This window comes from Heyndrickxia sp. FW510-T9 (assembly GCF_058781025.1).
In genome coordinates this window covers 1-47,035 of sequence record NZ_JBYSWK010000035.1, presented here as the reverse complement: position 1 = coordinate 47,035, position 47,035 = coordinate 1, and the positions used below count along the sequence as shown (strand labels likewise).

At 34.3% G+C, this 47,035-nt stretch carries 49 protein-coding genes and 1 pseudogene; 41 read left to right on the top strand and 9 right to left on the bottom strand.

Translation table 11 applies throughout. The features are described 5' to 3' along the window. Nucleotides 1-293: 293 nt before the first annotated feature. The gene (locus tag AC3WJF_RS16320; RefSeq protein WP_492454061.1) at nt 294-1,058 is read right to left on the bottom strand and encodes a class I SAM-dependent methyltransferase; all 765 of its coding nucleotides are present in this window, start codon (nt 1,056-1,058) and stop codon (nt 294-296) included. A 501-nt stretch (nt 1,059-1,559) separates the two neighbouring features. Between AC3WJF_RS16320 and AC3WJF_RS16315 the strand changes: the two genes are divergently transcribed. Continuing rightward, complete coding sequence (locus AC3WJF_RS16315) at nt 1,560-2,084, top strand: GNAT family N-acetyltransferase (protein ID WP_492454059.1); 525 nt, start codon at nt 1,560-1,562, stop codon at nt 2,082-2,084. A 288-nt stretch (nt 2,085-2,372) separates the two neighbouring features. Here AC3WJF_RS16315 and AC3WJF_RS16310 read toward each other — a convergent pair whose 3' ends face one another. Beyond that, complete coding sequence (locus AC3WJF_RS16310) at nt 2,373-2,807, bottom strand: S1 domain-containing RNA-binding protein (RefSeq protein WP_492454058.1); 435 nt, start codon at nt 2,805-2,807, stop codon at nt 2,373-2,375. A gap of 262 nt (nt 2,808-3,069) precedes the next feature. On the opposite strand from AC3WJF_RS16310, the gene AC3WJF_RS16305 reads away from it, so the two are divergent. From AC3WJF_RS16305 to AC3WJF_RS16280, 6 genes and pseudogenes are all read left to right on the top strand, one after another. Next, a complete protein-coding gene (locus AC3WJF_RS16305) occupies nt 3,070-3,927 on the top strand; it encodes a hypothetical protein (protein ID WP_492454057.1) in 858 nt (285 codons plus the stop codon). 638 nt (nt 3,928-4,565) lie between these two features. After that, nucleotides 4,566-5,684: an alanine racemase gene (alr, locus tag AC3WJF_RS16300; RefSeq protein WP_492454056.1), complete on the top strand. Its 1,119-nt coding sequence runs from the start codon at nt 4,566-4,568 to the stop codon at nt 5,682-5,684. Between the two features lie 285 nt (nt 5,685-5,969). Beyond that, complete coding sequence (locus AC3WJF_RS16295) at nt 5,970-6,446, top strand: hypothetical protein (RefSeq protein ID WP_492454055.1); 477 nt, start codon at nt 5,970-5,972, stop codon at nt 6,444-6,446. A gap of 190 nt (nt 6,447-6,636) precedes the next feature. Then, a pseudogene (locus AC3WJF_RS16290) lies at nt 6,637-6,804 on the top strand (IS110 family transposase); the annotation flags it as partial. Nucleotides 6,805-6,975: 171 nt separating this feature from the next. Continuing rightward, entirely contained in the window at nt 6,976-7,233 is a 258-nt protein-coding gene (locus AC3WJF_RS16285) for an SF0329 family protein (RefSeq protein WP_492454075.1), read from the top strand. Nucleotides 7,234-7,285: 52 nt separating this feature from the next. Beyond that, nucleotides 7,286-7,537, top strand: a complete 252-nt coding sequence (locus AC3WJF_RS16280; protein WP_492454054.1) for a hypothetical protein — start codon at nt 7,286-7,288, stop codon at nt 7,535-7,537. 165 nt (nt 7,538-7,702) lie between these two features. On the opposite strand, the gene AC3WJF_RS16275 is transcribed toward AC3WJF_RS16280, so the two are convergent. Then, nucleotides 7,703-8,938, bottom strand: coding sequence for an IS110 family RNA-guided transposase (locus tag AC3WJF_RS16275; RefSeq protein ID WP_492454053.1), 1,236 nt, complete (start codon nt 8,936-8,938; stop codon nt 7,703-7,705). Between the two features lie 332 nt (nt 8,939-9,270). On the opposite strand from AC3WJF_RS16275, the gene AC3WJF_RS16270 reads away from it, so the two are divergent. Both AC3WJF_RS16270 and AC3WJF_RS16265 read left to right on the top strand, forming a co-directional pair. Continuing rightward, nucleotides 9,271-9,774 (top strand): DUF2716 domain-containing protein, encoded by a 504-nt coding sequence (locus AC3WJF_RS16270; protein WP_492454073.1) that lies wholly within the window; start codon nt 9,271-9,273, stop codon nt 9,772-9,774. 198 nt (nt 9,775-9,972) lie between these two features. Beyond that, the gene (locus AC3WJF_RS16265) at nt 9,973-10,230 is read left to right on the top strand and encodes a hypothetical protein (protein ID WP_492454051.1); all 258 of its coding nucleotides are present in this window, start codon (nt 9,973-9,975) and stop codon (nt 10,228-10,230) included. 199 nt (nt 10,231-10,429) lie between these two features. Here AC3WJF_RS16265 and AC3WJF_RS16260 read toward each other — a convergent pair whose 3' ends face one another. Further along, nucleotides 10,430-10,777 carry an SH3 domain-containing protein gene (locus AC3WJF_RS16260; protein ID WP_492454049.1) on the bottom strand — a complete coding sequence of 116 codons (348 nt, stop codon included), beginning with the start codon at nt 10,775-10,777 and terminating at the stop codon, nt 10,430-10,432. 379 nt (nt 10,778-11,156) lie between these two features. On the opposite strand from AC3WJF_RS16260, the gene AC3WJF_RS16255 reads away from it, so the two are divergent. Next, nucleotides 11,157-11,408, top strand: coding sequence for a hypothetical protein (locus tag AC3WJF_RS16255; RefSeq protein WP_492454048.1), 252 nt, complete (start codon nt 11,157-11,159; stop codon nt 11,406-11,408). A 613-nt stretch (nt 11,409-12,021) separates the two neighbouring features. Here AC3WJF_RS16255 and modA read toward each other — a convergent pair. Next, nucleotides 12,022-12,810 carry a molybdate ABC transporter substrate-binding protein gene (modA, locus tag AC3WJF_RS16250; protein WP_492454071.1) on the bottom strand — a complete coding sequence of 263 codons (789 nt, stop codon included), beginning with the start codon at nt 12,808-12,810 and terminating at the stop codon, nt 12,022-12,024. A gap of 156 nt (nt 12,811-12,966) precedes the next feature. Here modA and AC3WJF_RS16245 point away from each other — a divergent pair, with 156 nt between their 5' ends. The 16 genes from AC3WJF_RS16245 (at nt 12,967) to AC3WJF_RS16170 (ending at nt 31,225) form a co-directional block, all read left to right on the top strand. Beyond that, a complete protein-coding gene (locus tag AC3WJF_RS16245; protein ID WP_492454046.1) occupies nt 12,967-13,902 on the top strand; it encodes a helix-turn-helix transcriptional regulator in 936 nt (311 codons plus the stop codon). A gap of 153 nt (nt 13,903-14,055) precedes the next feature. After that, the gene (locus AC3WJF_RS16240) at nt 14,056-14,352 is read left to right on the top strand and encodes a hypothetical protein (protein ID WP_492454044.1); all 297 of its coding nucleotides are present in this window, start codon (nt 14,056-14,058) and stop codon (nt 14,350-14,352) included. 806 nt (nt 14,353-15,158) lie between these two features. Then, nucleotides 15,159-17,132 carry a S9 family peptidase gene (locus AC3WJF_RS16235; RefSeq protein WP_492454069.1) on the top strand — a complete coding sequence of 658 codons (1,974 nt, stop codon included), beginning with the start codon at nt 15,159-15,161 and terminating at the stop codon, nt 17,130-17,132. Nucleotides 17,133-17,508: 376 nt separating this feature from the next. Further along, the gene (locus tag AC3WJF_RS16230; RefSeq protein ID WP_492454042.1) at nt 17,509-17,643 is read left to right on the top strand and encodes a hypothetical protein; all 135 of its coding nucleotides are present in this window, start codon (nt 17,509-17,511) and stop codon (nt 17,641-17,643) included. A 475-nt stretch (nt 17,644-18,118) separates the two neighbouring features. Further along, nucleotides 18,119-19,066: a helix-turn-helix transcriptional regulator gene (locus tag AC3WJF_RS16225; RefSeq protein WP_492454040.1), complete on the top strand. Its 948-nt coding sequence runs from the start codon at nt 18,119-18,121 to the stop codon at nt 19,064-19,066. A gap of 360 nt (nt 19,067-19,426) precedes the next feature. Then, nucleotides 19,427-19,837 carry a VOC family protein gene (locus AC3WJF_RS16220; protein WP_492454038.1) on the top strand — a complete coding sequence of 137 codons (411 nt, stop codon included), beginning with the start codon at nt 19,427-19,429 and terminating at the stop codon, nt 19,835-19,837. A 674-nt stretch (nt 19,838-20,511) separates the two neighbouring features. Then, entirely contained in the window at nt 20,512-21,279 is a 768-nt protein-coding gene (locus AC3WJF_RS16215) for a GNAT family N-acetyltransferase (protein WP_492454036.1), read from the top strand. A gap of 925 nt (nt 21,280-22,204) precedes the next feature. Further along, complete coding sequence (gene ltrA / locus AC3WJF_RS16210) at nt 22,205-24,016, top strand: group II intron reverse transcriptase/maturase (RefSeq protein WP_492454067.1); 1,812 nt, start codon at nt 22,205-22,207, stop codon at nt 24,014-24,016. 253 nt (nt 24,017-24,269) lie between these two features. Then, the gene (locus AC3WJF_RS16205; RefSeq protein ID WP_492454034.1) at nt 24,270-24,761 is read left to right on the top strand and encodes a DUF2716 domain-containing protein; all 492 of its coding nucleotides are present in this window, start codon (nt 24,270-24,272) and stop codon (nt 24,759-24,761) included. Nucleotides 24,762-25,023: 262 nt separating this feature from the next. Further along, on the top strand, nt 25,024-25,563 hold the full coding sequence (lepB, locus tag AC3WJF_RS16200) for a signal peptidase I (protein ID WP_492454032.1): 540 nt from the start codon (nt 25,024-25,026) through the stop codon (nt 25,561-25,563). Nucleotides 25,564-25,988: 425 nt separating this feature from the next. After that, on the top strand, nt 25,989-26,768 hold the full coding sequence (locus AC3WJF_RS16195; protein ID WP_492454031.1) for a class I SAM-dependent methyltransferase: 780 nt from the start codon (nt 25,989-25,991) through the stop codon (nt 26,766-26,768). 627 nt (nt 26,769-27,395) lie between these two features. Beyond that, nucleotides 27,396-27,557: a DUF3934 family protein gene (locus AC3WJF_RS16190; protein ID WP_492454029.1), complete on the top strand. Its 162-nt coding sequence runs from the start codon at nt 27,396-27,398 to the stop codon at nt 27,555-27,557. Between the two features lie 467 nt (nt 27,558-28,024). Then, the gene (locus AC3WJF_RS16185; protein ID WP_492454027.1) at nt 28,025-28,558 is read left to right on the top strand and encodes a sigma-70 family RNA polymerase sigma factor; all 534 of its coding nucleotides are present in this window, start codon (nt 28,025-28,027) and stop codon (nt 28,556-28,558) included. Further along, nucleotides 28,548-29,702: a hypothetical protein gene (locus AC3WJF_RS16180; protein ID WP_492454026.1), complete on the top strand. Its 1,155-nt coding sequence runs from the start codon at nt 28,548-28,550 to the stop codon at nt 29,700-29,702. Before AC3WJF_RS16185 ends, AC3WJF_RS16180 begins: the two co-directional genes overlap by 11 nt. Nucleotides 29,703-30,081: 379 nt before the next feature. Then, a complete protein-coding gene (locus AC3WJF_RS16175) occupies nt 30,082-30,777 on the top strand; it encodes a Crp/Fnr family transcriptional regulator (protein ID WP_492454024.1) in 696 nt (231 codons plus the stop codon). A gap of 13 nt (nt 30,778-30,790) precedes the next feature. After that, on the top strand, nt 30,791-31,225 hold the full coding sequence (locus AC3WJF_RS16170) for a DMT family transporter (protein ID WP_492454022.1): 435 nt from the start codon (nt 30,791-30,793) through the stop codon (nt 31,223-31,225). A gap of 85 nt (nt 31,226-31,310) precedes the next feature. Here the strand turns inward: AC3WJF_RS16170 and AC3WJF_RS16165 are convergent, their stop codons facing one another. Both AC3WJF_RS16165 and AC3WJF_RS16160 read right to left on the bottom strand, forming a co-directional pair. Continuing rightward, the gene (locus AC3WJF_RS16165; RefSeq protein WP_492454020.1) at nt 31,311-31,781 is read right to left on the bottom strand and encodes a low molecular weight protein-tyrosine-phosphatase; all 471 of its coding nucleotides are present in this window, start codon (nt 31,779-31,781) and stop codon (nt 31,311-31,313) included. Nucleotides 31,782-32,235: 454 nt separating this feature from the next. Next, entirely contained in the window at nt 32,236-33,069 is an 834-nt protein-coding gene (locus tag AC3WJF_RS16160) for a MerR family transcriptional regulator (RefSeq protein WP_492454018.1), read from the bottom strand. Nucleotides 33,070-33,191: 122 nt separating this feature from the next. Between AC3WJF_RS16160 and norA the strand changes: the two genes are divergently transcribed. Continuing rightward, nucleotides 33,192-34,388, top strand: coding sequence for a multidrug efflux MFS transporter NorA (gene norA / locus AC3WJF_RS16155; protein ID WP_492454016.1), 1,197 nt, complete (start codon nt 33,192-33,194; stop codon nt 34,386-34,388). Between the two features lie 84 nt (nt 34,389-34,472). On the opposite strand, the gene AC3WJF_RS16150 is transcribed toward norA, so the two are convergent. After that, nucleotides 34,473-35,900 carry a PQQ-dependent sugar dehydrogenase gene (locus tag AC3WJF_RS16150; RefSeq protein WP_492454014.1) on the bottom strand — a complete coding sequence of 476 codons (1,428 nt, stop codon included), beginning with the start codon at nt 35,898-35,900 and terminating at the stop codon, nt 34,473-34,475. Nucleotides 35,901-36,256: 356 nt separating this feature from the next. Between AC3WJF_RS16150 and AC3WJF_RS16145 the strand changes: the two genes are divergently transcribed. The 4 genes from AC3WJF_RS16145 (at nt 36,257) to AC3WJF_RS16130 (ending at nt 38,914) form a co-directional block, all read left to right on the top strand. Beyond that, the gene (locus AC3WJF_RS16145) at nt 36,257-36,673 is read left to right on the top strand and encodes a VOC family protein (protein WP_492454012.1); all 417 of its coding nucleotides are present in this window, start codon (nt 36,257-36,259) and stop codon (nt 36,671-36,673) included. A 348-nt stretch (nt 36,674-37,021) separates the two neighbouring features. Beyond that, nucleotides 37,022-37,912 (top strand): GNAT family N-acetyltransferase, encoded by an 891-nt coding sequence (locus AC3WJF_RS16140; RefSeq protein WP_492454010.1) that lies wholly within the window; start codon nt 37,022-37,024, stop codon nt 37,910-37,912. Between the two features lie 197 nt (nt 37,913-38,109). Next, nucleotides 38,110-38,556: a GNAT family N-acetyltransferase gene (locus AC3WJF_RS16135; RefSeq protein WP_492454065.1), complete on the top strand. Its 447-nt coding sequence runs from the start codon at nt 38,110-38,112 to the stop codon at nt 38,554-38,556. An 85-nt stretch (nt 38,557-38,641) separates the two neighbouring features. Continuing rightward, nucleotides 38,642-38,914, top strand: coding sequence for a DUF2277 domain-containing protein (locus AC3WJF_RS16130; RefSeq protein WP_492454008.1), 273 nt, complete (start codon nt 38,642-38,644; stop codon nt 38,912-38,914). A 185-nt stretch (nt 38,915-39,099) separates the two neighbouring features. Here the strand turns inward: AC3WJF_RS16130 and AC3WJF_RS16125 are convergent, their stop codons facing one another. Continuing rightward, a complete protein-coding gene (locus AC3WJF_RS16125) occupies nt 39,100-39,249 on the bottom strand; it encodes a hypothetical protein (protein WP_492454006.1) in 150 nt (49 codons plus the stop codon). A gap of 259 nt (nt 39,250-39,508) precedes the next feature. On the opposite strand from AC3WJF_RS16125, the gene AC3WJF_RS16120 reads away from it, so the two are divergent. The 10 genes from AC3WJF_RS16120 to AC3WJF_RS16075 all read left to right on the top strand — a co-directional run bounded on the left by AC3WJF_RS16120 (nt 39,509) and on the right by AC3WJF_RS16075 (nt 46,834). Next, the gene (locus tag AC3WJF_RS16120; RefSeq protein WP_492454004.1) at nt 39,509-40,207 is read left to right on the top strand and encodes an MOSC domain-containing protein; all 699 of its coding nucleotides are present in this window, start codon (nt 39,509-39,511) and stop codon (nt 40,205-40,207) included. Nucleotides 40,208-40,888: 681 nt separating this feature from the next. After that, entirely contained in the window at nt 40,889-41,209 is a 321-nt protein-coding gene (locus tag AC3WJF_RS16115) for a PadR family transcriptional regulator (RefSeq protein ID WP_492454002.1), read from the top strand. 71 nt (nt 41,210-41,280) lie between these two features. After that, nucleotides 41,281-41,622, top strand: coding sequence for a DUF1048 domain-containing protein (locus AC3WJF_RS16110; protein WP_492454000.1), 342 nt, complete (start codon nt 41,281-41,283; stop codon nt 41,620-41,622). 172 nt (nt 41,623-41,794) lie between these two features. Beyond that, the gene (locus AC3WJF_RS16105) at nt 41,795-42,556 is read left to right on the top strand and encodes an ABC transporter ATP-binding protein (RefSeq protein WP_492453998.1); all 762 of its coding nucleotides are present in this window, start codon (nt 41,795-41,797) and stop codon (nt 42,554-42,556) included. After that, nucleotides 42,557-43,306 (top strand): ABC transporter permease, encoded by a 750-nt coding sequence (locus AC3WJF_RS16100; RefSeq protein ID WP_492453996.1) that lies wholly within the window; start codon nt 42,557-42,559, stop codon nt 43,304-43,306. It begins immediately after the preceding gene. A gap of 518 nt (nt 43,307-43,824) precedes the next feature. Further along, entirely contained in the window at nt 43,825-44,211 is a 387-nt protein-coding gene (locus AC3WJF_RS16095; RefSeq protein ID WP_492453994.1) for a hypothetical protein, read from the top strand. Nucleotides 44,212-44,387: 176 nt separating this feature from the next. After that, complete coding sequence (locus AC3WJF_RS16090) at nt 44,388-44,987, top strand: protein kinase (protein WP_492453992.1); 600 nt, start codon at nt 44,388-44,390, stop codon at nt 44,985-44,987. Nucleotides 44,988-45,643: 656 nt separating this feature from the next. Beyond that, nucleotides 45,644-45,817, top strand: a complete 174-nt coding sequence (locus AC3WJF_RS16085) for a hypothetical protein (protein ID WP_492453990.1) — start codon at nt 45,644-45,646, stop codon at nt 45,815-45,817. Further along, complete coding sequence (locus AC3WJF_RS16080) at nt 45,818-46,120, top strand: GNAT family N-acetyltransferase (RefSeq protein ID WP_492454063.1); 303 nt, start codon at nt 45,818-45,820, stop codon at nt 46,118-46,120. It abuts the gene before it with no gap. Between the two features lie 183 nt (nt 46,121-46,303). Continuing rightward, nucleotides 46,304-46,834 (top strand): GNAT family N-acetyltransferase, encoded by a 531-nt coding sequence (locus AC3WJF_RS16075; RefSeq protein WP_492453988.1) that lies wholly within the window; start codon nt 46,304-46,306, stop codon nt 46,832-46,834. Nucleotides 46,835-47,035: the final 201 nt, after the last annotated feature.

Here is a 47,035-nt window from a genome sequence, read left to right as displayed (position 1 = left end):
CCGCTTTTCGTCTGACTTCGGGCACGTTCGAAACCTCAAAACTGGTTTGATCTTTGAACTCTTCAAAGTTGTCAAAAAAGCAACAAAGTTTACGAAAAGAGCCAAATTAAAAGAACCCGTTTTAAAAAATGATTAATCAAAACGGTTTAACTCTTTGTGAAAAACTATGCAATTTTTATAATAAAGTTTGATCATTTTCTACTGTTGATCTTAAACAATCGCGCCCGTTAATTGAACAGTGTTAATTAAACAATGGGGTACTTGATTTCGTTAATCCCATATAGTTCACTGATTTACGGAGTGGCTATTATTAGTCGAAGCGCACAGGTGAAACTAGATTTCGTTCTAAACTCTCCATACTTTTTATCCCATTCACCAGATTTAAGATCATCTGAAAGCCTCTTTACAAGTTTATCTTCAACTCCTTCGGGTAAAAACCCCCAAGCTGACTGCGATAGTCGAACTTCTTTTTCCAAAAAGGCTTCAGGTCGCCCATAAAAAGCCTCCTGAAATCCATCTACACAATCAAAGGGAACCGGAATAGTTTGAACGTCACATTTCCCTCCTAGTGCTTCGGTAATGAAATCTATCGCAGGATAACGTGCTTTTTCCACCTCAATTAATTCCGGGAAATAATGAGCATTCCAAAAATCATCCAAGGCGTCCGGATCGAAGGTCATGATTAAAACTCGTTCTCGTGTAACTCTCCGTAATTCATTCAATCCTTTGCGCATGTCCGGCCAATGATGAACTGTAACCATTGCCATAGAAGCATCGAAGGAATTATCATCAAATGGCAATGAATCTGCTGTTCCGTTTATAGCTGGAACCTTTTGTGCCTCCTGACGTTGAGAACGCATAACGCTCGAAGGTTCAACTGCTATGACATATCTGTCCTCTGGTTCATATGAACCAGCTCCAGCCCCCACATTCAACACCGTTTTCGCTGAGCCTAAGGCTGCATAAACATATTCTGCGATTCTCGGATCAGTTTGTCTATATCCAGAATATTTTTGTCCATGTTTGTCATAGTTGAAAGCAGGATTATTAATTTCCATAGTATTTCCAACTCCCTTTTGAGGGTTTTCATGTCCCCAATTTGATTAGTGTCAAATAAGCAGGATTTTTTTCGTAATCTATCCCGTTAGCGGCATAATCTTATATTACTTTTACCACAGGAAATCCCTTCAGATAAAGCATATCTAAAGGGGCAAAACGGTGCAACTCTTTTCAAAACGGTTTAACTTTTTTATAAACGGTACGATTTTATTTAAAATCAACACCTAATTTCCATCACATAAACTGAAAGTATCGAACCCATTCAAAGGGTTAGTAATAGTCCTTTCAAGTAATAATTTTTTAAATAATAGGCTATTCGACTAACGGAGCTGGATAGTTCCATAAGGAAATTTATGAAATTATTGCTATAATTAACAGCATGAGGTGGTTTCTTTTTTTTCTGGTAAAGGTGCAGGTTAGTCTAAAAAGAATATGGAATTTTATGTTAGTGTATATACATAAAATTAATACATTTCAATGCTTATGTAAGGGGTGATAGAATGTTTCCTATGCTTGAAACGAAACGATTAATGTTAAGGGAATTAGTTGAAAATGACGCTCAAGATATATTAAAGTGTTTTTCGAATGATGATGTATTACGTTATTACGGTCAGAAACCTCTAACAAGTACAGAGCAGGTAAAACAAATCATTAAAAATTTCGCAGGACAATTTAAAGAAAAAAATGGAGTAAAATGGGGCATTGAACTAAAAGAAACAGGTACAATTATTGGGACCATTGGTTTACAGGAGTGGTCTTTTGAACATAAAAGAGCGAACATAAGCTATGCACTTTTCCCAGAAAAATGGGGTAATGGATATGCTAGTGAAGCTGTTGATAAAGTAATTTCGTATGGGTTTCAAGAACTTGGATTAGAGCGTATAGGTGCAGTTGTTTTTGTTGAAAATAAAGCTTCGAGTCAGCTATTAATAAAATTGGGTTTCACAAAGGAAGGTACGCTAAAAAAGTATATGTATCAAAATGATATATCATATGATACGGATGTTTACTCACTTTTAAAGTAAAGCCAATAATCTAAAATGATATATGTATTGAACAAAGCCAGCAAATAGCTTATTAAGTATTGTACTTAAACGAAACAAGTGCTTTAGTAAGACGTCAAGACTGTTATTGATGGAAGTTTTTTTAAAAAAAAGGCTATCTTTCAGGTTAAATGGAGATAAGTAGTAACCCCTCTTTCAGGAATTTTCTTAATGACCTAAGCCGAAAAAAGATAATATAAAGAAGGCAAGCCAGTTTATTATAGAGGCTTACCTTTATTTATATTAGATAGTTTTAAAAATCGTAGTACCTTACCCGCGTCTTCCGCCTCTTCCGCCCTGCTTTGCTCCAGTGTTACGTTTGAGAGTAGACAAATTCTCTTCACTAGTCTTTAAAAAACGAGCCATTTTATCTTCGAAACTTTCCTTGGGTTTGAAATTGCCTTTTGAACGACTATCCACTCTTCGCTGTCTTGGAGGGCGTTGTGAAAAAGAAGAGGTTTGTTCTTCGGGTCTATCAATAGCTTTTTTGATGGACAAGGCAATTTTTCCATCTTTCTCACTAATTACTTTTACTTCAATCAGGTCGCCTACTTTGAGATGGTCATTAACGTCCTTTACATAGCTATCTGCAACCTCACTGATATGCACAAGACCTGTTGAGCCCCCCGGTAATTCTACAAAAGCTCCAAAATTAGTAATACCTGTGATTTTACCTTGTACTTTGCTTCCTACTTCGACTGACATAAAAATTATTTTCCCTCCCAATATTGTTAAAACCACTTTATTATAACAAATTATTGAGTGAAATAATATCAACTGGAGTTATTTTCCTACCTCCTTTCGCATTCCTCCTCAACTAACCCACTTTTCCAGCTAATGATCAAGCTATCAATTTAGCGGCTTTTCTTAGTGGGGTATCGGGCCAGGTCAGTGCATGAAGGAGTTTCTATACGGAATGAAGAATTTTTAAATAAATAGTATCAAAATAGTAGAGAGGATTTGATTCATGTATTTTAAATTATTAAAAAAGTTTCTTACTATCATAATAGCTTTTTTGGTTCTGTTGTTAACGGGCTGCGAAATTCCTAAAAGATTTGTCGAAAAGAATGTGAAACTTCATTTAAAAAACTACGGCATCAACAACTACATAATACTAGGAGCAGAAAATGATGGTGAGCGTGGTTCTAGTAAGTATGGTTATGTAAAAATCAATAAACCTTATAATGTAAATGTCACGTTAGCATTTGGTAGAGGAAACAATCAATTTATTTCAGATGAAAGTGATGATGTTTATTTAGAACTATTTAAAAAAGCATATATTCAGCAGCATCCTGAAGTTTTGAAGGTATCCAATCAAATAATTAAGAAATATCATTTAATGGATAAACCAGGAGAAGTGGAACAAGAAGAATATAAACCTTTAAAAAATTATTTTCTTGACTTCAGTATTCAAAAAGACCAAGAAAATAACCTAATTAGTGAATTTAGAAAGGAACAAAATATAGATACGAGCTCATTACTAACATCGCTTGTAAGGGAAGCGGATGAATCGCCAGATCCACTAAATAATGAGGCAGTGATTAATTTCCATTATCAGTTTGATCTCTACAAAAATAAAAATAAAATCCCGAGAGTCAGTGAAATTTTAAACAATTTAAAAGAAAGTAAAGTGTTGACTGAAGGAAATTATTTTATAAATGTGGAGGTTGTTTCTAAAGACACATTGGGACTAGCCCATATATCTGATGATTATCCTGAGAATAATATTCTTTTTGAGGTAGATAAGGATGGGAATTTTAAGGAGTTACGGACATTAAAACGTATCGATTGGCTTACGTATACCGAAGTTCCAGTATCCGAGTAATATTGTAATAAAGTACGTAAAAAGACTCAATTACATAACTCCTCGAACGTGAAAGCCTACTCCTTTAGGGGTAGGATGAAAGAGAGGTCAGATACGGAGTGCCTCGAAAACGGAAGGTTTGTGGTGCTTCAAGTATCTGAAAAATATCGGAATGTCCTCCGTGTTTCTTTATCGTTTTAAAATAACTAGCTTTTCAGCTATTTGGCGCAATTCTTTAACAAAGGATGCGTCATTATTTGTTTAGGCCAAATGGTTTCACACCCTACCACAAGACCGTAAAAATACATATTTAGTGGACCTTTTGGTATTGGTGCAGATATGTGAAAATTTAACAAAGGGATGAATGTAGTATCTAATGGTTATAAGTTTAAAGACGGCCGTCCTTTAGATATTTAACTTAAGGAATATCTAAAAAGAATTATAACCAGTGAGCAAATGATTGATAATAAAAAGCTTCCATCTAGAACTCAGCTTTTTATTATCAATCAGCTTTACACCGTTCAAAAAACGGTATCCCTTATGTGATGGAAGCCTGGGATGACGAAAAATAGCCTGCTTCCCAAAGTGTACAATAGCAGGTATTTCGTTTAATTAGCTACATGACTAGATAATAAAATTTTCACCTAAAGTGAGGGAAAATGATGTATAGACCGATATGGGCTGAAATTAGCCTTAGCAATATTTCACATAATATTAGTGAATTTCGAAGAATAATACCTAACTCAACAAAAATAATGGCTGCTGTAAAAGCGAATGGTTATGGACATGGTGCTGTCGAGGTTTCCAAAAAAGCGATTGATAGTGGAGTCGATTATTTAGCGGTGGCCAGTTTAGAAGAAGCTATTGAACTACGAAAATCAGATATTCAAGCACCTATACTTATACTTGGATACACACTTCCTTCAGCTTCGAATCATGTTGTTCATTGGGATTTAACACAATCTATTTTTGATATGAAACATGCAGAAGCTCTATCAAAGTCTGGGCAGATCTTAGGAAAAAAGGCAAAGGTTCACGTCAAGGTCGATACAGGAATGGGACGATTAGGACTTCAAGCAGAAGAAGCAAGTGATTTTATCGATATCGTTTCAAAAATGGATGGGCTCTATCTAGAAGGCGTGTATTCACATTTTGCTACCGCAGATGAAGCCGACAAACGGTATGCAGAAATACAAAAGAACCGATGGAAGAGGTTATTGGAAGAATTAGAGAAACGAAAAGTTTCTATTCCCCTATTCCATATTGCGAATAGTGCTGCAACAATAGAAATGCCAGACATGACCTACGATATGGTCCGTATTGGAATTTCAATGTATGGTCTTTATCCATCTAAAGAGGTAAATAAAGCAAAAGTTAATCTTAAACAAGCGATGCAGTTAAAAACCAAAGTCGTCCATATCCAGGCACTTGAGAAAGGGTATGGTATATCATATGGAGCAACTAAAATTGAAAGAGATAAAGCCGTTATTGCAACTATACCGATTGGGTATGCAGATGGATATTCGAGGCGATTATCTGGAACGGCTTACGTTCTTATACACGGACAAAAAGCTCCTGTATTCGGTAGAATATGTATGGATTCTTGTATGATTGATGTTACTGATATTAAGGGAGTAAATATTGGTGATGAGGTGGTAGTTTATGGAGGTCAAGGAAATTATTTTATATCATTAGATGAAGTGGCAAATATGTTAGGAACCATATCGTATGAAGTTGCTAGTAATTTGGGTCAGAGGGTTCCTAGAATTTACAAATAATAAACTATCAGCAGTATTCATCATAATTATCTTTATTTTCAACAATCTGGCGCTTTTCGTTAATAAGAAGGCGTCATTTTTTCATGGACAACACATTTAGGGATTGAGTTTAATGAGGTGGAAAATAGATTGTGAAGTCTTGTACTTAAAGTAAAGGGTGATTTACTCAAATAAGAGTAAGGCCTTTTTTCTTATTCAAGTAATGGGGAGTTTAGTGAAAGAAGGAATTGTGATGTAAAACATCGAATAAAGGAAAAAAGGAATCGGGGATTGGGGAGAATGTGAATGAAAGTGAAGAAGATAATTTTGTATTGTTTTATTTTTCTACTATTTATAAATGTTGGTTGTTCCAAGAATGATCTTCATAAGTCAAAAGCGGATTTGAATACAAAGGTAAAGTCTCAAGTATTTTATTTTGGTGAAGGTAAAGAGTGGTTTGGAACTGTAACAATATCTAAAATAAAAACATCTTATTTCGAATCATTGTATATTCAGCATATTATTGATCGTACTGCAACCGTTAAGGAACAACAAGCACAACAAGCATCGAAAAATGTAGGCAAAATAGAGTATGTATTGAATCTTGGTAATCATAATTCATCTCGCAGTAGTTATCCTCAAGCCTTACAAGGTATTGGAAGCTTCCATGTAGCATCGGAATTTAATTCAGAAACATTTGATTTTAAACCATCTGATAATATTACTTTAGAGATAAAGTGGTTAGATAAGAAAGAAACAATAAAACTTAAGAAACAAGAATGATTATTTCTACTTCAACTAATGGGGGCTTTACTTCATAGGGGTAAGGGCATTTTTCTTGTTCAACTAAAGGAGCAGCATTCCTGTAATAACTGAAAATGAGATTTGAATAAAAAAAGACCTCTTGATAAGATGAACCTGTCCTAAGCTGGCCAGCTATAAAAGGACAAATACATCTATTTGGAGGCCTCTCATGAATTATTACCAAAATCATAAGTTAGCTCAAATTACACCTAAAACCTTAATAATCGGTATTGATATCGCTAAACATCATCATGTGGCTCAAGCACAAGATTATCGAGGAATGGAACTTGGATCTACTTGTTTTTTTGATAATACACAAGAAGGATTCAGAACCTTTATGGAGTGGATTAATCAAATAAAAGTGTGCTACAAAATGGATTCTGTTATCACTGCTTATCTTCGCTGTTTTACTTAATCTTTCTACCTTACTTGATAACTCTAATAGATTTGATAAGTATGAAAAGGAAGCAATCAAGCATGCCTTTCACAAAGATTATTATAACTTCAAATTAAATCAAAAAAAGTTGAAGAAATAATGAAACATGGTGTTCATGAAACAAGCCACATTACAAATAATATTTGGAACTATATCAATACTCTTTATGAGGAAGCCCTATCCTCCAACAATCCTATATATAAGGCATTTTCTTTGATTGACCGCCGTTTAGGGAAAAGGAGATTTGATAAAATTCAACTTAATGAGTTAGAACATCCTTTAGTAATTATTTTTTACTATTTGAGAAAACAATGTTTTGATAAAAAATAGTAATTTTCTTTTTAAACAAATTGGGTGCTTATGTATAGGAAGAGGGGTTAATATGATGGTTAAAAATGATTGGAGACTAACTATCCAAGAAAAATATTTGATTGGAAAAACTCTTACCCTAAAGAAATTTACCCCCACAAAAACAGACCACGAACACTGTGAGTTTTGTTGGCAGAAGATTATGGATGAAAACCACCCAGATATAATCAATGAAGCATATGCGACAGATGATGAGTATTATTGGATATGTCCTGATTGTTACAATGATTTTAAAAAGAGGTTCAAGTGGGGAAAAAGGAAATGATGCACTACCATTGTGAACCGTTTCACTTAAACTAAACCAGCTAATAGTTTGTCAATATTTTTCATTAAAAACTAAAAATCTTTCATGCTATACTAAAAATGAGCATGCTAAATAACCTTCCATTATCTAATGGAAAGTTGTGGACTGTTTAGTTAAATATAGATTTTAATCTATATCTTGGAAAGTTGTTTTGCTTTTTAACAGGGCAAAAATCCAATGTAAGAGCTTATTTACACATGCAATTATAGCTACTTTATAAGGCTTTCCTTCTTCACGCTTCTTGTCGTAAAACTCCCGCATTTTTTTGTTGCGAGGGATGATTTCATCAGTGGTTTTCTTCTTGCGACAATCACGAATTGCACAACGAACTGCCATATATAAGGCATGACGAAGCCTACTAGATCCTCGTTTTGTAATTCGATTTTTGGTGGCTGTAAACTTACCAGATTCGAATACACTAGGATCAATTCCAGCGAAAGCTACAAGTTTCTTAGGATTGTTAAATCGACCTATCTCACCAATTTCAGAAATAATCGTTGCAGCGATCTTTTCTCCGATACCTGGGATAGATTGGATGATAATATATTCTTCAATTTCTTTAGCTAGGGCGTCTATCTCTGCCTCTAACTTTGATAGATGCTCTTTGTATTGAAGAAGAATATTTATATACATACTAAGACTTAAAATATGACTCTGATAAACTGTCTTTTCAAAAGGGTTACGGGCTGCTGCAGCCTTAAGCTGAATCGCTTTTTCATTTGCCCACCTAATAGATCTACTTTTACATAATTCGTTTATTTTATTTGTAATCTCTTCTTCACTTGCCCTCAAAATATCCTCAGTAGAGCGAAACTCTGAAAGAGTTAATAGTGACACGACCGAATATAAATCACCAAAAACCCCTATATATTCAGGAAATACTTGTTCAAGTACTGCTTGAAATTGAAGTTTTGTTTGTATCATTACGCCAGTAATATTTTCATGTTGTCTTGTGAGATTTCGAAGGTTCAATAACTGGACACCACGCTTTTTATAAGGCTCTAATTCCTCTTTATAAAACAACTCACAAAGGAGATAAGCATCAATGGCGTCTGTCTTAACTTTTCTCAAACTGGACCCTCTTGCCTTATATGAAATCAATGGATTGATGATAATTAATAAATATCCTCGTTCCTCCAAGTATTGAACCACTGATGTTTGATAATGCCCAGTAGCTTCTAGTATTACTGAAGGTTTCCCCCCAGCCTCTTGTTTAACATCCTCAAGAAACGCTAAAAGTGAACTCAGCCCCTCAAGAGTATGGTCTATTTTAAAGCTCTTACGATATGGTTTGCCTTTATCTAGAAATCCTTGAACCTGACTTTCCCCTTTAGATATATCCAGACCTACGACTGGATTCATTCTAAATCTCCTCCTAAACTAGTAATTTGCCAGTAACCCCTAATTCCTCCATGCAGTATCACAGCTTCGCTTGTTATACGAGATCTACGTCCCAACCAGCCTCAATCATGTTTCTACAAGTAGGGGGCGAACAGTTTAGCTGACGGGGTCGAAGGCCCCACGGGCAGTTACGTTCTACCCTGGCTACTGATATAATAAGACCAAAATAAATAAGGTCAACCAGAAATATTTAGCATTCTGGTTAACCTTATAATACGAACGGGGCAGTTTAGCACAATAAGAAATGGTATAATTAACCTTATATGAGACTTGGTGTTTTTGGGGGGATTTATATTAATAATTGGCTTGAACTTGCACCATCTGAAGTGGAAAAAGTGTGGAAGAGAGTATATAAAGAATTTCAATATAACCCAAGTATTTCAAGGTTTCCATCGTTTGATGTGCCAGAGCCATTCATCACATACGATATTTCTACTTTCTTGAATGGGTCCCTTGATGAAAATGAATGGGATTTCCAATATGCAGACCTCGAAGAAAAAGCATTGTCATCCTTTCAAAATGTAACTTCAAATCATGAACGTTTTTATACTTTAGATTGGCAGCATCCGTGTTATTGGGTTAATCCCTTTTTAGAGTTTCCAAGAGACGAATTTAATGAATGGATTATTCCTATTTTCCCGAATGGCGATTATTATTTCTTTATTCAAAAGGATTTCAATTGGGGATTTTTAGGTCATCCCTGGGAAAAGACAATATCTATTTTCGGCAAAGAATTAATAGAAGTTTTTCATAAGGACACACCTCTAATGTTAAATACTATTTTAAGGACTGGGTGACTTTATGCTTAATGTAATAACGTGGGCATTCCTTTCGTAAGGGATGTATTTTTCTTATTGTAGTAAAGAAGTAGTTTACTTTAGTATGGAGGAGTAAATTTATAAAAAAGGTTAAATTACTCCAAGTTACAGGAAACGATTTTATAGATATAATTATCTCGATTATATTAATAAATATAATTGGAGGATGAATTTACGTTGTTTACATTTATAAAAAAATATAAAGTTCCAATACTATGGTGTTTAGGTGTAATGATTTTTCTTGTTTGTGCAACAGTTGCTCAATTTAAACCATTCACTTATAAAGGTTCTGGAATCATTGTTTTTTTTTCGTTTAATTCCATTCTTCTTGCGATGACATTTTCTGCTAAGGAAAAAGGAATGAAAAAAAGAATGATATTTTGTATTGTATTGATGATTTATTTTACTTATACAACTGTTTTACGACTTATCTAGTTATTGTTTTTTAGAGGTGTCTCTTCAAGTGTGTTTTGTACAACTACCGGGGGCATTCCTTTAATAAGGGATGTTCTTTTCTTATTGAAGTAAAGGGGCAGAAAAGTTGAAGAAGAAGTTGTTTATTAACTTCGCAATGGACGAAAAATGCGAATCAAAATGTAAAATCAGGTATTTATCCTGATTAATATAACCAGATTCATAGTTCAGATAAACAAAAAGTAGGAATCCAACCATACTCATCATTTTCTGTTTTACAGTATGTCCAATCATTTAAATGCTCTAAACCCAATAGAATATCACCTTGATTAGCTGTTAGTTCATGAGCGGAGTAATCTTTAGTAGCTATTGCTATACCATGGTTATTTGGAGTAGTTAAAATCTGCTTCGGAACCCAACCTTCTTTATTTGTAGAAATTGATTTACAAAAAATCCAATTAGGAAATTGGGTATCTTGTTTTCCATACAAAACTTCTTGTTCTTTTCTTAAGATTATTGGGTCAGGGTAATTAGATATATGACCTTTAATTACAGTGTATCGTTGCAAGGTACGACCTCTCCTTTCGTTTAAAATTATAAATGAAATTGGTAGTCTTTGCATTTTACTAATACCGTAAGAATAAAAGATACTGTATAAATTATTATAAGGGACACTCTTTGAGTCTTAGACGTTTTTAAGGACAGATTCGTTTCATTTAAAGGAAATAAATAAATTTTCACCATTAGTTAATAGGAATTGTGACATTAATATCGTTTAAAGATGAGACCATGTTGTGTAGTTTTATTAAGTGCATTCTCAACCACTGATTTCGAACATATAATAAAGCAAATCATTTTAAAATCTTATCCTAGACTTCAAGTTTACCTGTTTTAAAAATATGTTAAAGAATTGATAGACATTTTAAATTTTGAAATGGGGAAAGGATATGAAAAATTATTATTCAATTTTATCTTTAATGTTATCTATTGTTTTAATTTTATTAATGAAAATTAAAAATCAATGGGAACCTGTGCTGATCTTATTTGCCTTGTTACTTACAATAATAGGATTTGTAACTTCTTTTTTTATTAGTAAAGGCATTATTCGATGGATAGCATTAATTGGTAATGCACTTATATTTTTTTTAATAGTTGTTTTTTCAATTTTAATTTTTGTTGCATTAAAAAACTTTTCATGAAGACATATTTAATAAGTTTTGAGTACGAAGCTACTGAAGAGTAGCTTTTTTCATTGTAACAATAGGGGCAGTATAGTGGAGAAGGAATTATTGTAAAGTTCATTGGATTTTTATTGGAGAAATGCAATTAAGTAAAGATTATTTATATTATCGGAGGTTGCCAATGGATATTGATATTCGTGAAATTAGACCATTCGATTTGAAAAGAAAATAAACTTTTGCCAAGTGGTAAATGAGTGAATTTCACGGATGAATGTATCTTGAAAATAATGTTTGATATTAAAAACTCACTTCTCTTCCACATACAACAGCAATTAGAAAACCGTTATTTTGCAATGAAATTGATCAAAATGACGGTTTTCCGCTTGATTAAATATCAGCTTTTGTAATAAAGTTTAATCATTTCTTCTTCAACAAAAGCACTCGTTTTATAAGTACAATATTTCCCATTCATATTGTATTGAATAAAAAGCGACATCCCTACTTAAAGGAATGCCGATATGATCAATAAAGAACTTATGTTCATTAAGTTTAACCAAGATAACTTCATATAAATGAAATCTCAATGGATAGTCTAACAGGAGTCCGAAAAACTGTCTGTCATCTTTAATTATTATAGATCCTTAAATCCATACTTTTCTAAAGTCTTCATAGATTTATCATTTTGTAGATAATGATAGAAAAGTTGGGCTTCTTTAAGATGGTGACTATTCTTAATTACCCCTACTGGATAAATAATTGGTTCGTGTGTGTTATCATCTGCGGTAACAACAATATCTACTTTTTTAGATGTTAATGCATCTGTCTTATATACAATCCCTGCGTCAACATTGTTCGTCTCAACATATGTAAGCACTTGGCGAACATCTTTGGCATATACTACTTTCCCTTCAATAGCTTTCCAGACCCCTAAGTTATCTAATGTTTCCTTCCCATACTGTCCAGCAGGTACAGACTCGGGGGCACCAATTGATATTTTGTCCGCTTTAGTAAGGTCTTCGAATCTCTTTATCCCTTTATTTGAACCTTTTGGTACTATTAATACAAGATCATTACCTACTAAATCAGTTCCATTTTTCTTTTCAATAAGTCCATCCTGAACTAATTTTTGAAATTTGTCCTCTGCTGCTGAGAAGAAAAGGTCAACAGGTGCACCCTGAGAAATTTGTTGTTGCAATGCCCCTGATGCTCCAAAGTTAAAGTTTAATTTTATATTTGGATGTTCTTTCTCAAAGTCAGCTTTAATATCAGTCAAAGCATCCTGTAAACTTGCAGCAGCCGAAATTGTCAATTCTACTTTTTTATGTACTTCTGATGTCTTAGTTTGTTCATTGGTTGAACACCCAGAAATAACGAGTAAAAGTATCATCATAGAGAAAAATAAAAGATTTAATTTTTTCATCATCCATCCCCCATTTATAATTAGATATAATCAATTATAACTAATTATAACTAATTATAATGTAGAAAATTGTAAGAAAAATCACGTTTTTTATATATAATTATAAATATACTTTATTAAAAACATTAACTTAGAATACAAGGTGGAGGGGTGTAAATGTCAAAAGAGCTTTCCTATACGATTGAAGAGGTATCACAACTTTTGAAAGTATCAAAATTAACCCTTTATGACCTTGTAAAAAAAGGGGAACTTCCTGTATTCCGTGTAGGAAGACAGATGAGAATTGATGCAAAAGACTTGGATATGTATATTAACAGTCACAAAAACAATCAAAGTACAAAAATTCAAGCACCTGAACCGGAACTTCACCGGAATAAAACAAAGGATTCTTACAATATTGTGATTAGTGGACAAGACATGGTTCTTGATATACTTGGTAAACACATCGAGAAAAACTCACCTTATAAACCATTACGTTCTTATACCGGAAGTTTAAATAGTCTTATATCTATGTACAATGGGGAATACGATATCGTTAGTTTGCATATGTTTGACGGAGATACAGGAGAATACAATCTACCTTACATAAGGAAAATTTTAGTTAACTATCCCTATATCTTACTCAATCTACTTTCGAGAAGAGCAGGATTTTACGTTAAAAAGGGGAATCCTTTAAACCTTACCTCTTGGACTGATTTAAAACATCAGGATATCAAAATCATTAATAGAGAGAAAGGTTCAGGGGCACGGATTCTACTTGATGAGCAGCTCAGAATCCACGGAATTCCTTCTAAGGACATTAAGGGATACGACCACGAAGAATCAAATCATTTCAGTGTAGCTACCGCTGTCTCCACTGGAATAGCAGATGTTGGAGTAGGAATTGAAAAAGCTGCAAAAATGGTTGGAGTCGACTTTGTTCCATTGATAACAGAACGCTATGACTTGGTTATACTTAAAACAACCGAAACCGAACAGCTAATAAATATAGTAAAGGATATATTATCTTCTCATCAGTTTCAGACTGAGGTTAATTCCCTGGGTGATTATGATATTTCTCAAACAGGAAAGATTATTTTTGAGACATATTAAAGGGAGGCTACTGTATTCTGTAGCCTCTTTTAATTTTGATTAACTGCACCTTATTGAACTCCCTCAGTTTGATACAAATATCTCTTAAATGCTCACTTATTCGCGGATTTCATACCCCAGCTTTATATTATGTAACAAAAAAGGAGTATTTATATGAGAAAAAAGAAAACAAGTGAAATCACATTAGAAGATATTGAAAAGATAATGAAACCAAGTCTATTATCACATATTTGCTATGGACTAATGTTAATAGGGCCATACCTAAATTTTTTTAGGATAATTTTTGAAAAAAGTTATGGAGAATTACTTAAAGCTGTTATTATTACCGGGATTACTTTACCAATGTTCACATTAAATTGGGTTTGGTATTTTTATGATTTAAAGCACTATAAAACTAAATCGAAAAAGTTTTATGAGGGAATATTATCTGCTAAAGACTGTAAGTCATAACATTCTAAGAAGTGAAGTATGGGAACCATAATAGGATCTCCACTAAATATGCCATAATATCAACATTGTTCTTAAACAGAGCCAAATTTTATATAGAATAGTTATTTATTAGAAAAAGAGCAAAAAAGAATTGATGAGTTATTCAACTACGGGAGCTTGAGTGAAACAAGGAGTTGCGGCGGCATCTCCTTTTCTTATTGAGCTTAAGGGGAAGTTTACTTGAAGAAGGAATATCGATAATATAATTGTAAGAAACTTTTAAAAAATCAAGAAACGGAAAGGGTGTGGTCGAATTGTCGAGCTGGCATATTTTTTTTGTGCTTATGTGTGTCTTTTCCTTTATCAATATCCGAAGACGCAGATGGAAAAAGATAGATGTTTCTCTTGTTATCTTCTTTTATTTTTTCCTCTGCGCCTTAAGCAAACTTCTGCACAATGATTGGTTGGCACCGAACTCCGACTATGGCAACAATTATTCCATCAGCTTCATCGGGATTTTTCTCTGGTTTTTCGGTGTTGTCATGGTGAAGTTCTTTCTTAATTTTCGCCAAAAAAGAAAAACAAATAAAAAAAAGCGATGTACTGATGGGTAATGAATTTATTTATACAAGTAACGGGTAGTTTTTGTTGAGGAAGCAATAATAAAAATTATTTGTGTATATGACGAAAAGTTGAATCATTATAATCGCCATTCAACCCTAATGTCATCGTCTAAAAACGTCAAAAAAGACAAATAAGCTTGAACAAGAAATGATAAATTAATATTTTGATTATGCCTATTTGATTACAGTTACGAGGGGGGATTTATAAAAATGAATGAAAAAACATATCTAAGTATAGAAGAGATTATTTCATTACCAACCTTATCAGGTACAAATATAAGTGATGATGGCAAAAACGTAGCATTTGTTAAAAAAACAGCTAACTGGAAAGACAATACATATAGGAATCATGTATGGATATATGAAAAAGATAAGGAGCAGTGTTACCCATTAACGACTAGGGATATAGATAGTACATACCCATTATGGTCTCCAGATTCTAGAGATATCGCATACCTTAGCCCAGTTGGTGACGGGGATAATAAGAAAAATCAGATCTTTGTTAAGTCAATAGATGGTCATAGTGGGGTTCAAATTACGGGTGAGAAAGAAGGAGTCAGTAAATTTAAATGGGAGCCAACTGGCAAGGGTTTTTATTATGTTGCACAATCAAAAGAATCTGAGGCGATAAAGAAACGTAAGGAACTATATGGAGATTTCCATCATATAGGTAAGGAATACCAGAATAATAGTTTATATTACATTGAAATAGAAAAAGTGATACAAAATGATAAATATGAACACGAAAATAGCCTTGTTTATCAACTAACGGATGGTAAGGATTTTCATATCCATGAATTTGATATTTCAAATGACGGGAAAAAGGTTGTATTAATGGCTACACCAAGCCCAAATATGGCAGATTATATTAATGGAGATCTATACATACTAGATATTAAAGCTGGAAAGCTACAAAAGATGAATATAGATAAGTTGTTGGGAGGGAGCGTTTGCTTTTCTCCTGAAGGCAGCAAAATATGTTACTCAGCAAGCATAAGGGAGAAGGATTGCTATAAGACCCATATACAAGACAGTACATTAGAGATATATGATATTAATAATGGAGAGCTAATTCAGCCATTAACAGATTTTGATAGTACGGTTATTCCATTACGGTGGACAGCTAAAGGAATTTTAATTAGATGGCAGAATAAAACTAATTATCTTATTGGGTTGCTATCTGAGGATGGCACTGTGGAAATGTTAAGCGAAAAAGTAGATAGCTTTATAATGGATGCTTCTATAACAATGGATGGAAATCATATATCCTATAATAAGGCTGTTACAAATGAAATCTTTGAAATCTATTTAGATGATAAAAAAATAACGAATGAAAATAGCTTTTTCAAAGTAAAGCTTAAAAGTAACAGGGAAATAATCTCATGGCAAAGTAGTGATGGCCTTGAAATAGAGGGAGTATTATCAACCCCAGTAGAGTTTGACTCAAATAAAAAATATCCCTTATTAGTGATAATTCATGGTGGTCCGGCTTGGGCATCCTTCCCGATATTTTCAGACTGTTTTAATGAGAAATATCCTGTTGAACAGTTTATCGAAAAAGGCTTTATCGTTTTAGAACCAAACTACAGGGGAAGTTCTGGTTATGGGAATGAATTCTTAAAAGCAAACTATAGAAAACTGGGCATTGCTGACTACGATGATGTTATATCTGGAGTGGATAAACTAATTGACAAAGGGATTGTAGATAAAGATAGAGTAGGGGTTATGGGATGGAGCAATGGGGGATATATATCAGCTTTTTGTTCTACATATAGTAGTAGATTTAAAGCTATTTCAGTTGGAGGTGGAATTACTAATTGGAGTACCCACTATGTAAATACAGATATACCTTACTTTATTAGGATGTATCTAGGAAATAATCCATGGAATGATCCAGAGATATATACTAAAACATCACCAATGACATATATTAAATCAGCCTGTACTCCTACCTTAATCCAACATGGCGAAAAGGATGCAAGAATTCCAACTTCAAATGCATATGAGCTATATCAAGGATTAAGGGATATGGAAGTTGATACAGAATTAATTATATTTAAAGGAATGGCATATAGTTCTGATCAGCCTGGAATTAAAGTGGCTATTATGAAGCAGAATTTGATGTGGTTTTCACACTATATTCTTGGAGAAAGTATGAAAGATTTTAGGGTTTTATGATGAATAAATGTATATCCTCACAGGATACAAAAGGAAGCTTTTTTTCTTATTTGGCCAATGATTGTATTTTAGATTCTCCATGGTCAGAATGATTGTTTCAAATAAGAGTGATCAACGCCCTGTATTCATTATACAGGGTTAATTTTAGTTTCTTTAACTTCAGTGTATTATTCGATTGTAGGGCGCAACTGCGGAATAAGCGTCTCTTTTCTTCTTAAATTAACGGACAAGTTAGTTTAAAGAAGTAACCAACTAAAACACTCATAAATCAAATAAAAAATGTACTGAACGTTGATACTCAAACTAAATTAAATGAATAGAATGTAACTATACAACAATTATTAGTGAGGTGATTATAATAATTTGGATTTTTTTTATGATTATTGGTGTTCTTTTATTAGCTTTTACGGTTGATTTTAAGCGAAGAAGAAATAACAACACAAAAACAATCCATCCTGGTGCTAAAAAAGGTGAAGATAGTAATTTCACGATGGTAACTGGTAATGATTAATTTCATTACTTTTTTTATTTAAGGAAGGTAATCATTCACAATATGGAGAAAATCATTAATTATAATGAAAAGCTAAGGGATAGTCTTAATAGAATTATATATATTTAAAAGTAAGATTGTGAAGTAACACACTTAAAGTATATGGTGCGTTAGACGAAGAAGGATTAGTGCTTTTTTGTTGAAGTCATTAAGCTAAAGTAGCAGTTTAACAGAATTGACCGTTCCATTAATAAGAGATTCGGTTTTTCTTATTGAAGAAACAAAGCAATAGAGTTGAAGAACAAAGTTAACTTATGTTCAACATTCTTGCCAGTTAACGGAATAACTCCAACAGAAGCTTTGCCCTTATTTTGTAGAGATTCCCTCATAGCGCTGCCATTACACAGCCATGTCCAACAACTCCAGAGTCACTAAATTATCTTCTCCATTAAGATGTGGTATATTATTTTGTAATAAACTTCAAGGGGGGCAACCGATGAACAAAACAGACCGATTGTTAGCCATCGTGCTGGAGTTGCAACGTAAAGAAGTTGTACGTGCCGAAGATTTGGCAACCCTATTTGAAACTAGCGTGCGAACCATCTACCGCGACATTCAGGCGCTGAGTGAAGCTGGCGTGCCAATCATAGGTGCCCCTGGGACAGGATATTCCTTAATGGAAGGCTATTTCCTGCCCCCTATCAGTTTCACGGTACCAGAAGCTGTGAGCCTACTGATTGGAACAGACTTTATCGAACAACAATTTGATGATGATTATCGTGTCAGGGCTCAAGCCGCTCGTGGCAAAATCGAGGCCATTCTTCCGTCGGGCGTTCTCAATGAAACTTCTCATGTACTCAAGGCTATGCGTTTGCTCATTTCCGATAAACAGGTTACGCGGTCAAAAGAAAAGAAATATCTAGAAAGGATCCGTCGAGCGATATTAGACGAGCGTAAGATAAACTTTCATTATGCAAAAAGACTTGCAGATTCCGAGGGAAATCACCATAGTGTTCGTACCGTTGCTCCTTATGGATTGGTGCTCATTCAAGGATCGTGGATGCTCGTAGCTCGATGTGATCTGCGCCAAGACATTCGCCACTTCCGCTTGTCCCGAATGACGGAACTTATCGATCTGGAAGAACGATTCGAACTGCCGGCGCATTTTAACTTAAGGGAGTACACCCCTCCTGATGATAGGAACTTGCGAGTTCGCCTTCGATTTAACCATGACATCGTAGATAAAGTGAGGGAGTCGAACTATCATTATATAGAGGATATGGAAGAGCATCCAGATGGATTGTATGTGATCTTACGCGTTCGTCAACTAGACGAATTGCTACAATGGGTGCTTGGATGGGGAGCGGGAGTGATTGTATTGGAGCCCGAATCATTCCGAATTCGGATTCGTGAGGAAGCCAAAAAAATGTTAAAACACTACTGACATACTGTTGTCAGTAGTGTTTTTTTATAATCGGAGTAAGTAAACGTAAAGGAGTGGGAGATAAATGCGAATTATGTCTTGCAAAGGATAATTCATATCACTATGGACCAATTGCACAGTAGTCAGGCATGGAAGGATGGTCGTTAAACCAAAAATGGAATAATTATTGATTAAATCGAGCCTTTACAGTTTTAAACATGGGTAGAACCAACGAACGTCGGTTAACCCGCAAATTAGGTTACTTAAAATGGAAAAAACATGACTTCGTAACCTTTTGCGATTTACGATAGCATCGCTGGTACTGGCCAAAAATGATATGAAACGATATTTTATCATTTATTATAGGAAGGATGGTATCTCATGAATTTTGCTTCTGTACGCATTATTACCGACGACTTGGATCGTCTTGTTAAGTTCTATGAAAAAGTCTTGGGTGTTTCGGCGGAACGCCCCGCACCTGTCTTTGCAGAACTTGTTTTGACATCGTGCACCCTGGCAATCGGCCACTCGCAGACGGTGCCTCTGTTCGGCACTGGTTCCGCAATAGCCGCCAGCAATCACACTGTCATCATCGAATTCCGCGTCCACAATGTCGATGCCGAATACGAACGTTTAAAGCCGTTTATTGACGAGTGGGTAAAGGAACCGACCACGATGCCGTGGGGGAACCGCGCTATGTTGTTCCGTGATCCCGACGGTAACCTCGTTAACCTCTTCGAGCCGGTGACCGAGGAAGCGATCAAACGGTTCAGCGGTAGGGTTGACGGATAGTTGAAGCGAGTGAGGCCACAATTTTGAGAGTGGCAACGATTTGTAAAATATATGGCCATTTTTGGACGAATGTGCCGATATCATTTCTCTAGTGACAACATCGTCTTTCCCGGTTTGACAATGAACCATTAAGAAGCTTTTGAACTATAATCGTATGGTAAGGTATTTGATGGTGAGGCGTATAATGTATTTGACGGAGCTGTTAATTCCTAAGAAAATGAAAGAAATGCAGATTATTATTGGAGTAATAAACTTGGTAAAGATCAATTAATAGAAACTTTAATAGATGACAATATAGAAGTCTTAGAAATAGTAAAGGAATTTCCATAATAGGGGAGCGTTGATCCTAGAAGGATTGATGCTTTTTTGTTAAAGTTTTTTATTGTGCTAAAGGAGGTTAGTTGAATAGCAATGTAACATTGCTCTAAGTGTACAGTGACAAAAAAGTTGTATAATTTTACAATAAAGTCGTTTAAAAAATAATAAAGTTCTTGAAAGTATGCGAATCATTCTTTCAACAATCGGCCAGATTGTGGAGTAAATAAACAAGTACCCTTTAAGTTTTCTGAAAATTATGGGAGGATATAAAAACTGTGAACAATGTTTTATTATAATTGATTTGCTCCTATAATAAAAAAAAGCGCGCGCTGTATTTAATTTTAAGGAGCAAAGAAATGATTGCAAATCAACAATTAGTTATAAACAATCTTGAAGAAAAAATAAGAATATTCACTCATGCGGTTAATGGAAAGTTTATCAAAGAAGAAGATTTCGTTTTGGCGAATACAGAAATACCCACTGATACATTCAATGTACTTTTGCCGAATTCTTCACATATAAAAAATGCATTTAATATTAGAAGTAGTATCGAAAATATGTCTCTTAAAGAATATCCCTTTAGTACGTGGATTGACTCCCGGTATTTGAACGCTGGCTGGCAAGACCTGATGCAAGAATACGGCCTAAAAGAAGCAGAACGTAATGTAATGATGAAACTTGAAAATACTCTTAATGTCGGTCAAAGAAAGTCCCATCAGCTTATGATTACTCATGTGAGAAATTTGGAAGAACTTAAGGAATATAAAGAGGTTTTTATAAGCCTATTTGAAGGTACACCAGAAAAAGATGCGTTAGAAAATTATTTTAATAAGTTTTCTGAAGTAAATTTAGATTCTGAAATTCAAATGTTTATTGGACGCGTCGGTGAAATAACTGTATCTACTGGTTTACTAATAGATAGCAAAGAAAGTTATGGTATTTATGATGTTATGACAAAAGAAACATTTAGAAGTAAAGGATATGGCAGTGAAATGTTTCAATACCTTCTTACTCAAACAAAAGATAAACAAAAACCCGTTGTCTTACAAGCATCAAAAGATGGGAAAAATATCTATAAGCGCTTTGGGTTTATAGATGTCGGAGAAATGGTTGTATTTGAATAAGGAGATTTCTTATTAAGCTGAAAGGTGCAATAGCAAAAAATCAGAGCTGTCATTTAGACAGCTTTTTCTTATGCTACTACGAGGCAGCATTCCCGTAATGAATAAGAATTATTTCGTTAAATAAACTAAGTTTGTGAAAAAGTGTACTTAAACAAACGGGTGCGTTAATCGTGCGAAATGTTTCTGGCATAAATTGAGATTGGTAACAATACTCAGGTAAAGGTCAGACAGTTCCTGTCGGAACTGAAGGATTATATCGAAGTGCCAAATGATGGGGTAACGCCTTGAAGGGCTCTCTCTTAGTCGAATAGCACTGGATTTAGTAAGAATGATAGTGTTATAAGCTCGGCGAAAAGGCGTAAGAAATTTCCGTAGCAGTTCGGCTGACGAAAGCCTACTCGATGGAGTGGTGTAATTCATGGTGCTTGAGTTGATTGGATATGGTGAGAATGCGAAAAAGCCTATAAGAAAAGGTTAAGCTGACGAACTTCTGAATGTACGGGTCTACACGCACAATACATAGAAATGTGTATATCACTCATTGTGAGGTTAGCAGTGGATGAGTAAAACTGATTAATATGAAAGTCCATGATATGTTACAGGCATATGAACGGCTAACAGGCTTAGAGGAAGCACCTAAGTTCATTCTATAATAGATATAATTCAACGTTGTAAGCTGATAACGTGGAGGTCTTACTACCTAAGAAGCGTTGAAAAGGAAGACAATAATGAAATTAGTTATCGTATAACTCTTCTTAATATCAGTGAAAGTGGTGGCACAGTACCAATGAAAGGTCTAATCAATCTGGAGGGATAGCCACTAGACTAAAAAGAATCATTCAACCATGTATGACAGTTCTTTATCGGTTAATAAGGTTCTTGTGAGACTAATAGAGGTTCAACTCCCAAAGGAGTCACCGACTTGTTGAAACGGAAGAAACTGAGACACAATGAGTATTACGATATGCAAAATTGCTTTGATAATTTATACGCTCAAAGTGTCGATGGTCAAAATTTCTATAACTTACTGAAACTAATTAGTTCAAATGAAAATATATGTCTTGCTTATCGAAACATCAAAAGAAACACTGGGAGTAACACAGCAGGGGCAAATAAGTTAACAATTGATGACATTAAGCATTTGTCGGTAGAAGAAGTAATTGAATACATTCATAAATTGTTCCAATCATACAAACCGGAAAGTGTTCGTCGTGTTTTCATTCCTAAAGCAAATGGAAAAGTTAGACCGTTAGGAATCCCGACAATATGGGATAGGCTTATTCAACAATGTATTTTACAAGTATTAGAACCCATTTGTGAGGCAAAATTCCATAAACATAGCTATGGTTTTAGACCAAATAGAAGTACCCACCATGCGAAGGCAAGACTTGAATCGCTCATCAATATGGTGGGTCTTTATCATTGCATTGATGTAGACATAAAAGGATTTTTTGATAATGTGCACCATAGTAAATTACTAAAGCAAATATGGTCGTTAGGAATCAAGGACAAAACTTTACTCTCTATCATCTCAAAACTATTAAAAGCAGAGATTGAGGGAGAAGGTGTGCCAATAAAAGGGACCCCGCAAGGGGGAATACTTTCACCACTTTTATCGAATATCGTTTTGAATGAACTTGATTGGTGGGTAAGTAATCAGTGGGAAACGTTTAAGAGTAAACATGATTACAAACATAATGGAAGTAAAGTAAAAGAACTTAAGAAATCAAATCTAAAAGAATGTTACATCGTTAGATATGCCGATGATTTCAAGGTATTATGCCGTACTCGAACGCAAGCGATTAAAATGAATTATGCCATTAAGGATTTTCTTAAAACTAGATTATATCTTGAGACAAGTGAAGAAAAATCAAAGGTTATCAACTTAAAGAAGAATTCTTCCGAATTCCTTGGTTTTTCCTTTCGAGCAATTAGAAAAGGAAAAACAAGGTATGGATTTGTAGCACAATCAAATATGACTAAGAAAGCTAAGTCCAATGCACTCATTAAAATCAAAGATTCTATTAAGGCAATTCAGAAGAAGCCTTGTGCTGAAACTGTTTGGCATTATAATACAATCGTAATGGGTATCCAAAACTATTATGCAGCAGCTACTAACATCTCTAATAATTTAAGTGAGTTGTCCTCCCGTTTAAACAAGACTCTATATAATCGACTAAAGAACATCAGAACAGAAGCTAAGTTTGAAGAAATGACAAGTACGCTTCAAAAACGTTATAAAGGATACTCACCACAATATTTTAAGATTCAAAACATGGTGTTTGTCCCTATTTATGCCCAACGGCATAAAACAAACCTTTGCTTCTCGCAAAATGTGAGTAATTATACTGCCGAAGGCAGATCAAAAATACACAATAATTTAAAAGCGATTAATAAAAGCGTCTTAAGTTATGTCATGAAAAACTTCATTCCAAATCGAACGATTGAATATAATGATAACCGCATAAGTAAGTTCATAGCCCAGTACGGAAAGTGCGCAGTGACAGGAGCAGAACTTGGAAAAAGCGACTGGCATTGTCATCACAAGATTCCTTATTACATTTCAAAGGATGACCAATATTCAAATCTAATAGTGTTACACGAAGCTGTTCATAAACTCGTTCATCTGAAAGATGTTAATAAAATCTATACTTTGCTTGGTATTTTACTACTGAACAATAAGCAAAAGGAAAAAGTTAATGAACTTCGAAAACTATGTAAATATCACATAATTTGATTGGAAATAAACTGGCTTCACCAAGTACATAGAAACGAATGAATTGGATTAGTTGGAACGCCGTATGCGGTGAAAGTCGCACGTACGGTGTGGACAGGGGGAAAAGGGATCGATAACTTCAAACCCTTACCTATCTGTATCAAGAAGGATTAATGCCCTTTTTTGTAGAAGTTTCTTCTTGTACTAGAGGGGCAGGTTAAAGAAGAAATGTTATTATAGATACTACTAAAAGTAACAATAAGGTGGTTATTCAATGGAAAATTGGCTTAAACTATCCGAGGCAGAAGACGAAAAAGTATGGACTAAAATATATGGAGAATTGAAGTTTAAACCAAGCATTTCCGATTTTCCATCTATTGAAGTACCAACTCCATTCATCATCTACGATATTTCTATTTACTTTGGAGAATCTAAAGATTTAGATGCGTATGATGACTTGGAAGAAAAAGCATTACTTGTTTTTCAAGAAAATACATCAAAAGATGAATATATTTATGCACTGGATTGGCAACATGAATGTTATTGGATAAATCCCCATTTAGAATTTGAAAAAGACGAATTCGAAGAATGGAAAGTACCAATTTTCCCAAATGGAGATTATTACTTCTTTATCCACAAGGATTTTGAATGGGGATATTTAGGACACCCTTGGGAAAAAACCATAACTGTTTTTGAAAAAGAATTAATAAAGGGTTTTGAAAAACATCTACCAAGAATGTTTCAGAAAATATTACGTCAGGGATAAAACCTTGTTGAACTTACGGGCGCGTTAGTTCAACAAGACATGTCCTTATGATTTTCGATATTCTAGCGCATTACCGGAATAATGTAAAAGAGAAGATTTAATTGATAAAGTAGAATAGACTAACGAAAGAGAAAAATATAAAAAAGGTTGTTTACGTAATTTGATTAAAATCGTCTCATCTCTATAGATTTCATTAAAAGGGTATCAAATAGTTTATGGAGAATAGATTATTAAATAAGGAAAATTAGTAGGAGCTGATTTTATGAAAACAAAAACAAAAAAAGAAATTAAAAGTTGGGGGAAATCATTAGTCATTGCTTTTGGAATTGCATTTATTATAAGAACATTCTTTTTTGCTTCTTACATAGTAGAAGGTGTTTCCATGGAGCCTACATTACATAATAATGAAAAAATGATTGCAAATAAATTTAATTTGACAGGTAAATACAATAGGGGAGACATTGTAATAATTGAAGGGAAAACAGAAAATTATGTTAAAAGAATTATTGGAATTCCTGGTGATAAGATTTTTGTGAAAAATGATAAATTGTTTATTAATGGAAACCTTTACAAAGAACCCTACCTTTCACAAAACCTTAAATTAGCTAAGCAAGGTGGTAGTAAATTAACAGGTGATTTTGGTCCAATTGTAGTACCGAAAGACAAATATTTTGTAATGGGAGATAACAGATTAGTAAGTAAGGATAGTAGAAATATTTTAGGATACATTCAAAAACAGAGCATAATAGGACAAAGTAAATTAGTCTTTTTTCCTTTCTCTGATATTAGAGAAATAAAGTAATCCCAAAATAATAATATTAAAAAATGATCAATTAATAAAAATTTGCAGCCCTATAATAGAATTGGATTGAACAATAAATATATGGAATATTGGAAAGAATGAATTGACAAAAGTTTTTGGATTGTGACCAAACTACGGAAGTTGAAATGATACCTGATAAAATTAAGTTATGAATGGATCTAAAGTTGATTACGATATAAAACGATTCATATTGAAGTATTACATTTCAACTAAAGGGCAACGTTAATCGAAGAAGGATTAACGCTTTTTTTGTTGAAATTACTAAACTAAAGTGCAGTTTAGTTAAAGTACGGAAAGTAAATATCAATTAAAATATGTTATCTTTTAAGGAATTTTTTATATGAAAGCAATAGATTCAGAACCCCACTGCTTTAGCTGTGGGAGTATCAGAGGAGGAATTTATTATGGATACTATTAAGCAAAATAGTAGTGCTTGGGATCAGAAAGTTGTAGAAGGAGTTAAATATACTCAACCTGTAAGTAAAGAAACCATCGAAAAAAGTAAATCTGGTGATTGGGAGATTACTGTAACAGGAAAGTCTGTTCCAAGAAATTGGTTTCCCAAATCACTAAAAGGTTTAAAAATCCTGTGTTTGGCTTCTGGAGGTGGACAACAAGGTCCTGTTTTAGCGGCGGCCGGTGCGGATGTAACTGTAACCGATATATCTAAAAGGCAGTTGGAACAAGATGAATTTGTTGCAAAGCGAGATGGATTGAAATTAAGAACTGTTCAAGGGGATATGTCTGACCTCTCTGTTTTTACAGATGGAGAGTTTGATATGATAATACACCCAATATCAAACTTATTTGTAAAAGATGTACGTCCTGTTTGGAAAGAAGCATCAAGAGTTTTAAAAGAAAAAGGAGTTCTTATATCAGGATTTGTCAATCTTATCTTATTTATTTTTGATGATGAAGAGGATATGAAAGGTAATTTAGTTGTTAAAAATTCTATTCCGTTTTCTTCACTGGATGGTTTAACAGAAGATGAAGTCAATGACTATATAAAGGCCAATAAAACGATTGAATATGGTCACACATTGGAAGACCAAATTCAAGGACAAATAGATGCTGGTTTTGTAATCAATGGATTATACGAAGATGATTTTAGAGGAACAAGACCTTTAGATAAGTATATAAAATGTTTTATCGCAACAAAAGCGATTAAGTTCAATATAGATTGAATTATGAAAGTTATACAAATTTTGTGTGCCACTATTCTTTATTAAACAAACGGGGGCGTTAATCCATAAGGATTGTGTAAAACAATGCAAAATACCATTTCAAAAGTTAACGGGTTTCGAACTTGTAATTTAAGGGGACAAAATGTACTTAATTAACCCGTATCCTTCTTCAACTAAATGTGGCGTTCCTTTAATAAGGGATGCTCTTTCTTATTGAAGAAGCAGGTTACTTGAAGCAGGATTTTTGCAAATGCAAAGTGAAATATTAGTTGAGAAATGAAAGATTTAGGGAGAAAATTATATAAAAAATCTTTTAGATTCATTTTTGAAGATGGGCATCGGGAAATTCATAAAACAATTTCAATTTACAAAGATAATTTAATCAATATAATTAATGAGTATGCTAAAAAAACATGGCTTTAAATTAAGGGGATCTTATTAAGCTAACGTGAAGTTTGGTGAAAAAAGGAAATTCCGTGAAGTCGATATTAGTTTACTGTTTCTACACAGTAGTGTCGGTGACTGGAAGGATGTTATTTATTGCAATATGCTTGGTTAATAACCGAGTAAAATGACTAGAACTAACCAGATAGGTAACTCAACCTAGAATAATAATGGGGTGATTTAATGAGTAAAGCTAAAGGAAAAGGTGGAACAGGGAGAGGAACAGGCAAGAAGGGTTGGAATCGTTGGCAAGCTAGTACAAACAAAAAAAAGAGTGCAAAACCTTATATAAGTAAAGGTACAAAAAAACCGGATGTTGAAAATGATCCCACGAGCAATCGTTAAAGTCACGTAACTGAAATATAGCGAATACTGAATAAATACATTTTTTTAATGACCCAACGTATGCGAGCACCTTTAAAGGAGTTCGCATTTTTCTTTTTCAGCTAACGAAGCAGCATTTCTGTAATAAAGTAATCGTTTCTAAAATTTGTAAAAAAATGCACTTAAAATATAAGGTAGCTTTAGTTGAAGAAGAATTAAACTTTTGCATTTACATATTTAAGTTCAACCGTAGTTCATTTTATTTTTAAATTATCCCAACAAATCGGGTACAACTTCATTGATTGAGGTACAACTATTTTGTAAAGAACATGCATTAACTGTTTGGGGTACAATTTAATTGTATGAAAACAGGTACACTCAGTTTGTAAATCTCGAGCGTTACTAATTGTAATGAGAAAATATTCAAAAAAAACAAAGCCAAAATGAACTTTGGATTGTCTAATAAATGTAAGACATAAAAAGAGAAGGTGATTTCGATTAATAGATTAATTAAAAAGGCACAAAGAGGAGATAATCAAGCATTTTTAGAACTTTTTAGAAAATACGAACAAGACGTTTACCGTATGGCATATGTCTATGTGAAAAATGAAAATGATGCGTTAGATGTCGTCCAAGAAGTGGCGTATCAATCTTTTAAAAAGATAAATTCCTTGAAAGAACCTAAATATTTTAAGACCTGGTTATTTAAAATTTCTATCAATTGTTCTATTAATTTAATAAACAAGAATCGAAAAATTGTTCCATTGCAGCAAAGTCACGAGGAACTAATCGCAACAGAATTTGATGATATCCCGCTTTCAATGACTTTGCAGGACTTAATTAGTAGATTAAAAGAAAATGAGAAAAGTGCTGTAATTCTAAGGTATTATCATGATTACACCTTCCAAGAAATCGCTGAAGTGTTAAACGTTCCACTAGGAACATCCAAGACCATTTTATACAGAGCCTTGGAAAAGCTTAGAATTGATTTTGTGAAAGGGGATGATATTAATGGGCAATAAAATAAAGCAAGAAATGAACAACATTAAAATTCCAAAAGAACTTCACCAACGAAGCGAAAAAGGCATATTGAAGGCAAAGTCAGAGATGCAAGTTGAAAAGAGAAAAAGTTTAAAAATGTTGCCTTATATTGCGATGGTTGCTGCGTTAGCCATTTCATTACCAATAGCTGTGTCTCAAATTGATAATCACTCCCCTAAGACACCAGCTAATAGCAGTAAAGTGAAAATTGAACAGAGTAGCACGAAAAGTTATGAAAGCAAAATGTATAAAGTTTCACTAAAATACAATAAAAATTGGAAGCGGAATCTACAATACGATGTAAGATTTGAAGGGAATACGGGATTCTTTCAGATTGCTACTATAAGTGGAGATGGATTAACCATTGATGAAGTTGCAAACAATGAAGCGAATCATATGCTAAAACCATATGGAAGTTCCCCAAACACATCCAAAATGAACATTCAGAATCAGGAAGCAAGATTGATTATGCCTTCTGAAGATCAACCAAAACAATATAAGCACCAAGCCGAGTTAATAGTAGAGTATCCATATAATGTTACCATTAATGGAAATCAATATTCTTATTTTGTTTTGTATGCTGATAAAAATAATATAGAGAATATCGCAAACTCAATTGAATTTTTACCATTAACGAAGATACAAAATACAAAGAGTAATAAATCTGATACTACACAGTCTGAAAGCAAGTCGAAAAAAACATCAATGAGGTTAGTGTCCATACCATTAGATAACGTAGTAGGAAAACCAATAATTAATTTTAAAGTTCCTTCTGATTGGATCAAACAAGAGGTTGGTGGAGGAAGTACAGGCGGGTATGATTGGGTAAACCCTAAAAATAGCCAACAAGAAATACGATATTTAGAGAGTGGAAATGTTGGAGCGATGGAAAATGAAAAAACAGGAAAGTGGGATGTTACGGGGATATTTGGTGGGGTAGAAGGGATTAAGTGGACAAATGTTTCATCAGATAACCTAAAAGCTGATTTTACAGACCTGAGAGAAAAAAATAAAACAGGTTATGGAAAAGCAATAATCGTTAAGAATCTCCCTGTAGTTGTACATTTAGAGGTTTGGGGAATAAGTGCTCAACCAATTTTAGAAACTTTTCATCTCGTTCAATAATTAGTTACTTATTCAACTTTCGGGGGCTTTTTTAAGAGCTGGCTGCCATATATTTATATTAAAGTAAGATTGTGATGTACTGTACTTAAATTATAGGTGGCATTCCTTTATTAAGGGATGCTCTTTTCTTATTCAAATAAAAAGCAATTTATTCTAATTAGAAATGAATATCAACTTTTATAAATATAATTCAAAATAAATCTAAGATGGATTAATGCTTTTTTCGCTGAAGTTTCTTTTTGAGCAAAAGGGTAGTTTAGTCCAACAAGCAGGTATAGAAGGCAATAATCAATAAAGGAAAGGACAAATGTCCTTTCCTTTATTGATTAATACATATTACTATTAATGAAAAGAATGATGATTGTTAGGGTGATGAACAATGAAAAAAATCAACGATAGACAATTGTTAAGTGACTTACTTACTATGCATAATCTCATAACAGTATTTGCTGAAGAACACCTAGATATCTTCAATTTATATACCCTAGAAAAAGGAGAAATCGTTTGTACTGTTGGAGATAATTTAGAGGAATTATTGTTATTAGTAAGTGGGAGAGTGAAAATATCAACACCTTTACCAAATGGTAAGTCACTTTTATTAAGGTTTAATAACTCACTTTCAATAATAGGAGAGGTAGAATTTGTAACAAAAAGGAATGCGAAGAACACGGTTGAATGCGTTAGTGAATGTATGTTGATTGGAATAAAATTCAACTTACTTCATGAACACTATTATAACAATCCGACTTTTCTTCAGTATATAGTGCATCACCTTGCATATAGATTATATTCATCTACGAACACTTCAAGCCTTAACCTTCTTACTAAGGTAGAAAACAGGTTTGCGAGTTACTTATTATCCATGTTAACTAGTAATAACGGTACATTTGTAGAGGAAATTAAGACATCAAATTTAGTGGAAACGGCCGAGTTATTAGGTACAAGCTATCGACATCTTAATAGAGTAATTAACGAGCTAGTTGCAAGAGATATTATTGAGAAAAGGAATGGACTCATTCAAGTAAAGAACGTAAAGAAACTTGAAGAGTTGGCAAATGGTATAAAATACGAATAATTTGGTGGGGGAAATGATGTTAAAAGGAATTGTATTTTCATTAATCGCAGGAATATTAATCACACTGCAAGGAATTTTTAACACTAACGTAAGTTCAAAAGCGGGGTTATGGTTGACTACTACGATTGTTCACGCAATTGGATTTATTGGTTCTGTAGTCATTTTTATAATTGTAAAAGATGGAAACATCAAAAATCTACTTGAGGTGAATAAGGTTTATATCTTAGGTGGTTTATTTGGGGTCATTATTGTATACAGCGTTATGCAAGGTATAACACATGTTGGACCAGCCTTTTCTGTTTCCATTTTATTGATATCACAATTAATCTTAGCATTAATTATCAATACACTAGGATTGTTTGGTACAGAGCCAGTCTCTTTAAGTCTTAATAAAATTATTGGGGTATTAGTTATGATAGGTGGTGTCTTAATTTTTCAACTCAAGTAACGAATTAAGCTATATACTTGAACTAACGTGGGAATTTCTTTAATAAGGGATTCTCTTTTTTATCTAAGTAAAGCGGCCAATTACATTAATAGTATAAGTTTTCTTCCCTACGTATTTTCTTTAGTAATGCCCGACAGCCGGTTGAAACAAGACTATAAGTTTCTTCAAAGTCGCCTGTGTAAAATGGATCGGGTATATCTTTCCTATCTCTGGTCAAATCTAGCATCCTAATAATCTTTGGATGATTAGGCTTGCCGGTTATACTGTAAATATTTTTTATGTTACTCCTGTCCATACCTATAATATAGTCGAACTTCCGAAAGTCTTCTTTTATTAGTCGGCGTCCAACAAGACCATTAGAAGAGATTTTGTATTTCTTTAGAATATCAAGAGTTCCGTTGTGAGGAGGAAAGCCGATTTGCCATTTACTAGTTGCAGCGGAATCAACTAAGATTTTGTCAGTCAAATTTTCTTTATTGACCATGTCACGAAACAAAGCTTCAGCCATCGGTGAACGGCAAATATTCCCCAGGCATACAAATAAAACGCTAATCATGTACTTTACCCCTTTTAACTTTCTTATTTTCACAAACACCATCTCACATGTACATAGCAACCTTATTCGTAATTACAAAATATGTACAGCATAGAAATTTGGAACGGCGTATTTCATCCGTTGTTATGGAGTACTGAGTTCTATAAGAAACTCCATTTTTCTTTTTTGTAATTAGATCGTATGGTAATTAGTTGTTCTTTTATAAAAGGGCAGATTAGCTTTAGCAGAAGGAAAAATTTTAATTATATAGTAACTAAATATTGATTTGTTTACTTCGTTTTAAAGTTTTTGAAGAATTGTACTTGAAGTAAAGGGTTACGTTTCTACAACAGGTGAAGACGCACTTTTCATATTCAAGTAACAAGTAGTTTTTTTAACAAGAGTTGCTCAAGGTTAAATTTAAAAAAGCATAAGTGAATTTTTCTAAGCTCATCTATCCAAATGTTTTTGGGAATTAGCTCTCTTTTCTATTGATTTGTATCATAATTTTGGTGACATAATGTTCCTTATGATTCATTACAACGGTATCATAAATATACTCTTCAAAGACATAATCACCTAAATCTAAATTTAAACTTTCCATTTCCGTGAAGAGTCGCTTATATGATTTATGTATTGTTTTCTCATCTCCTATATGATATCCACTGAGAAACTCACCCTTAAGACTTTTAAAATATGGATATCCTTCCTTTGGATTTGGTTGCTCGATATATAAATAGCTATAATTTGTGAATTCACCTTTTAGTACTTGCTCTCGTTTCGTTATTACCCCTATAGGATAACCCGTATCAAGTTGTAATACGTCCAATTCATTAATAAAATCGGAAATAACCTCTACAAATTCCTCAGCGGTTATATTTTCTATATTTCTACTTATATAAAGTGTTGCTTCGGGGAATTGTTCAAGCGTAATTTGATTTAAGTCAAGATGTCGTGCTTCTTCCATTAAAGCTATTTTTGTGTCGATCATTTTTTCCTTCGTTTCGATCTCCTGACGTTTTTTCACTATCTCTTCTTTTTTTTGATACATGATGGACAAAAACCTATCAGGCGATTTATTTTGTGTATATTGTTGAATATCGTTTAGCGACATACCAAGATCCTTTAATAAATCAATCACAGAAAATAGCTCTAATTGGCGGATTGAATAAAAACGGTAACCTTTTTCGTTTTTATATTCCGGAGAGAAAAGCCCAATTTGATCATAATAAAAGAGGGTCTGTTTGTTTACTTTGCAAAGCTTTGCGAATTCCCCTGTAGTCAAATATTTTCCAACTTTTTTATTCATTTTTTACAACTCCTCCTTGACTATATAGTTACTATATACAATAGGATGGAAATTGTAAAAAAAAAAACATTGCAAGTTAGTTTGCGATTGCAGTAATTAGTTTGTTAAGGAGAAAGTTAAAGATGAAAACGCATAAAGTCACCTTAGGATTATTATTAATGAATTTATTCATAGCATTTTTGGGAATTGGTCTTGTCATTCCAGTCTTACCTACTTTGATGAATGAATTAGGCATTACTGGAACAACCATAGGATATTTAACAGCAACATTTGCAATTGCGCAACTGATTGTTTCCCCATTTGCAGGGAAAGCGGCAGATAAACTAGGTAGAAAAATTATGATTGTCATTGGCCTATTTGTTTTCGGCATCTCAGAATTCTTATTTGGAATCGGCAGAGAAATCGAAATGCTATTTATTTCACGTGCTTTGGGAGGAATTAGTGCTGCGTTCATTATGCCTGCTGTTACAGCGTTCATTGCTGATATTACCAATTCAGCTACTCGCCCGAAAGCGCTCGGGTATATGTCAGCTGCAATTAGTACAGGATTTATCGTTGGACCAGGTATTGGGGGACTATTGGCGGAATTTGGAACTCGTATACCATTCTTCGTAGCAGGAGCCCTTGGTACCCTTGCAGCTATACTCTCCATTGTTTTATTATCTGAGCCTAATCGTAATGAAGATAGTAATGAACAAGTATCGGATGGTAAGACTGGAGTGAAACGTATAATTGCTCCAAAATATCTCATTGCATTTTTGTTAATTTTTATTGCCTCATTTGGTTTGGCAGCTTTTGAATCGTTCTTTAGTCTATTCGTGGACCATAAATTTAAATTTAAACCGTCGGATATAGCAATCGTTATTACTGGCGGTGCGATATTTGGTGCAGTTTCACAAGTCTTACTATTTGATAGACTCACACGAATTTGGGGCGAAATTAAACTGATTCGATATAGCCTAATATTATCGGCAATACTTGTCTTTTTAATGACTGCAGTTCATTCATATTTCTCCATTTTACTTGTTACATTTATTGTTTTTGTTGGATTTGATATATTTCGGCCAGCAGTTACTTCATACCTTTCCAATATCGCTGGGAACCAACAAGGCTTCGTTGGTGGAATGAACTCTATGTTTACCAGTTTAGCGAACATTAGTGGACCAATTCTGGGAGGAATGTTATTTGATATAGATATTAACTATCCTTACTACTTTGCGACTGTGATACTATTTCTGGGAATAGTTATTACACTGTTCTGGAAGAAGCCAGCAAATAATTCTTTAAACGAAGTGAAAGCTACATTCCCTGAAAAATAAACAAACGAGGGAACATGATTGTTCTCTTGTTTGTTTTATGTTTCGATTCCGTTAAATCCTCAAGTCGAATGTTATAGATATAAATCATCGAACAATTTCCATAACAGTACCTTTGTTAAAATCAGTCACTTTCATAGAGCTATAAACCCCTAAATATAGTCTAGTTTGATCCATATTCGTTCCCAAACTAACATAATAAACTGACCCGGACCCAAAATTATAATCGGTTTCAATAATACTAAAATCATTCAGTTTACAATCTGTTCTTACCCTGGTATAGGCTAAAACCCCTCTTACAGGAGGCCCTGATTCTTCATTTCGGGCAATATCCGAAAACACAACGGTTCCCGTTAAATTTGGGATGCCATTCCCCATATAGGCTTGCACTCCTGTTAGTGCAGTTCCTCCAAACTTGTCGGGCCTGGGATCTTTATGAAAATAACTAGTTAAAGGCAGAAGTCGATTCACTGAAGTTTTTACAGTTTCATTGTAATAAGCAATTGTTTTATTATCCAAAGTTGAATTTGCAGAACAGTCCCTTATAAACGAAGTAGGAAAAGCTCCTTCCCATCCTCTCCAACCCAAGTTAATAATTCCTTCTTGGTCAGGTTCAGATTCCTTTAAAGAATCTTGAATAAGCTGAGTAACTGGTATGGGTTTATAATGAACGAATGAAAAAATCGACTCTACCAAATCCTGCCCAACATTCCCCACATATTTGATATAGTGATTATTAAATCTTTGAAATGATATGCCCGGAATATTGCGAACCCCTTTGGCCATTACCGTAAGGGTTTCCTGAATAGGTTTGGGAAGTTCATTAAAACGTGTGACGACGGGCGGATTATGGATAGTTGTATTCTTATCTACATCAATTTCGATTATTTTACCGAATACCTCCATATCATCCTGGCTTAAATTAAATGGATCATAGCCTGCTCCACCATCACCAGTTGTAAAAACAAGCTTTCCTGTTTCAGGTGAAAAGTTTATGCTATTGACACCATTATGATTAAAAAATGGTCTTCTTAAGTTAAGTAATGTTCGTCGTTTTTGAGGTTGACTTTTTCCTTGTAAAATCCATTCTTCAACTGTATCAATATGATCATACTGTGTCTCTCTATTTATCCACTTTAGGTTTAAAGTGCTGGGATCACACGGGTTAGGTTTAAAATGTTCAGAAAGGGCACCTGGTCCTTGTGTTCCAGCTACCGAATAATGAAGATAAAACAAACCGTTATAATGAAAATGTGGATGAAACGCAAGTCCTAACAATCCCCGTTCATCATATCCACGACCTGAAACTCCTGGTTCAGAGGAACCTAGTTTTATGACTCGATGGCGAATATCTAAAAAAGTACTTATAGTTGAGTTTCCTATGTAAAAGATCTCTCCTACCTGGGTTGCAATAAATAATCTTTCAATTGAGTCACCCGGAAGCATTGTCGTTTTCAAAACAGTGGGTAAATTTATCTTACTAACAATTGGCAGTAATCTAACCTTAACTTTCAACTAATTTCTCACCTCTTCTTATTGTTTTCTTTTATAAGAATATGATTAGAACTGTTCTATTAGTATCAAATTAGGGAAGAGACCTATTCATTTTGGTCCGTTTTTGATAGGTTTTCATGTGAATATAAATATGAACATATCGAAAACTGTTTATATTACTCACCTGAATTGTAGAGGTGTTTTTGTATTTAACCAAGGAGGATTAACTTTCTTTTTATTAATGTTATTAAAGCTAACGGAATAGGTTATCTTTAGAAGAAGGACTATATTAATAAATAGGAAGGAAAAATTACAGGCATTATTGAATATATAATGGTTGAGTAATCACTGGATCATATATCAGGAGGTAGTTAGGTATGTCGAGAGAATTATGGTTGAACTTGCCAGTTCGTGAGCCAGAACGGGCAAAGGATTTTTATACGGAGCTCGGTTTTCAGTTGAATGAGAAGTATGCGAGTCAAGACGGCTCATTAAGCTTTATTGTAGGAGATAATCAAGTTGTTTTGATGCTCTTCCCAGTATCCACGTTCAGTGGTTTTGCTGGTAATGCTGTTGCGGATTCTTGGCAGGCGACTGAAGTGTTATTTTCTCTGGGGGCGAACTCCAGAAATGAAGTTGATGAGCTTGCATTGAAAGTAGAACGTGCTGGCGGCACTGTATTTAGCAAGCCGGGCGAAAATGGTGGCTGGATGTATGGCTGCGGTTTTGCCGATCCAGACGGTCATCGGTGGAACGCGTTGTATATGGATATGAGCAAAATGCCGCAAGGGTGAAAGCCCGATTCGACATTTCGTGATGAGTATTTAAACAGAAAAAAGTAAGTTTACTTAACTAACGGGTGCTCATGTACAACAAGAATTATTCTATTATTTATGACTCTTTTTCTTGTTCCGCTACTATACAGATTATTTAAAAAAAAGGAATTATTAAAAGTTTTTGGTACGCTTGAAAATCATCCAAAAGGATTTAATCAATACTTTTTACAAAAGAGATTTGAGGTATAAATTTTTAAGCTATCGAAGTGCGTTAATCGAAGAAGGATTAACGCTTTTTCTGTTGAAGTTATTAAGCTACGGACAAGATATTTTAAAAAGTATAGATAAAAGAAACTAGGTGATTGTATGTTTTTTAAAATGGACAATGAATTTAGTCTAATGCAAGCTAATTCCAAAGATTTTGCAATACATTACACTACGTATAGAGAAAATATATTTTTTCGACAAAGTTGGGAAAGACGTGTAGCTATATTTGGAGATGATGATCCTTGCTACTGGTTGCTACATAAAGGGTGCCGTATTGGTGGAGTATGCTTAAAACCAAATTTGTTATGGGCCTTATTTTTAGAGCCACCATTTACAGATTTATATAGTGTATTAGTAAGTCTGAAAAAGTACTTGATAAAGATATCAGACTTAACCAAGTCTATTGAAGTAATAGGAATATTGCCTTATCAATCTGAACAATTTTTGCGATTAGGCTTTAAACCGATTGAAGCAAGACGCGTTATGATTAGACCTACTGAAAAATTTGAAATGATTGATTTTGGAAATGACTTTTTAGTAAAAACAACATCCTTAGAAAATTTAGAAGAAATAGCACTGCTTTCCTACAAAGGTTATTTAGAGGCTGATAACAATGGTTACCACACCCAAAATACAATCGAACAACAAAGATCAGATTTAAAGTATTATTTCAAGAATAACACTGAAGAATTGTTGCAAAAGTCTTCTTGTCTTGTCTTCGATAAAGAAAATAATCAATTAGTCGGAGCATGTTTAATCTCTATCTGGGAAGGTCTACCGCTGATATCAAATATAGTGGTTGACAAAAATTATCGAGGAAGAGGAATAGCTTCAAATTTAATAAAACATTCTTTATCCACTTTGAAAGAAAAATATGAAGTTATTCGTCTCTTTGTAACTATAGGAAATCCAGCTGAATCATTGTACAATAATTTAGGTTTTTTACCTGGAATGGAACAAATCTCGTACATTTTACCTTTCAATGAATAATTCGCCTTATTTAACTACTGGTGCTTTTCTTCAAGAAGGATTATTTTGAGCTAACAGGTAGTATAAAAGAAAAAAAATCTATCGATAAGTAAAACTTATTGAATGTCATAAAATAATTACAATTAATTTATTGAGTGAATTCAGTTAGCATGAAATTAATAAAAAGTTCAGGGGGGATTTGATTGAAGACAGATATAATGTTTAGAATGGCTACTGAAAAAGATTTAAATAGTATTGTTGCAATGCTGGCGGATGATATTTTGGGAAGTAAACGTGAGCGTTATGAGCATCCACTTCCTAATAGTTACATAAAAGCATTTGAGGCTATTACATCTGACCCTAATAATGAGCTAGTTGTGGCTTGTGATGGCAGTGAAGTAATTGGGGTACAACAAATTACTTTTACACCTTATATAACACATCAAGGTGGATGGAGAGCTACTATCGAAGGAGTGAGAACATCACCTTCTGTAAGAGGTAAGGGTGTAGGGAGCGAACTTATAAATTGGGCAATTCATCGTGCAAAAGCACGTGGTTGTCATTTAGTACAACTGACAACTGATAAAAAAAGACCAGATGCGTTAAGGTTTTATGAACGGTTAGGTTTTAAAGCAACACATGAAGGTTTAAAACTGAAGCTTTAATAATATTTTTAAAAATAAAGGATTTCGAGTGGAATTTAATCAATCTTTTTTCAAAACCAATAATGAAAACAAAAAGGAGTAAGTTATGTGCCGAAACATACGAACACTATTTAATTTCGACCCACCAGCTACCGATGAAGAAATTCATGCAGCTTCTCTTCAGTACGTCAGAAAGATAACTGGTTATAACAAGCCCTCAAAGGTGAACGAGGAGGCGTTTATTCGTGCAGTCAATGAGATTGCAATGGTTTCAAGGGATCTATTGAACACACTCGTAACTAGTACCGAACCACGCGATCGTGAGGTCGAAGCTGAGCGTGCACGTGCCAGAGCAGCTAAAAGATACGGAACAAATTAGAGGACTAAAGAAAAGAAAAAAGTGAAAGCTTTTTCGAACTTTTCATTATGGCGCTTTTTATTATGAAGGAATCTTTTTGATATGCCCCTACACATGAAGGGATTAGATTTTGTTAAGAAAAAAATAGTGAAGATTTTCAATTAATCTAACTTGGCATTCCTTTAATTAGGGGTGCTTTTTCTGCCTTACCAGTGGTATTGAGTTAAGAAAATAAATAGGATAAAAAACGATACTATAATAATGGCTTCGATGGTATATTTCTTTTCATTTTTCTTGAAGTCCATTTTCTCTTTATATTGTTGCTGTAGTTTCTTCTTTTTAAAATCGTTTTTCATACTGCACCTCTAATCGCTTAAGGCATTTTTTTCGGAAAAACAATAACAAAACATGGTTCTGATTTTATTATAACAAATTTCGGAATTTTTTAAAAAGTAAATAATGAACGTACTATTAAATGTTAATGTGGTGAAGGGTAGGTTAATTAAAGAAGGAATCTGAGAGGGGATGTAGAAACTATCAGCAATACCTATTTTTAAAAAATCAACTGTCAAGATAGACCAAAAATAAGGGCGTGAAATTTTGGAATACAAGAATATGCTCGTAGGAAAAGTCAAGGAAATCCGGCGCTTTCCTGTAAAATCAATATTAGGGGAATCTTTATCATCAGTTTCAATTAATCAACGAGGTCTCTTGGGAGACCGTCTATGGGCAATAAAAAACATGAGTGGAAAATTTGGTAGTGGTAAATCAACACGACGATTCCAACTGATGGAAGGGTTATTTAATTATAGAGCAAGATATGAGGGAACAACTCCAATTGTTACTATGCCTGATGGAACAGAATATCGCGGTGACCATAATTCGATAAATGATACATTAACAAAGTGGCTGGGTTTTCCAGTAACCCTTGCAAGGGAAGAATCAATATCTCATTTTGATGAAGGACCACTAAGTATCATTACGACATCTGCGTTACGTAAGTTGAGTTCGGAAATAGGAGAGCCAGTAGACCCTCGGCGTTTCCGAGCTAATATTTTAATTGATACAGATTTAGAGGGATACATCGAAGATGATTGGGTGGATCGACTAATCAAAGTCGGTCCGAAAGTTATCATTAGAGTTGTGGCTCCACTCCAAAGGTGTGTAATGGTGAACAATCCACAGGAGGAACTAAAAAAGGATGTTCGGATACTACGAAACTTAGTTAATAGTCATGGTGCAACGTTTGGGGTTTGGGCTAAGGTTGAACGTAACGGTGAGGTTAATGTTGGAGATGAGGTATTACTACAATAATTCAATGTTTTTTTTACTAACGGTAGCGTTAATCAAAGAAGGATTAACGCATTTTTTGTTGACTTTATTAAGTTAACGGTCAGGTTAATGAAGGAATCATCAACTATCAGAGAGAATTTCATCTTGTATTTTGGGGGATGCTTGCTGCTTTCGTCCTTAATCAATTCAAATGGTGGATATTTTTTAGGACGATTCTTCATTGTTTGACGAGATGGTTCGACTGCAAAGTATAAAGTATCAGTTTCAAAAATTTTTCCATTACTGGCTGAAGGAATTAAGGTGCTTTTCAAGACATATGAATGATTTTACACACTTTTGTACCATTTATTTCCTTCAAACGAAATGGATAGAAGGTGCTGCATATCCCTTAATATTAGTATCGAAATATTTTCAAGAAAAATAGTTGACACTTCCTACTACTCGGTGTTACGATATACCTGTAATAAGTAATACCGAATAGTGGATTTTTCAAAATCTATTCAGAAAAAATTCACCTAAGTACTTGGTTATGAAAAATTTTTTCGAAAAAATAGTTGACACTCTTCGCTACTCGGTGTTACGATATACCTGTAATAAGTAATACTTAATAGTATGTTTTCCAAATGCTATTAAGTAAAAATTTTTATCTCAGTACTATGTGATACAGAATATAAGTCAGACAGAATAGAGGTGATTCTGGATATGGAGAATTTAACTGAAATGCTAAAAGGTTCGCTGGAAGGTTGTGTATTGGAAATCATCAGCCGCCATGAAACCTATGGCTACGAGATTACCCGCCGCCTGAACGATCTTGGGTTTACCGAAGTCGTGGAAGGGACGGTCTACACCATCCTCGTGCGGTTAGAAAAGAAAAAACTCGTCAGCATAGAAAAGAAACCGTCAGATATGGGGCCGCCCCGCAAGTTTTACACACTTAATGAGGCTGGCCGCAAGGAACTTGAATTGTTTTGGGAAAAATGGAATTTTGTATCATCAAAAATTAACGTCTTGAAGTCAACTTAGCTTCATAAGATATTCCAACCGATATTTATGGAGTGTCTTGTTCAGCTTTATAAAAAAGGAGGAAAAATAAGATGATGGAAATGTTCAAAAAAATGATTGGTGAAAAAAAAGAATACAAGATGATGATGGCACGGGTTGAAGCTCTGCCAGAGGATTACCAGTATGTATTTAAGAAAATTCAAAACTACATGTGGAAATTCACAGCGGGCAACGGGATGGATATGCTGCACATTCAGTATGAATTAATCGATTTGTTCGAAGCTGGTGCAGCGGAAGGCAGACAAGTGTTGGAAATCACTGGGGATGATGTAGCGTCTTTTGCCGACGAATTAGTGGCAAACGCTAAAACCTATTTCGCCAAGTATCGTGAAGATTTGAATCAGAGTATCATTGATCGATTGGGAAAAAAATAGATTCATTAGATAATATCGACTGAATAGCTGGTTACAAATGTGTATTGCCACCTTCGTTATTCAGTTATATTTTTAACTTAGTAGTAAGTGATACAGATTATCAGTCAGACTGAATAGTAGAGTTTAGACAATCTAGCTCCTTGGGGGCGCTTATAATAAGGAGGAAAAAAGTATGAGTAATGCAGCGATTTCTGTGAAAGGGTTAAAAAAATCTTTTAAAGACAAGGAAGTCTTAAAAGGGGTAGATTTTGAGGTGCGGCGTGGTGAAATTTTCGCACTGCTGGGATCAAATGGAGCAGGCAAGACGACAACTGTCAACATTCTCTCGACGCTGATGAAGCCCGATGGTGGTGAAATAGGTATTTGCGGATTTGACGTACAGCGTCAACCGGATCATGTTCGTCAGAGCATCAGCCTGACAGGGCAGTTCGCAGCATTAGACGGCATGCACACTGGGCGGGAAAATCTGATGATGATCGCCAAGTTGCGGGGAGTTTCCAATCCCGCTCACGTCGCCGACAATCTGCTTGCAAGATTCAGCCTGACTGATGCTGCCAACCGCAGGGCGGACCAATATTCCGGCGGGATGAAGCGCCGGCTTGACATCGCCATGAGCCTAATCGGGACACCAGCAGTCATTTTTCTCGACGAACCGACAACAGGGCTTGATCCCGAGGCGCGGATTGAAGTCTGGGATACCATCAAGGAGCTTGCTGGTGGGGGCACGACTATCTTACTGACGACCCAGTACTTGGAGGAAGCTGAACAACTGGCGGACCGTATCGCCATCTTGCATGACGGAAAAATCATTACAACCGGTACCCTTACCGAACTCAAAGAGATGTTCCCACCAGCGAAAGTGGAGTACATTGAGAAGCAGCCGACATTGGAGGAAATTTTCCTCGCGATCATCGGCAAAAAGGAGGAAATGTAAATGAAAAGCAAAACAGGGGTATTACTAGGGCGTTTAATGCGCAATATCATGCGCAGCCCGGATACGATTATCACGGTGGCGATTACGCCGATTATGATGATGCTATTATTTGTCTACGTATTTGGCGGCGCCATAAAGACAGGAGCGGACAACTACGTCAATTATTTATTGCCGGGAATCTTGCTGATGGCTATCGCATCCGGTGTCGCTTATACTTCCTTGCGGCTGTTTAATGATGTAAAGAGCGGTCTAATGGCGCGTTTCATAACCATGCCGATCAAGCGCTCGTCGGTATTGTGGGCTCACGTATTGACCTCGCTTGTTTCCAATGCTCTTACTCTCGTGGTGGTTTTTCTTATCGCGCTCATAATGGGCTTCCGATCCAGCGCTGGTATCCTGGATTGGATCGAGGTAGTTGGGATACTTGGGCTATTTACACTGGCACTGACATGGATGGCGATCATTCCAGGATTGACAGCGAAGTCTATGGAAGGGGCGACAGCCTACTCGTATCCGCTGATTTTCCTGCCGTTTATCAGTTCGGCCTTTGTCCCTACGGAAACCATGCCAAAAATTGTCCGTGTGTTCGCTGAGAACCAGCCAGTGACTTCAATCGTGAATACGATTCGTGCCCTCTTGTATGATGGGTCTGTTGGCAATGGTATCTGGATCGCGCTTGCCTGGTGCGTGGGCATCATGGTCATCGCTTACTTCTTCGCCAGTAAACAATTTAAACGCCAGTTAGGATAAGGACTCCATTATGGGATTAGCTATAACAATAATCCGCCGCTGCGATAAAAAAAGAGGAAGTCTACCCGCTGGGGTATGACTTCCTTTTTAAGCGTATATTATAGTTCTACCAATGAAATTCAACTAAGAAAATAAATATGATAAAAAACGATACTATAATAATGGCTTCTATCGTATATTTCTTTTCATTTTTCTTAAAGTCCATTTTCTCTTTATATTGTTGCTGTAGTTTCTTTTTTTAAAAATCGTTTTTCATACTACACCTCAAATCGAAAAAGGCATTTTTCTGAAAAAATCAATAACAAATCGTAGTTCAGATTTCATTATAGCAAATTTTGGAATTTTTTTAAAAAATATAAAATAGTGAACGTACCATTAAATGATAGTGGGTTAGTACAAGAAGTAATCAAGTAATTATGAAACTTAAAGTGGTTAATTTCGTCTAATCAATTAAGAATAAATAACTATGATTATATGTTTGGATAGAAAAAAACAAAAAATTGGTGGTGAGAAACATTGTGAGAAAGTTTTCTCTTATTATTTCAATATCTATTCTTTTATCCTTTTTACTTAATGGTTGTAAACAAGAAGTGTCAAACTATACAAAAGAGTTAAATGTGAAGGAAGAAAATAGAAATGTAATGCAGTCATTAGATGTCAGGAAAGCTGTTTGGAGCCAACTTACAAAAAAGGAAAAGGAACATATAGTAGGAACGTGGAAGGATGCAAGTGTACGGAAAATCACACTAAGAGAAACAATGGGAATCATTAAAGACAAAACATTTGTCGGAAAAGAAGTTTATCTTTTGGATTTTCCTTCAAACGATAATTCAATATTAGGCGGGGTTGGAGTTTATGCCGATATAAAATCCCATCGTGTAATTGGATTTGGGTACAGGGACTAAAATACAGTATTTTACTCAAAAATTAGGCTAACCTTTTTCATGTTAAGCTAACTGCTTGCGTTAATCAAATAAGGATTAACGTTCTTTTTGTTGAGGCAATTAAACTAAAAGGGCAAGTTACAGAGGAAAAAAATAATGAAGTATTGAATTTATAGAAGTATAAGGTGGGGAAAACAATGCTTAAACAAATAATTCAAAATTGGAATATGTATTGTAAAGATGAAAATTTTGTAGGTATAGGTTCTACCAGAAAAGTTTATAGAGTTTTGGATGATTATGTAATAAAAGTACATATGCATCCAATTGGTTATAAACAATCACATAATGAATTAGAAATTTACACTTCCATGGCGGATAGAGGCCTTGATCCGTCATTAGCTCAGACATATTACGTCGATGAATTTATATCTGTACAAAAGTACTACAAACCTTTAGAACTGAAGGATAATCAATCATATGACATAAAAGTTGAAGAACATCGACATTTGATTCCTGATTTGTTTGAAGAAGTTTTAGAAATATTAGATAAAAACTTCGACTGCTTTGACTTAAAATGCAGTAGTAATTATGGCTTAAACAATGAAGGTGATCTTGTTATTACCGATTACGGTATGACAAAGAGTTTATATGAAAATGAGTGGGTGCCATTAGCCGAAGATGGAAAACTTCCGCAAATATACTTTGAGTTTTGCAACGTTTGTGGATTAGAGAAGGAACTCCGTATGTACGGAGACAATGACAAAGACAAACGCTGTTTTGATTGTGGGAAAGAATAAGACAAATCGGTATGTTGAAAAGTTGTGAAGAATTGTACTTATGCTAACGGATAGCCTAACTACAATAAGGAGTAAAACTTTTTAGCTATTCAAGCAACGGGAGGTTGTTTGTAAAAGGATACAATTATAACCTAAATTATTTGATTAGTGGTGAATGGAATCGTTTATTGAAATCTTTTTAATCTATCGGGCAGTTTAATCGAATACAAAACTAGGAATTTATGCTTATTATTTTTGTATGGAAGGGTGGGTGGATGAATGAAGGATATTTTTATGTCATTTTTGTTTTTGGCTGCCATCATTAATGCATATAGGAGTAACAAAATCATCATAAAGAAACTAACAAAACTTCAACTTTTAAGTGTTGTAGTTTCATATTTAATAACAATAATTATTGCTTTTATTGTTATTTACTACATTGGAAATTTAGTTTCGGGTTACATTCATAACAGCATTCTTAAAGTGATTGTCGAACTTCTTTTTATCATAATTACATTATCTTGTTGTAGAACAAGTTTAAAAAAAGTCCTTCAAAAGATTACTAAAGGGACTTTTAAATACTATTAAATCAGTTAATTACCTCGTACGTAATTGTATTAAATAGGGAACTAGAATTGAACTATGAGTAAATTAATTTTTTGGAAAGGAGAGACTTTATGACTTCACTTCGGAAAATCACCTTAGAAAATCGAAGGGAGATTTTCGGGTTAGAAGTTGCAGATGACCAACGCAGTTTTGTTGCATCTAATCTCTCAAGTGTTGCTTCGTGTTATGTTCTTGCCACCAATGGAGGTAGTCCACTTCCTTTTGCAATTTATGCCGATGAATAGATAGTAGGATTTGTTATGATTGTTTATGGCATTACTAGTTATGAGCTTCCGAAAATAGCTAATAATAATTATTGTATATTGCGTTTTATGATTGATAAACGGTACCAAAATCATGGTTATGGTAAGGAGGCTATGAAAAAAATATTGGAGTTCATACGCACTTTCCCAGTAGGGCATGGTCAATATTGTTGGTTAGAATATGACGCCGATAATATAGTTGCTAAAAAACTATATGAAAGTTTTGGGTTTTGTGATAATGGTGAGATATGCGAAAATGAATCAGTAAAGGTGTTAAAACTCTAACTTTAATACATAGGATGATCCATATAAATTTCAACTTTCATTATTCAGCTTAGTGATGTCTTAATAAAAGAAGGATTAACGCTATTTTTGTTAAAGTTATTAAGTTAAATGGCAGGATAGTGTAAGAAGGAGTTTACTTCTATTTGTAGAAATATTATCAAGATAGGCAAAGGTAAAGGGGGAATGAAGATGACGAAAAGAAAAATTCAGGTATCCCTAAGAAAAGTGAACATTAATGATGCAGAAGCTGTGTTAGAACTTCAAAAGGAAGTTCTTTCAGAAAGTGAATTTATGATTTCGGTAATAGAAGAGTATGAAGAAACATTAGAGCAAATAAGAAACTGGATTGAGAAAATCTTAGAGAATGAAAGAGAAAAGCTAATCGTGGCGGAAATTAATGGGCAGATTGTTGGTTTGATTGTTTTTCGCTCAAAAAGTACTAAAAGGCTTTTACACACTGGTTCTTTTACAGCAATGGTCAAAAAAGAGTACCGCAATCAAGGCATTGGAAAACTGTTGATGAAAGAACTTTTAAACTGGGCGGAACATAACCCTTTAATAGAGAAAGTTAGTTTAGGTGTTTTATCAACAAATCAACGAGCAATCGAATTGTACAAAAGTATGGGATTTGTTGAAGAAGGACGTAAAATTAAAGAAGTTAAGTTTAGTGATGACTTTTATGTAGATGATATACTTATGTATAAACTGGTTTAACCTTTTTATCAAACGGAGTCCTACTATATAAAGTAGGATTTTTTTTGAAGAAATGTACTTGAACTCCCATGAAAATAAATAAAGTATAAAACCCAAAAAATAGCATAACAAAATTGACCAATAAATGCTTTTAAAAAAATCGGAGCCCCAAAGTGATCAGTATGAAATTACTTAGGAAAAAATTATTAATCACCCTCCTAC

Excerpts from the sequence above, each read along its gene's own strand:
- AC3WJF_RS16090 (WP_492453992.1), top strand. The coding sequence starts at position 44,388 with ATGCTTAAACAAATAATTCAAAATTGGAATATGTATTGTAAAGATGAA.
- AC3WJF_RS16205 (WP_492454034.1), top strand. The coding sequence starts at position 24,270 with ATGGAAAATTGGCTTAAACTATCCGAGGCAGAAGACGAAAAAGTATGG.
- AC3WJF_RS16225 (WP_492454040.1), top strand. The coding sequence starts at position 18,119 with ATGAACAAAACAGACCGATTGTTAGCCATCGTGCTGGAGTTGCAACGT.
- alr (WP_492454056.1), top strand. The coding sequence starts at position 4,566 with ATGATGTATAGACCGATATGGGCTGAAATTAGCCTTAGCAATATTTCA.
- AC3WJF_RS16180 (WP_492454026.1), top strand. The coding sequence starts at position 28,548 with ATGGGCAATAAAATAAAGCAAGAAATGAACAACATTAAAATTCCAAAA.
- AC3WJF_RS16135 (WP_492454065.1), top strand. The coding sequence starts at position 38,110 with ATGTTTAGAATGGCTACTGAAAAAGATTTAAATAGTATTGTTGCAATG.
- lepB (WP_492454032.1), top strand. The coding sequence starts at position 25,024 with ATGAAAACAAAAACAAAAAAAGAAATTAAAAGTTGGGGGAAATCATTA.
- AC3WJF_RS16130 (WP_492454008.1), top strand. The coding sequence starts at position 38,642 with ATGTGCCGAAACATACGAACACTATTTAATTTCGACCCACCAGCTACC.
- AC3WJF_RS16310 (WP_492454058.1), bottom strand. The coding sequence starts at position 2,807 with ATGTCAGTCGAAGTAGGAAGCAAAGTACAAGGTAAAATCACAGGTATT.
- AC3WJF_RS16125 (WP_492454006.1), bottom strand. The coding sequence starts at position 39,249 with ATGAAAAACGATTTTAAAAAGAAGAAACTACAGCAACAATATAAAGAG.
- AC3WJF_RS16230 (WP_492454042.1), top strand. The coding sequence starts at position 17,509 with ATGATTATTGGTGTTCTTTTATTAGCTTTTACGGTTGATTTTAAGCGA.
- AC3WJF_RS16145 (WP_492454012.1), top strand. The coding sequence starts at position 36,257 with ATGTCGAGAGAATTATGGTTGAACTTGCCAGTTCGTGAGCCAGAACGG.
- modA (WP_492454071.1), bottom strand. The coding sequence starts at position 12,810 with ATGAAAAAATTAAATCTTTTATTTTTCTCTATGATGATACTTTTACTC.
- AC3WJF_RS16115 (WP_492454002.1), top strand. The coding sequence starts at position 40,889 with ATGGAGAATTTAACTGAAATGCTAAAAGGTTCGCTGGAAGGTTGTGTA.
- AC3WJF_RS16190 (WP_492454029.1), top strand. The coding sequence starts at position 27,396 with ATGAGTAAAGCTAAAGGAAAAGGTGGAACAGGGAGAGGAACAGGCAAG.
- AC3WJF_RS16100 (WP_492453996.1), top strand. The coding sequence starts at position 42,557 with ATGAAAAGCAAAACAGGGGTATTACTAGGGCGTTTAATGCGCAATATC.
- AC3WJF_RS16175 (WP_492454024.1), top strand. The coding sequence starts at position 30,082 with ATGAAAAAAATCAACGATAGACAATTGTTAAGTGACTTACTTACTATG.
- AC3WJF_RS16170 (WP_492454022.1), top strand. The coding sequence starts at position 30,791 with ATGATGTTAAAAGGAATTGTATTTTCATTAATCGCAGGAATATTAATC.
- norA (WP_492454016.1), top strand. The coding sequence starts at position 33,192 with ATGAAAACGCATAAAGTCACCTTAGGATTATTATTAATGAATTTATTC.
- AC3WJF_RS16320 (WP_492454061.1), bottom strand. The coding sequence starts at position 1,058 with ATGGAAATTAATAATCCTGCTTTCAACTATGACAAACATGGACAAAAA.
- AC3WJF_RS16110 (WP_492454000.1), top strand. The coding sequence starts at position 41,281 with ATGATGGAAATGTTCAAAAAAATGATTGGTGAAAAAAAAGAATACAAG.
- AC3WJF_RS16215 (WP_492454036.1), top strand. The coding sequence starts at position 20,512 with ATGATTGCAAATCAACAATTAGTTATAAACAATCTTGAAGAAAAAATA.
- AC3WJF_RS16120 (WP_492454004.1), top strand. The coding sequence starts at position 39,509 with ATGCTCGTAGGAAAAGTCAAGGAAATCCGGCGCTTTCCTGTAAAATCA.
- AC3WJF_RS16160 (WP_492454018.1), bottom strand. The coding sequence starts at position 33,069 with ATGAATAAAAAAGTTGGAAAATATTTGACTACAGGGGAATTCGCAAAG.
- AC3WJF_RS16255 (WP_492454048.1), top strand. The coding sequence starts at position 11,157 with ATGAAAAATTATTATTCAATTTTATCTTTAATGTTATCTATTGTTTTA.
- AC3WJF_RS16315 (WP_492454059.1), top strand. The coding sequence starts at position 1,560 with ATGTTTCCTATGCTTGAAACGAAACGATTAATGTTAAGGGAATTAGTT.
- AC3WJF_RS16240 (WP_492454044.1), top strand. The coding sequence starts at position 14,056 with ATGAGAAAAAAGAAAACAAGTGAAATCACATTAGAAGATATTGAAAAG.
- AC3WJF_RS16105 (WP_492453998.1), top strand. The coding sequence starts at position 41,795 with ATGAGTAATGCAGCGATTTCTGTGAAAGGGTTAAAAAAATCTTTTAAA.
- AC3WJF_RS16195 (WP_492454031.1), top strand. The coding sequence starts at position 25,989 with ATGGATACTATTAAGCAAAATAGTAGTGCTTGGGATCAGAAAGTTGTA.
- AC3WJF_RS16140 (WP_492454010.1), top strand. The coding sequence starts at position 37,022 with ATGTTTTTTAAAATGGACAATGAATTTAGTCTAATGCAAGCTAATTCC.
- AC3WJF_RS16305 (WP_492454057.1), top strand. The coding sequence starts at position 3,070 with ATGTATTTTAAATTATTAAAAAAGTTTCTTACTATCATAATAGCTTTT.
- AC3WJF_RS16280 (WP_492454054.1), top strand. The coding sequence starts at position 7,286 with ATGATGGTTAAAAATGATTGGAGACTAACTATCCAAGAAAAATATTTG.
- AC3WJF_RS16220 (WP_492454038.1), top strand. The coding sequence starts at position 19,427 with ATGAATTTTGCTTCTGTACGCATTATTACCGACGACTTGGATCGTCTT.
- AC3WJF_RS16075 (WP_492453988.1), top strand. The coding sequence starts at position 46,304 with ATGAAGATGACGAAAAGAAAAATTCAGGTATCCCTAAGAAAAGTGAAC.
- AC3WJF_RS16275 (WP_492454053.1), bottom strand. The coding sequence starts at position 8,938 with ATGAATCCAGTCGTAGGTCTGGATATATCTAAAGGGGAAAGTCAGGTT.
- AC3WJF_RS16165 (WP_492454020.1), bottom strand. The coding sequence starts at position 31,781 with ATGATTAGCGTTTTATTTGTATGCCTGGGGAATATTTGCCGTTCACCG.
- AC3WJF_RS16245 (WP_492454046.1), top strand. The coding sequence starts at position 12,967 with ATGTCAAAAGAGCTTTCCTATACGATTGAAGAGGTATCACAACTTTTG.
- AC3WJF_RS16085 (WP_492453990.1), top strand. The coding sequence starts at position 45,644 with ATGACTTCACTTCGGAAAATCACCTTAGAAAATCGAAGGGAGATTTTC.
- AC3WJF_RS16295 (WP_492454055.1), top strand. The coding sequence starts at position 5,970 with ATGAAAGTGAAGAAGATAATTTTGTATTGTTTTATTTTTCTACTATTT.